This window comes from Caballeronia sp. LZ024, from assembly GCF_031451455.1.
In the GTDB taxonomy this organism is placed as follows: domain Bacteria; phylum Pseudomonadota; class Gammaproteobacteria; order Burkholderiales; family Burkholderiaceae; genus Caballeronia; species Caballeronia telluris.
Map to the genome: position 1 here is coordinate 3,168,382 of NZ_JARUXL010000001.1, position 55,806 is coordinate 3,224,187.

Here is a 55,806-nt window from a genome sequence, read left to right on the forward strand (position 1 = left end):
TGCCCTCGGGCACGAGCCGCTTGACGATACTGTACGTGTCCTGATTCTCGATATGAAACGGAATATCGAGCTTCTTCAGATAGTCGGGCAGCACGTGCTCCGGAAAACCCGGCTGCTTCTGGTCGAGATTGACGGCGACGATCTCGAAGTCGATCGGTGCGCGCTCGCGCAGGCGCATCAGGAGTTCGAGCATGGCGTAGCTGTCCTTTCCGCCCGACAGGCAGACCATTACCTTGTCGCCCTGCTCGATCATGTTGTAGTCGCCGATGGCCTGGCCCACTTGCCGCGCGAGGCGCTTGAACAGCTTGTTGTTCTCGTAGGCTTCCTTCTGCTCGCGGCGCGTGAGCGCGGCGCGCTCGGGCGTCTCTCCGTGCGCGTGCGAGGCGGCTTGAGCGGGCGTGTTCATGCTCGTTCCTCTTTGATGCGAAAGACTTCGACGCCCACGGCGTCGCAGTCGGGATAAACGTCGGGCTTTTCCGTCGATACGGCGACCGCCAGCACGCGCGGATGCGCCAGCAACGCGGCGGCGACGTCGTCGCAGAGCGTTTCCTGCAGATGGATGTGGCCGCGCTTCACGCGTTCGGCGATGGTCGAGCGCATGAAGTCGTAATCGACGACTTCGCGCAGTTTGTCCTCGACAGGCGTCGACAGTGCGAGCGGCACGAACAATTCGACATTGATCACGACGCGCTGTTCGCCCTGCTTTTCGAAGTCATGCACGCCGATGTTGATGCGCACTTCATAATTGCGCAGAAAGAGCCGCCGGCAGTCGGCGAGCCGGGGATGCGAAAGTGCGGCAAGCATGGTGTTTTCCGTTAGGTGTTGCGTGCGTCTTCAGCGCGGGTTGCCGATGATGAACATCACGTCGCGCGGGCTCGGCACGAGATGCTGCCCGCCATCGACGACGAGCGTCGTGCCCGTCACGCCGTGCGCCGTCGCGAGATAACAGGCGGCCTCGGCGACGTCTTCCACCCGCGACGCCCGGCCGAGCGGCGTCACGCGGTGCGCCGCTTCGAACGTGGCGGGCGTCTGGCCGGCGGAGATCATCGTGAGGCCGGGCGCGAGTCCGACGACGCGCAGTTTCGGCGCGAGCGCCTGCGCCAGCGCGACGGTCGCGTTGTCGAGCGCGGCCTTGGTGAGCGTGTACGACAGGTAATCCGGATTCATGTTGTACAGCTTCTGATCGAGCACGTTGATCACGACGCCGCGCTGGTTTTCGTCCTCGACAGCCGCTTCCGGCACCGTTTCGTACAGCGCGCGCGCCAGCGTCAGCGGCGCGGCCAGGTTGACGGCGGTCATTTCCAGCAGTCTGGCGTAGCCGAAATCCTGCGCGTTATCTTCGACGAAACTCGACGCGCAGTTCACCACGCAAGCAAGGCCGCCGAGCGCCTCGACGCAGGCAGGCACGAGCGCGGCGACCTCCGCCTCGATTGCGAGATCCGCCCGCAGCGCGACCGCCCGGCGGCCGAGCGCGGCGATGTCGGCGACCGTTTCGTGCGCATCGTGCTCGGATTCGCCAAAATGCACGGCGACGTCCCAGCCGCGCGACGCAAAACCGAGCGCGATGCCCCGCCCGATGCGCTTCGCCGCGCCGGTGACGAGCACGACGCGCGGCTTCTCAGCCGACTTGGGCCCGGCGGGCGCGGAAACTGAAGAAGAAACGCTCATTTACAATACTGGGATGAATCCGAATGCCCGACAATCCGACAGTTTACCTGCTCCCGGCGCCGACGCGCTGGCGCAATCCGCAGCGCTCACGGCCCTGATTCGCGAGCGTATGGCCGACGCGGGCGGCTGGCTGCCCTTCGACCGCTATATGGAACTCGCGCTGTACGCGCCGGGCCTCGGCTACTACAGCGGCGGCGCGATGAAATTTGGCCGCCGCGCGGAAGACGGCAGCGACTTCGTGACAGCGCCGGAACTCTCGCCGCTTTTCGCCGCCACGCTCGCGCGGCCTGTTGCAGAAGCGCTACGGAAAAGCGGCACGCGCGACCTGATGGAATTCGGCGCGGGCACGGGCAAGCTGGCGGCGGGGCTCCTGAACGCGCTCGCCGACCTCGACGTCCCGTTCGACAGCTATTCGATCGTCGATTTGTCCGGCGAATTGCGCGAGCGCCAGAGCGCGACGCTAGAAGCCGAGGCGCCCGTCCTCGCGTCGAAGGTGAAATGGCTCGATGCGCTGCCGGAAGAATTCGCGGGCGTTGTGATCGGCAACGAAGTGCTCGATGCGATGCCGGTACGTCTCGTCGTGCGCAAGCTCGGCGCGTGGCACGAACGCGGCGTGGTGGAACTGGACGACCGTTTCGCCTTCGACGACAAGCCGCTCGCCGCCGATCCGCTTGTCGCGACGATCGACACCGCCATCGACGCCGTCAACGACGAGCCTTTCGCCGAATACCTCACCGAGACGCACGAAGCGGCGCTCGCGTTCACGAAGACGGTCTGCTCGATGCTCACGCGCGGCGCGGCGTTGTTCATCGACTACGGGTTTCCGCGTCACGAGTTCTATCACGCGCAACGCGCGGGCGGCACGCTGATGTGCCATTACCGGCATCGCGCGCACGCCGATCCGTTCCTGTACCCCGGCTTGCAGGACATCACCGCGCACGTCGAATTCACCGGCATCGCGGAAGCGGGCGTGGAGACGGGCGCGGACCTGCTCGGCTTCACGTCGCAGGCGCGCTTCCTGATGAATGCCGGCATCACCGATGTCCTCACCGACATCGATCCCGCCGACGCCCGCCGCTATCTGCCGGCGGCCAACGCGGTGCAGAAGCTGTTGTCGGAAGCGGAGATGGGCGAGCTGTTCAAGGTGATCGCGTTCTCGCGCGGCATCGACGAGACGCTCGACGCCTTCGCGGCCGGCGACCGCTCGCACACGCTGTAGGAACGCGCCGTGATCCGCTGGCTGCTCACCACCTTCGTCGCGCTGTCGATCCTCTCGGCCTGCTGGCCGTGGCTCAGAAAGCTCGGCATCGGCAGGCTGCCCGGCGATTTCACGCTGCGTCTGTTCGGGCGCGAGTATCCGTTCCCGTTCATGTCGACGCTGATTCTTTCGATGCTGCTTTCGTTCATCGCACGAATCCTTTGATCTTTCAGGCGCTTGAACCCGCCGCGTTCTCCAGCGCCGCCTTGACCGCCTCGACGCGCGCGTGATGCACCGCGTCCTTGATCTTCGCGGGCGCGCTCGCGTACTGCTGCGCGACGGCGCCCGCATCGACCGCACGCGCCGCCACCAGCGCTTCGCGCAGCCGCTCCGCCTGCGGATACGGCTGCTGCGACAGGCCGAGCCGCCCGCGCGCGTCCGCGACGCACGCCTGCAACGCTTCCGCGAAACGCGCGGGCTTGCGCAGCGCGTCGCAGCGCTCGAAGAGGCGCACGAGCGCCGCCGGTCCCATCTCCATCACGCGATGAATGTTGCCGTGCTCGCGCGCGACGAGCAGCGCCAGATCGCGACATTCGTTCGGCACGCGCAGCCGCTCGCACAAGGGCCTGAGCAGATCGACGCTGCGCCCTTCGTGACCGATATGGCGCGGCAGGATATCGTCGGGCGTGGTTGCCTTGCCGAGGTCGTGCGTGAGCGCCGCGAACCGCACCGGCAGCGCGAAACCCTGCGACGCCGCGTAGTCGAGCACCATCATCACGTGCACGCCGGTATCGACTTCGGGGTGATAGTCGGCGCGCTGCGGCACGCCCCACAGCGCCTCGACTTCCGGCAGGATGCGCACGAGCGCGCCGCTTTCGCGCAGCACCTCGAACATCCGCGAGGGCGTGCGCTCCATCAGTCCGCGCGACACTTCCTGCCACACGCGCTCGGGCACGAGCGCGTCGACCTCGCCCGCCGCGACCATCTTCTTCATCAGCGCGCGCGTTTCGTCGGCGACGGTGAAATCCGCAAAACGCGCCGCGAAGCGCGCGATGCGCAGAACGCGCACCGGATCTTCGACGAACGCTTCCCCGACGTGGCGAAACAGCTTCTGCGCGAGATCGGCGCGCCCATTGAACGGATCGATGACCGGACCGGTGAGTTCGCCGTCCGGGCTCACTTCGCGCGCCATCGCGTTGATCGTCAGGTCGCGGCGCGCGAGATCCTCTTCGAGCGTCACGTCGGGCGAATAGTAGAACTGGAAGCCGTGATAGCCCGCCGCCGTCTTGCGTTCGGTGCGCGCGAGCGCGTATTCCTCGTGCGTCACCGGGTGCAGGAACACCGGAAAATCCTTCCCGACCGGCCGATATCCCTGCGCGACCATCTGCTCGGGCGTCGCCCCGACCACGACGTAATCGCGATCCACCACCGGCACGCCGAGCAGTTCGTCGCGGACCGCGCCGCCCACGGCGTAGATGTTCATCGCTCGCTGCCCGCGGCGTCGATCCACGCGGCGACCGCCGGCAGCGCCGTCACGCGCTCGGCGTAGGCGCGCGCCACGTCGGAGAGCGGCGGTGCGTAGGAATTGAAGCGCATCACGACCGGCGCGAACATCGCATCGGCGATACCGAATTCGCCGAACAGGAACGGCCCGCCGTGCGCGCTCAGGCACGCCTGCCAGATCGCCTCGATGCGCGCCACGTTCGCGAGCGCGTCCGGCGTGTGGCCGGTGCCGGGTGCGCGTTTGTGGACATCCATCGGCATGTCGCGACGCAGGTCCGCGAAACCCGCGTGCATTTCCGCGCTGATGCTGCGCGCCCGTGCGCGGGCCGACGCGTCGCGCGGCCACATGGCGTGCTGCGGATACTGTTCGGCAAGCGTTTCGATGATCGCGAGCGATTCCCAGACCGGCTCGCTCGCATCGGTGATCAGGCACGGCACCTTGCCCGACGGCGAATAGCGCAGGATTTGCTCCGTCGTGTCGGGACGGCCGAGGCGCACCGGGATTTCGTCGAAGGGAATTGCGAAGTGCGTCAGCAGGAGCCACGGCCGCATCGACCAGGACGACACAGACTTGTCACCGATAAGAAGTTTCATGGGCACGCTTGAAGAAGGAAGCCAGTGAGAGTTCAACGATGCGCCGACGCGCGAAACGTGCTGAAGCGCGAGCGCGACGAATTGCCGGTCAGATACATGGGCGCGATGGCCTCGATGCTCGCCGGCTCATCGATGCCGAGTTCCGGCGCGAGCGGTCCGCTCGCGATGCTCGGCGTTTTCATCGAATCGAGATTGTCGCGCGACATCATCGGCTCGCCGGGCGCCAGTTCGAGCGCCATCGCCTGCAACCGGCCGAGGCTGTCCGGCAGCTTGATGATCTTCGCGTGCTTGCCGATGGTCGCGCCGCTGAAGCGCACGAGCTCCGCGAGCGTGTAGACGGCCGGCCCCGCGAGTTCGTAGGTGCGGCCGCTCGCGGCATCGAGATCGAGCACGTTGACGATCGCCTTCGCCACGTCGCCGACGAATACCGGCTGGAACTGGGCGTCGGCGCAGGCGAGCGGAATCACCGGGAACAGGCGTTCGAGAAACGCGAACTGGTTCAGCAGATTGTCTTCAGGGCCGAACACGACCGAACTCTGAAAGATGGTCGTGGCGAGCGACGATTCGCGGATCACCTTCTCGCCGTCGCCGCGCGAGCGCAGATACATGCTCGGACCGTTCGGATCGGCGCCGATCGCGCTCATGTGCAGCAGACGCCGCACGCCCTTCGACTCGCAAGCCGCGACGATGCGCTTCGGCAATTCGACATGCGCCTTTGCGAACTCGGGACCGTAGGGATCGCCGCGCCGCCCTTGCAGGATGCCGACGAGATTGACCACCGCATCGGCCTCCGCGACGAACGCGGCAAGCTGCGCCGGATCGTACACGTCGGTTTCGATCACATCGACGGGAAGCAGCGTCAGGTGCGCGGCATTGTTTCGCTGCCGCGTCGCGATGCGCACATTCTTGCCCAGCTCGACGAGCGCGTTGACGAGATGACTGCCGATGAAACCCGAACCGCCGATCAGCGCTACTTTCTGATGTCGCATATTCGCCTCTGATGGATGGCGGCGGCTTCACGCGAGGGCTTCGCGCGAGAACCGCGCCGCGCGTCTTCCGATGAACGGAGTGGTGAAACGCGCGGCCTTCGCAGGCAAGGCTTACGGCGCGATGTAGCCGAGCCGTGCCTTCAGCGATTGCGGACGGCCTTCGAACAGCGCCGCATAGTAGACGGTGTTCGACAGCACGTTCTTCACGTAGTCGCGCGTCTCGGAGAACGGAATGGTTTCAGCAAAAATCGCGCCTTCGACCGGCGCCGTGAGGTCGCCGCGCCACTTGTTCGGACGTCCCGGACCGGCGTTGTAGCCCGCCGTGGCGAGGACCGGCGAATTGTCAAATTGATTGTAGATCATCGACAAATAGTTGGTTCCGAGCAGAATGTTCGTATTGATGTCGTTCATCTGCGCGCGGGACACGGTGCCGAGGCCGATCTTTTTGGCAACGAGCTGCGCCGTGCCCGGCATCAGCTGCATCAGCCCGCCCGCGCCGACTTCCGAGCGCGCGTTGATGATGAAGCGCGATTCCTGCCGGATCAGCCCATACGCCCATTCGACGTCGAGCCCGGTGTTCTGCGCATCGCGCTCGACGATCTCGCGAAACGGCGAGAGATAGCGCAGCGAGAAGTCGTGCTCGGCGCGAGTCTTGTCGGCGGTATTGACCGTGCGGTCGAACAGTTCGATGCGGCGCGCGTACTGCGCGGAGGCGAGCAGTTGCCGATCGCTCATCTGGCGCAGCGGCCAGTTCCATTCGCGATTGCCTTCGAGACGCAGGTTCATCGCGTAGAAACGCTGCGACAACGCGAAGCCCGGCACCGATTGCATCTGCGCGATCTCGGCGTCGGAGACGGAGGTGCGCGGCGGAATCGTGATCTTCTGGCCGAGTTCTTCCGAAGCCAGCTGACCGTAGAAGTCGAAGCGATCGGCAATCGACTGGAATTCGCGCGCGGCCGTCGCGGTGTCGCCGGATTGCTTGAGCGCACGGGCGTGCCAGTAGATCCACGCGGGCTGGCTGCGCAGCGTGGGCGGCATCTGCTCGACCGACCAGCGCACCATGTTCCAGTCGCCGGCGAGCAGCGCGCTGCGCGTGCGCCATTCATAAGCCGGAACCGACAACGGCGCATTCACCGACAGCCGATACCAGTCCGCCGCGCCCGGCATGCGCTTGAGCGCCGCCTGATAGCCAATGGTGCCCCAGCCGATCGCGCGCTCCGGCGCGGTCAGGCTCGGCGCGACCGAACTGAACGTCGCGGCGGCCATTGCGGGATCGTTGCGCGCCATGCGCGTGATCGCGACGAGCGTCAGCTGATGCGCCGGCGTGTTCGGCATCACGCCGCGCGCTAGATAGAGCGGCGGCGTGCTGGTGGCGTTGTCGAAGAGCGTCGCATCGGGACGTTCCTGTCCGAGCGCATCGACGATCTTCGCGCCCGTGTTCGTATAGTTCTGCTCGTAGGCGAGACGAATCTGCTGCCAGACGTCGTCGCTTGAGAATTGCTGGTTGCGAGCCAGCGCGCCGATCAGATCGACGCAGCCGTCGCCATACCATTTCGGATCGACGAGCAGGGCGCGCGCCGCGTCGGCGACATTTTCTCCGCGTGCCGCGCGCGCTTCGAGCGCGTAGCATTTCACCTGCGTGTCGTCGTTGAGCACGAAGCGGGAATACTGCTGCTCGAAGTTGCGCCAGTCGTGACGGCCGCCGAGCACGACGAGGTAGTCGTTGCGCATGCGGTCCGCGATGGCCTGGCCGTCGTAGCGCTGCAGGAACGAGAGCACCGGTTCGTCGGGCGCATCGACGCGCGCGTGGCCCTGCGAGTCGAACAGTTGCGGCTTGATCGTGAAGTATTCGATATATCCCGGCGCCGGGTACTCCGGAATCTGCGCGGCGAGTGCGGCGGCCTTGCCCGCGTCGTTGTTGCGCGCGGCTTCGCGCAACTGCATGAAGACGCGGTCGTCGGACGAAGGGATGAAGTCGGCGTCGGGGCGGACGGCGGAAGCGGTGCTGCAAGCGACGAAACTGAGTGTCGCGAGCACCGAACCGACCGCGAGATATACTCGATTGAGGCGTTTTGACATCGTTATTTCAGGAGCGCGAATTGGTCGAAAGCATAGCACGCAACCCTTCTCCAGAACCGAAAAGCGCGCTGCGCGCAACCCTGCTCGCAAGCCGCGAAGCGCAACGCGAAGAGGCCGATCACGCGGCGCGAAACGAGGCGCTCGCACGCCGTCTGATGGCCGCGATCGCGCGGCATCCGCAGGCGTCGTGCATCGGCTTTTACTGGCCGGTTGCGAGCGAGTTCGATGCGCGCAATGCGCTCGCCGTGTGGCTCGCGCTCGATGCGTCGCGCAGTGCGGCGCTGCCGGTCGTCGTCGAGAAGCATGCGCCGATGCGCTTTCACGCGTGGCACGAGGATGCGCCGATGAAAGCGGGCCGCTATCGCATTCCGGTGCCGCTCGAGGAGCGCGCGGTCGTGCCGGATCTGTTATTGATACCGTGCGTGGGGTTCGATGCAGATCGCTATCGGCTGGGATATGGCGGCGGCTATTACGATCGCACGCTGGCCGCGTGGCCGGCGGCAAGAAAGCCGGTGACGATCGGCGTCGCGTTCGAGGCGGGCCGGTGCGATTCGCTGCCGCACGAGGCGCACGACATGCCGCTCGATGCGGTCGTCACCGAAGCCGCCATTTATTGAGCGCTTGCATCAAAGATCACAGCGAAGCAGCGGCGCGCGCGGCGGTGTCGTAAAGACCCGACGCATTGCGCATCAGTTGCGCCGCTTCGCCGATCTGTTCGTTCGTCAGACCGCTTTCGCGCAGCGTCGTGATCAGACAACTCTCGCGCACTTCGCGATACTTGCCGCATAGCTCCCGGCCGGCGGGCGTCGCGGAAAAGAACACTTCCTTGCCGGTCTTTTCGCTCTTGACGTAGCCGCGCGCCACGAGTTTTTTCAGCGCATACGTAGCGACATGCGTGTCCTCGATGTTCAGCACGAAGCAGATGTCGGCGAGCTTCTTCTTGCGGTCGCGATGGCTCACGTGGTGCAGCAGCGACACCTCGACCGCCGTCATGTCCTTCGCGCCCGCCGCCGACATGCAGCGCACCATCCAGCGGTTGAACGCGTTGCTCGCCATGATGAGCCCGTATTCGAGTTCGGACAGTTCCGCGCTCGATTCGGAAACGAGATGCTCGGAGGAAACGATCTTGGTGGGATGGCGCGGCATGGTTCTCGCCCGGTTTTGAGTGCGTTGGAGTGTAGCGTATCGACTGATTTTCAAGCGCATCGGAAGAAACGCTGATAGATAATTTGTCGATAATTTATTGATAATGTACATTCTGCGGCGGCGCCTTGCGTCATCAGGTACGTCCCGCTCACCCGAAAAACACGCATGACACGACCACGCATTCATCCGCTCGGCGACACCGCCCTCGTCTGCACGGCGCCGCCGCCCGCGACGCTCGACTGCCAGCGCCGCATGTGGGCGCTCGCGGACAGCGCGCGGCTGTGGCCGCACGTCGTCGAAGTCGTGCCTGGCATGAACAATCTGACGATCGTGTTCGATCCGCTCGAAGCCGAATACGAAAGCCTCGCGCAGCAACTGGACGACGGCTGGGACACCGTGACCGTCGTCGAATCCGGCGCGGCGCAAGTCGAAATCCCCGTGCGCTACGGCGGCACCGACGGACCGGATCTCGCTGCGCTCGCGAAACACGTGGGCTTGTCGGTCGATGAAGTCGTGAAGCGGCACACGGAGGCCGAGTACGTCGTCTTCTTCCTCGGATTCCAGCCGGGCTTCGCGTACATGGGCGGCCTCGACCGGTCGCTCTGCATGCCGCGCCGCGCGGAACCGCGGCTCGAAGTGCCGGCCGGATCGGTCGGCATCGGTGGGGAGCAGACGGGCATTTATCCGGCGGCGTCGCCGGGCGGCTGGCAGTTGCTCGGACGCACCGACCTCAAGCTCTTCGACCCCGCCCGCAATCCGCCGACGCTCATGCAGCCCGGCGACCGCGTGCGCTTCACGGCGCTGGAGGTGCGGGCATGATCGACGTGATTCGCGCGGGCGTGCTCACCTCCGTGCAGGACCTCGGGCGGCACGGCTACCGGCATCTGGGCGTGAGTTCCGGCGGGGCGCTCGACGCGCTGTCGCTCGAAATCGGCAACCGGATCGTCGGCAATGCGCCGGACGCGGCGGGCATCGAAGTGACCTTCGGGCCGACCGTGCTGCGCTTCAAGCACGCGACGCGCGTCGCGATCACCGGGACGGATTTCGGCGCGACGCTCGACGGCGAACCGGTCTTCTCGTGGTGGAGCCTGCCGGTGCGAGCGGGTCAGGAACTGACCTTGCGCGCGGCCAAGCGCGGCATGCGCGGCTACGTGTGCGTGGCGGGCGGCATCGACGTGCTGCCGATGCTCGGCTCGCGCAGCACCGATCTCGGCGCGTGTTTCGGCGGACTCGGCGGCCGCACGCTCACCGACGGCGACCGGCTGCCGGTCGGCGTGCCGCTGCCGCATCCGGGCATCGCCTTTTCCCCGGACGAGCCCGCGTTCGGCGTGAAGGCGCCCGCGTGGTGCAAGTTCGTCCTCGTCGACGAACCGCTGCGGCGCGGACGGCACGCGGCGGGCGTCGCGTGGTCGATTCCGATCCGCGTGCTGCGCGGCCCGGAATACGAGAGCTTCACCGACGCGGCCCAGGCGGACTTCTGGAACGAGGAATGGACGATCACGCCGAACAGCAACCGCATGGGCTTTCGCCTCGCGGGCACGGCGCTCGAGCGCAAGAGCGGGACGGACCTGCTGTCGCACGCGGTGCTGCCCGGCACGATCCAGGTGCCGCCGAACGGCCAGCCGATCGTCCTGATGGGCGATGCCCAGACGACGGGCGGCTATCCGAAGATCGGCGCCGTGATCCAGGCCGACTTGTGGAAGCTCGCGCAGGCGCGGTTGAACAGCGGCGTGCGGTTCATCGAGACGTCGGTGGAGGAGGCGCGCCACGCGCTCGCCGAGGAACGGATGTACGTGAAACAGGTGCAGACCGCGATCGCGATGCACGAAGAACGCTGCGCGCGGAGTTTCCGATGAACGCAAAGGATCAGGTGAACGACATGGAAATCGATCTCAATGCCGATCTCGGCGAAGGGTGCGGCTCCGACGAGGCGTTACTCGACCTGGTGAGTTCCGCGAACATCGCGTGCGGCTGGCACGCAGGCGGCGCCACCGCGATGCGCGATTGCGTGCGCTGGGCGGTCGAAAAGGGCGTGTCGATCGGCGCGCATCCGAGCTTCAACGATCCCGAAAATTTCGGCCGTAAGGAAATGGACCTGCCGGCCTCCGAGATCTACGCGGGCGTGCTGTACCAGCTCGGCGCGCTCTCGGCGATCGCGCAGGCCGAAGGCGGGCGCATCGCGCACGTGAAGCCGCACGGCGCGCTCTACAACCAGGCCGCGCGCAACCCCGCCATCGCCGATGCCATCGTTTCCGCCGTGCACGACTTCGATCCGTCGCTGATGGTGTTCGGGCTCGCGAACAGCGGGCTTGTCGAGGCCGCGCGCAAGTCGGGGATCGTCGCGATCGAAGAGGTGTTCGCGGATCGCGGCTATCGCGCGGACGGCTCGCTCGTGCCGCGCAAGGAGCCGGGCGCGCTGCTCGACGACGAAGACATCGTGCTCGACCGCACGCTCGCGATGGTGCGCGAGCAGCGCGTGAAGGCCGTGAGCGGCGAATGGGTGCCGCTCCATGCGCAGACCATCTGCCTGCACGGCGACGGCGAGCACGCGCTGGCATTCGCGCGGCGCATCCGCACGGCGCTTGCGGATGCGGGCATCGACGTGCGCGCCGCGCACGGCAACTGACTGCGCGATACCGAAGTAATGAGGCAATGAAGCATTGAACGCCCCGCCGGTTTCGCGGGGCGTTTTAGCACAAGGCGGCCGTCAGAGCCGCTTGGCACACCGATGCGGCGCGTCGCTCGTGCGTTCGCATCGGGAACGCGTCCCGGCCTTCCGGGACATGACGTCGAACCGTTTGGAGATCTCATGGCAACCGCAGTCAATCTATGGCCGCTGATAGGTGTGGCCGTCATCATCGTGGGCTTTATCCTGCGCTTCAATCCGATGCTGATCGTGGCCGCCGCCGCGATCGTCACCGGCTTTGCGGCGCATTTTCCGCTCGATCGCATTCTTGCTGCGATCGGCACGGGTTTTCTCAAGACCCGCAACATCCCGCTGATCATTCTGCTGCCGCTCGCGGTGATCGGCCTGCTGGAACGGCACGGTCTGCGCGAACGCGCGCAAATCTGGATTTCGGGTATCAAGGCGGCGACGGCCGGGCGTCTTTTGATCGTGTATCTGCTGATTCGCGAACTGACGGCGGCCGTCGGCCTGACCGGCCTCGGCGGCCATCCGCAGATGGTGCGGCCGCTCCTCGCGCCGATGGCCGAGGGCGCGACCGAAGCGCGCTACGGCAAGTTCTCCGACAAGATCCGCTTCAAGCTGCGCGCGTATTCCGCCGCGACCGACAACGTCGGCCTGTTCTTCGGCGAGGACATCTTCGTCGCGTTCGGCGCGATCGTGCTGATGGTCACGTTCCTGAAGGAAGCGGGGATCGTCGTCGAGCCGCTGCATGTGGCCGTGTGGGGCATCCCGACCGCGATCTGCGCGTTTCTCATCCACGGCTTCAGGCTGTGGCTGCTGGACCGGCAACTCGCGCGCGAACTCGGCGCGCTGACGCGCAACGTCGCGGGAGAAAAGGCATGACGCTCACGATCAACTATCTGTTCTATCTGGTCGGCCTCGTGCTGGTGGTCGTCGGCGGGATGATCCTCACGGACAAGTCGCATCCGCGCCGGCTCACCGCCGGCACATTCTGGCTGGTCTATGCGCTCATCTTCCTGATCGGCGATCTGCTGCCGCCTGCGGTGGTCGGCATATTGGTGATCGCGATGGCGCTGATCGCCGGATTGGGCGGCGTGACGGGCGCGAAGCCGAAGATGCTGTCGGAGGAGACGCGCCGCCAGAGCGCGGTGCGGCTCGGCAACAAGCTCTTCATCCCCGCGCTGACGATTCCAGTCGTGACCGTGATCGTGACGCTCGGCGCGAAGTATCTGGTGTTCGGCGGCACGCCGCTGATCGAACTGAAGAACGTCACGCTGATCGGCTTCGGGATCGGCTGCGTGATCGCGCTCGCGATCGCCTGCGTCATGACGCGCGACACCGTCGGGCAGTCGATGCAGGAGACGCGGCGGCTGATCGACGCGCTCTCGTGGGCGGCCGTGCTGCCGCAGATGCTCGGCATGCTCGGGCTGGTATTCTCGGATGCGGGCGTCGGGAAGGCGGTCGCGCACGTGACGACGGCCTATGTCAATCTCGATTACCGTCTGGTGGCGGTGGCTGTGTATTGCGTCGGCATGGCGCTCTTCACGATGGTGATGGGCAATGGCTTCGCGGCGTTTCCGGTGATGACAGGCGGCGTGGGCGTGCCGATTCTGGTGGGCGTCTTCCATGGCAATCCGGCGACGATGGTCGCGATCGGCATGTTCTCGGGATATTGCGGCACGCTCATGACGCCGATGGCCGCGAATTTCAACATCGTGCCGGCGGCGCTGCTGGAGTTGCCCGATAAAAATGCGGTGATCAAGGTGCAGGTGCCGACGGCGCTTTCCTTGTTGATCGTGAATATCTTTTTGTTGAACTGGCTGATGTTTTTGTGAGCCGGCCCGCGACGCCGCCTTCCGTCGGCCGTCGCGTGCCCGGCCGCGTCACAGTCCATCCGCGAGCATCAGCGCGCATGCCGTCGCCCAGACCGCGAGCGTCCGCAGACGCCGCGGGCCGAGCCGGAACAGGTTGGTCGTCACGAAGTCGATTAGCACCGGAATCGACATCGCGACGGCCGCCGTCGGCGCGAAGCGCAGCGCCAACCCGGCCAACGGAATCGCGAATGCGAGCACGCCCGCGGCCTTCCGCAATTCGCTATCGAAGCGGGCGAAGCGCATCAGGTACGGATAGGCGAGCGAATAGAGCGAACGCATCAGCCGCTCGAACACGGCGAGCGGCGGCGACGCCGCGGCGATGTGCGAGACGATCGTCGCCTGCATGAAGAAGAGTCCCGCACTTGCCCACGGCAAGACCAGAAAAGCGTCGATCGGCGATCCGCCGTTGTGCCCGCCGCCGGCACGGACATGAGTCGCGCGTTGAGTGCGTCCGGGCTTCGGCTGCCGCGCCCAGTCGTCGAAGTGCAGCGCATATAGCACCGCCGCATACGCGATCCCCGGCGTGAAATACACCACGAACGCCATCGCGGGCGAAAGCGCGATCCACACGCAGGCGGCACACGCGAGCGCGCGCGCGCCAATCAGGAACACCACCGCCTGTTTCTTCGCGCCGTACACGACGGGGAAATGCGCGGGCGTCAGCAACGAAGGCGCGACGCCGATCACCCATTTCCACTCGATGTATCGTCCCAGCGCGGCGATCGCGAGCAGCGTCAGCAGCGCCAACCGGGCAGCGGCGAGCATCCGCATCCGGTGCACCGACGCAAAGCCGATGCGAAAGGCGATCGTCGCGCACGTCGTGCCGAAGAATGCAGACGCCGTCTCGACGAAGGCGATGTCCGCGAGTGCGCCGTGCGCGGAAAAAGCGCCGAAGATCGCGAACAACAACTGCGCGGACGCCCAGTTGCCAATCTGGAACGCAAGCAGGTCGCCGTGGACCATCAGCGCCCGCAGAGGCGCTGCGGCCCTTGCGAGGCGCATCATTGCCGCGTGCCGGCGCGGCGCGCGACATACAGCATCGCGGCGCAGATCAGCGTGAGAATCACGATCCGGTCGATCAGGTAGGTGAAGCTCGTGCGCGGCAAGAACACGATCTTGCTAACGATGTCGAAGAGCGCGATCGAGTAGAGCACCGGCAGCCGATATATCGCTCCCGCGAGCGCGAGAAAGAGGCCAATCACGATAGACCCCACCACCAGCGCGCCGACGCCGCCGACCACGAGCAGATCGGCGACATACACGGAGCCCGGGCCCGTCAGCGAGTAAAAGCCGATGCCTTCGAGCGAAGCGAACGCGCGGTCGAGCGTGAGCGGCGCGCCCTGCTCTCCCCAGATGTCGATGCGCTCTTCCGCCGACAAAAGCCCGGGCGCGAACGGTCCGACGAGTCCCGTCATCAGAAAATTGGTGTTGGGAAAGGTCTGATCGATATCCTCGACCTGCCCGACAAGATGCACCGGTCCGCCAGCGGCGATAAAACGCAGCACGCTTTCGGTTCCATCACCGCCGATGTCGTCGCCGCGCAAGAGCGGCAGCACGAAGTAGATGCAGCCCGCGCCGGCCGCGATCATCAGGAGGTGTCGCGCCCGCACGGTCACCTTGCCGCCGACGAGAAGCGCGAACACGAACGGCAGAATCGCCTGACCGACGAAGAAGCGTCCCCAGTGCGTCGCGATCAGGAGGCGCGGCAGCAGAACCGCCAGCGTGACGAGCAGAAAGCGGCGACGCCGAATCTCCTGTTCGTCGACGAAGCGCAGATAGAAGAAATACGTATAGAGATGCGTGTAGAAGAAGATCTGGAACGCATACGGCATGCTGTCGCCCTCGCCGTACGCAACGCCCCAGCGCATCGCGATAAACGCGGCGGAAAGCACCATGCAGACTGGCGAGAGATAGCCGATCACCCGCGCCGACAAGCCAAGTGCGACGTCGCGCTGAACCTCCAGGCGTGGCTTTGCCGCCCTGCTGCGCAGCCACGCCGAGAAGAGCAGGTAAGCCACCACAACCGCCGCCGCCGACAGGCTCAGGTACTCGTACACCTCATCGGTCTGATAGGTGTTGAAGAACCCGATCCGGATCGCCTCGGGCAAGACCCAGAAAATCACCGCTCCGGTGATGAACACCAGCAACGGATTGATGATCCATGAACCCTTCATCATTGTGACGCCGCCACTCTGCCGCGTGCGCGGACGAGGGCATAGAGGCGCCGGCGCACGCCAGCCGGCACGGTTCTGAAAAGCAGGTACAGGAGCGTTACCAAATAGAAGCGCGGACCGCCCTTGAACATCCCGCATCGCGCGGCGGCCATGCGAAACCTGAACTCACGGCTCGCGTATTTCAGACCGCCTCGTCTGCCGTATAACGCCGCCGACACACCCACGCGCACCAGCGGCACCGGCAGGCAGCGATAACGCACGCCTCGTGAAACCCATCGAAGATGGAGTTCGTAGTCTTCGAGCAGAAGCACCGATGTGCTGTAGGCGCCGTGCTGACGAACCACGTCGGTGCGAATCATCATGCTCGGATGACACACGGGATTGCGCAGCTGCAACAGCGCCGCGATCTCGTCTGAATGCTCGGGGCAGACTTTCGTCGCGACGATCTCGCAGCGGTCGACGTCGTAGTCATGCTGCCACGCCGTCACCACGCCGACCTCCGGCGACTCGGCCAGCGCCTTTTTTTGCAGGCGAAAGCGTTCGGGATACGACAGGTCGTCCGCGTCCGCACGCGCAATGAGGTCACAGCGGCACCGCGCGATACCCGCATTGAGCGCGCTCGGCAATCCGAGATTGCGCGACAGACGCACGACCGTCATGAAATCGGCGCCGAGGCGCGCGGAGAATGCCGCCCGCGCCCGAGTGAGGACGAGCTCGAGCGCCTCGCCGATGGGACCGTCCACCGCGACCACGAGCTGATCCGGCAACTCGGTTTGATCGAGCACGTTCGACCAGAGCGATTCGCGAAACAACTGCGGATCGTCCTTGGCATAGACGGCGACCAACACGCATACCGTGCTCATGACCGCCCGCCTTCCCGGGTCTCGGCAACCGTGAGATATTGCCGCGCGATCGCTTCGGGCAAGAACGGCGCCGCAGCCAGATGCAGACCCGGCGCGGCGAGCGCTGCGTCGAGCGCCGCGCGACATTCGTCGTCGGAGAAACTCGGCGACAGCAGGAACGCCGTCTTGTTGACCGCACCGAGAATGACTTCGACAAAACCACCCGAGCCCGTCGTCACGAGGTTGCAGCCCGACACCGCCGCCTCTAGCAGCGAGATGCCGAACGCCTCCGTGTCGCAGCCGGAGAAGAAAACCTTTGTCCGCGCCAACACGTCGATCACTTCGCGCGCGTTCATCGAAGCGACGAAATGCACGCGCGGATGTCGGTTCGCCTGCTGCTTCAGCTCGGCTTCACATTCGCCGGAACCGATCACCATCGCCTCGAGGTTCGGGTCGGCGTCGAGCGCGCTTATCACCGCCGGCAGAAACTCGGACACGCGTTTCACCGGATGCAGACGCCCGACGTACGTGATCAGATTGCGCGGCGCCTGCACGGACGAGGTCGCGCCCCAGCATGCGGGCAGCGGGTTATGCACGGTTGCGGCGCACTGAATGTCGAAGAGCGCAGCGAGATGACGTTGCACATAGGCAGACACCGCGACGAGGCGCGCAGACCGCTGCGCAATCTTGAAGCTGGACAGGATGGCGAGAAACTTGAGGATGCCCTGCGCATCGATTCGCGGAAATCCATGCGCGACACCGATCGCATTGCGAGCCAGCGGACATAAAAAGATCGCCCAGGTGCTGAAAATTTTCAGCACGGATGGGTCGCGCAGGTCCTTCCAGCGACGGAGCATGTCGCTCGGACGTCCGATGATTTCGCTCGGAATGCCGAGGGCGTCAAAGCCGGCGCCGACGTTCGATGCGAACGACTGCAAGCCGCCGACTTCCCGCCCGCCGCTCAGAATCACCCGCCGCACAGATGCGCTGCGGTTCATCGGCGGCCATCCTTTGCGCCGCGTGCGACGGCCCACGCGAGCACGCTCAGGCCGATCCCGATGGCGAATCCCGTGCCGAGCACAATGAGCGCGTGCGGCTTGCTTTTCTTCTGCGGCACCGTCGCGAAATCGACGATTTGCAGCGAGTTGCCATCGCGCGCTTCGTCGATACGCGCCGACGCGAGTTGGGTCGCGAGGAGTTCGAGCAACGCGCTGTTGTATTTGTAGTCGCGGTAGAGGCCGGCGTATTCGTCGCCCGCGGCGGTTTTCGCACCTGCCTGCATTTCCGCGAGCCTGCGCTTCAGGGCGGCGAGTTCGCTCGTCGCGGCAAGCGTCGCGGGATTGGCCTCGCCCGTGACCGAACGCAGCGTTGCCAGCCTGACTTCCTGCGCGGCAATGCTCGCGTTCATCTGCGCGACCATGCCGACGGCGGCTCCGGGGTCCAGTTGCGCCGCCGACGGTGAGACGCCCGACCCGCGCAAGCGCTTCTCGGCACTGGCGAGCTTGGCGCGCGTCTCGTCGACCTGCCGTTCGAAGAACACGCGCCGCTGCCGCGCATCCGTCACGGCAACGCGGCCGAGAAGGCTCGTCAGCGCGTCGATGTAATAGGCCGCCATCTTCGCCGCGCGCTGCGGATCGCGGTCATCGACGCTTACTTCGATCAGTTCACTGCGCGACGACATGGAAACGTTGGTCCGCTTCGCGAGGACTTCGCGCACGTCCTCGGGCAACTTCTTGCCATAGATGCGGCCGAGGTCGAATTTTTCGACGACGGCGTCCGCGATCGAGCGGCTCTTGAGCATTGCCACGTACTGTTCGGCCTCGGTCTTGCTTCCGCTCGACCCGCTCAGTGCACTGAGCGCGTTCAGTTGATTGAAGATGCCGGCTGCCGCCGAGCTGCGCGATTGCACGGGCGGAAAAAACGATGTCTTCGCCGTGTATGTCGGCGACACGACGAGCAGGATCGCCACGGCGGCCGCGATGCCGGCGAGCGGCGGCAACGCCGCGGACCAGCCATCGGCGATCCACGCGCACGCCGACACGACCGGCTTCGGTATGAAAGTCGTATTCACGGAGTCACGCTCAATTGATGAGGAACTTGAGCGCCGCGGCACCCAGACCAAACTGGTAAAGGATGGCGGTGAACTCTTTCGTGGCTTGCCACCAGGTGACGCGTTCGAGATCCTCGGGGACGAACACCGTGTCGCCGGGCAGTGCGTCGAGCGACGAAATCGAGCTGAACCAGCCCTGCTGGTTGGACCGCGTCGTCCCGTTGGCACGCAGGACGAATTCGCCGTTCTTGTGTGCGGTGCGCTGCTCGCCGCCCGCGAGGCCGATGTAGTCGCCGAGACGCGCCGTCGGACGGTACAGATACGAACCCTGGTTGAAGACGCTGCCGTACACACCGACCGTGGTCGGACGCGGCGGAATCATCAGGCGATCGCCGTCTTCCAGCGTGAGCATGGGCAGTGTGATGTCGTCGGGCGCGGTTTCCAGCACGATGCGGCCCGTCGGACGTAACTCGCGCAGCTTCGCCAAGAAGCGCTGGCCTGCTTCGAGCTGCTGCTTCTGGCTTTCCGCGTCGTCCTTGCCATTGGCCTGCAGCGTCGCCCGCGCGGACACGGCACGCTCCATGTCCTGAAGCGCGCGATCGTAGTTGGCTTGCTGCGTGCGGCGCACCGACTCACGGTCCAGTTCGCTGCCGTACAGGAACGCCTGCGGTGTCAGGCCGCCCGCTAGGTCGATCAGCGTGGGCAGGGTCGCCGTACCGGCCACGAGATAGTCGCCGGGACGCGCGACTTCGCCTTCGATGCGTACCCGCCGCATCTGCCTCGCGATTGGCACCATGTAGTCCGCGGTGGAATAGACACGGTAAATGTCGCCCGCCGTGAGGGACTCCGCGCTCTTGGCTTCGAGCGGCGCTTCCTCGACGCCGGTCGTCGCGCGCTCATGCAGCGTCGCAACCGTGATGCGCTCGTGGTCGGCCACCGTGTTGAGTCCGCCCGCGAAGCGAACGAGATCGCGCACATGTTCACCGCGCTTCATTTCGAAGATGCCCGGCGCATTGACGCTGCCGTAGATCGCGACCTGCTGGCCGAGCGGCCCGATGTTCACGATGTCGCCCGGCTGCAGCGAGACATCCCCGGCGCGGTCGCCTGAAAGAAGCAGTTGGTAACCGTCGAAGACCGATACGAGGCGGCCGCTGCGGCGCAGTTCGATATTGCGCATGCTGCCGCCCGAATCCGGCCCGCCGGCCTCGACGAGCACGTTCAGCAGCGTCGCGAGGCTGTTGACCACATAGGCGCCCGGCCGCGTCGCGAAACCGGTTACGTAAACGGTCACGCCGCGCAGGTGTCCGAGCGATACCGAGAGATCGAAGCTCGCGTAGTAGCGGCTGATTTCCGCGCGAAAGCGGCCCGGCAAGTCACCGTAGCGCGCCCCCGACACAGCGATGCGTCCCACGCGCGGCACGTTCACATAGCCTTCGCGATCCACGACGAGACGCAGGTCGGAATCGACGCTGCCCCAAGTACGCAGCAAGATCTCGTCGCCAACGTTGATCTGGTAATCCGGCGGCACCGCGTTCACCGACGCGCCCGCCAGGCTCGCGCTCGACGCGAAGAAGCCCGCGCCGAAACGCTGGAGCTTCCTGCCCGTCGCCTGCGCGACGAATTTTTCGTACTCGTTCGCCTCGGGCAGCACCATCTTTGCATCGAGCGCCGCGCGTTCCGCCTTGTCGGGAAATAGCGTTTGCGGCGCGGGTGCCGGAGCGCCGGCGGCAGCCACCGCGGGAAGCGGCGGGGCGAGCGCGGCGGGTGAACTCACACGGCTGCTGTCGGACTGGAGGCCAGGCAGCGTGGGAACCGGAGGAACGCTGTCAGCAGCGAGCCACGACGAATCCGCCGCATAGGCGCCTGACGAAGCGGCAAGCGCGAGCCCCAGCACTACGGCAGCGCAAGAGGCGTTGATCCGCGCGCGGCGAGGGCGTGCAGAGAGAAATGGGGTATTGCTTTGGAGCACGAAATTACTCGAGAAGATGACGTGAGTCAGCGCCAAGGCGCCGACGAGAACAATGCGTGGGATGAAGGAAAGCCGGTCAGTAAGCGCCGTCCCGCTTGAGAACGACGCGGACGGTCTTGAACAGAATGGCGATGTCGTACCAGAGCGACCAGTTACGCACGTACCAGGCGTCCAGATAGACGCGTCGGACGTAGTCGGCATCGTTGCGGCCGCTCACTTGCCATAGGCCGGTCAGGCCGGGACGCGCCATCAGGTAGTAGCAGACGTCGTCGCCATAGCGCGAAAGTTCGTCCTGTACGATGGGGCGCGGCCCGACCAGACTCATGTCGCCGCGAAGCACATTCCACAACTGCGGCAATTCGTCCAGGCTCGTGCGGCGCAAGAACGCTCCGATACGGGTGACGCGCGGGTCGTTCTTCAACTTGAAGTCGCGCTCCCATTCGCGCCGCGCCTGCGGATCGCGTTCAAGCAGCTCGGCGAGCACGGCGCCTGCGTCGACGACCATCGAACGGAACTTGTAGCACTTGAATGGCCGCCCATCCTTGCCGATACGCGGATGCCCGTATATCGCGCTGCCGCCGTCGCGCCGCACTTGCCACGCGAGATAGCAAAGCAGCGGCGAAAACATGAGCGAAGCCAGGAGCGCGCCGGTGATATCCAGGCAACGCTTGAAGAACCGGACATGCCAGCGGCTCAGGTTGTCACGGACCTGGAGCAGCAGGACGTCGTGGGACTTGACATAGGTCGCCGCCATTCCGTGCAGCGGCATGCCCGCGACGCCCTTGACCAACACGACGTTCGCCGCATGCGACGACCCGAGCGCGCGCAGCCAGTCGCTGCGCAACGCCGCCTGATCGGGTTCCAGCGCGACCATGACGACCGAACCGGCAAGCAGCGCCACGTCCTGCGGATGCAATGCCGCCGTGTGCGCGCCGAGCGGCAGTCGATTCTCGCCTTCCGGGACGAAGGCGCGAATGCGCAATCCGGTAAGCGGCTCGCTTTGAATCGCCGTTGCGACGTCAAGAGCAAGCCTGCCGCTTCCGATCACGAACAAGTCGCGTTGCCACAGACGCAACTTCAGGAGCACGAGCTTGATGATCAGCCGCCCGACCGGTACGAGGAGCGCCGCGTACAGCCACGCGATCGCGGCGACACTCAGGTACCCGACGTCGCCGTGCAGCGTCAGAAGCGCGAGTTCGCAGCCACCCGCCAGCGCGAGCGCGCCGAATACTTCGCGCAGTTCACGCAACATCGGCTTGCGCCACGTGTAGTGGTGGAGTGAAGCAAAACGCAACATCGCGAGCAGATTGGCGGCCAGGATGGCAACCATCCGGAAGTCGAAGCGCTCCAGGATTTCCGCGTCGGGCCACACACGAAGTTGACCGAGGCCACAGGCGGCGAACGCCAGCGCGAGCGCATCCGATGCCACGAGAGCAACCATGCAGACCGCCGCGCTCACGGTCCCGGGATGAGAATTCGCACGCGGATAGCTGATCCGCGAGATGAGAGTTTTTCCGTGTTCCATGAAGAATTCATTGATCTGTTGTACGAACTGAATTCATCCGGGTGCGTGCATTGAAATGTGAGTCGACGCCAATGAGCCGCGACTAATGCAAGCCTCGGCATTCGGGATGCCCACGTGGATGCCATCTGACAACTCGTTAATTGGTATGACTAAAAATCTGCGTTTTTAGGCATCCAAAGCAACCTCGAGTAGAAGATACAAACAGAACGAATGCCAAGTAATACGTAAAGTCCGAAAAGACGGCAATCGGATTATCTGGTCGCTTTCGACTCTTTAAAGCTTGACATTGGCGGATTCTTATCGATTAATCCGATAACGCCAGAGAAGCCGCGCACGCCTCACCCCGGCTCGACCACAAACCCATGCCGCCGGAGCAATTCGAGCACGCCGCGCTGCCCGCCGAGATGCAGTGCGCCAATCGCCACGAAGAGCGGCTTGTTCGGCGCGGCGAGCGCGAGCATGCGCGTAACGAAGCGCCGATTGCGTTCGTAGACGACGCGGTTATCCACCGAGGCCGCCAACGCCTTCGACCGCGCGAGCTTCTGCCCTTTCGCATCGTCCCAGGCCTTGAGCGCATCGGCGTCGCCGATCCGCCATAGCCGATGCAGTTCCTTCACGTCGGCGACATTCTCCGCCGGCGTCTGCACGAGATCCTGCGAGAGCATTTCACGCTGCTGCGCCGACGTGAGCCGAGTGAATGTCGAGATCTGCTCGTTGAGCGTCTCCAGTCCGACGATCCTTCCCTTCGCCCGCAAATAGACGTTCTGCAATTGCGCCTCGGTGCCGTACTCGCTCAGGAAACCGGCCTTGAGCGTGTCGTAGGTTTCGACCAGCATCGACGCGAGCCAGGGCCGCGTGTGCCGCAACTGCGCGAGCGCGGCCGGGTTGCTCCGCATGCGCGCCTCGACCTGTTTCCACATCGAATCGGGCAGATAGTCGAGCAGACACTCGCTGCGGCACATGCCATAGCGCTGCACGTCTTCCTGCGAGAAGAGCAGATCGTCGGGGGAAATTTCGAGTGCGAGAACCGGCGATGCATCGAGCGCCGCGAGAATCGGCTTGCGAAACGGCTGGTCCGGCGGATAGTCGTTCGCATAGCCGACGTGCAGCGTGCCAAGCACATAGAGCGTCGTTTGACCCTTGGTCGCGACGTAGAACGGCATGCGCGGCGGCTGGGCGCGCACCGGGCCGCTCGCCGTCGTGCCATCGGAGCGGTCGGCACGCGCGGCCGGCGGCAGCGCGCCGCGCGGCGGCGGCACGGCGGCAGGCGGCGTATTGCCCACGGCCCACGCGGCCGTCGAAAGAAACGCCGGCCACGCGCAGCAGAAAGCCAGCACCGCCGCCACTGCGCCAAACGCGAAGCGGCGCGTGATCGTGCGCGCCGCCCGCAATTCAGGCATCGGCTTCCCCCACCTCCTCCGCACGGTGACACGACACATGTCGTCCGTCGACGTAGCGCAGTGCCGGCTCTTCGATGCGGCATCGCTCGATCGCATACGGGCAGCGCTGATGGAACGTGCAGCCCGACGGCGGATTGAGCGGCGACGGCATTTCGCCTTGCAGCTTGATCTTGATCGTGCGGTCTTCCTCGAAGATCGCCGGTGTCGCCGACATCAGCGCGCGTGTGTACGGATGGCGCGGGTGCGCATAAATCGTCTTCTTGTCGCCGAGTTCGGCGACGCCGCCGAAGTACATGACCATCACGTCGTCGGCGATATGTTCGACGACCGACAAGTTGTGCGAGATGAACACGTAGCTCGTGCCGAACTGCGCTTGCAGATCCATGAAGAGATTCAGGATCTGCGCCTGGATCGAGACGTCGAGCGCCGACACCGGTTCATCCGCGACGACGATCTGCGGCTCCAGGATCATCGCCCGCGCGATCGCGACGCGCTGACGCTGTCCGCCCGAGAACATGTGCGGATAACGCGACACATGCTCGGGCCTGAGACCGACAGTGCGCATCATGTGCGCGATGCGCTCGGCGCGTTCGGTGGCATTGAGCTTCGTGTTGATCGCGAGCGGCTCGCCGAGCGTCTGCGCGACCGTCTTGCGCGGATTGAGCGACGCAAACGGGTTCTGGAACACCATCTGCACGCGCTGGCGCAACGCGGCGATCTTCGCGGAATCGGCGCCGGCGACGTCTTCTCCGTCGATCAGGAGCCGCCCGGAAGTCGGCGGCTCGATCATCGTGAGCTGGCGCGCGAGCGTCGACTTGCCGCAGCCCGATTCGCCGACGACCGCGAGCGTCTTGCCGCGCTCCAGCGCAAACGACACGCCGTTGAGCGCCTTCACCGTGCCCTGCGTGAACATGCTGCGCTTGACGCTGTAGTGCTTCGCGAGCTGGTCGGCGGCGAGGACGATGTCCTTGTCTTGAGTGAAATCTTGAGGGACCGCGTTCATCGCGCGCCTCCTGGTGCTGCCACGGACTGCATGTTGAGCGGCTTGATGCAGCGCGCCCGCACGGCCGGGTCGTTCGGGTCGAGCTGGAAGAGCGCCGGACGGCCTTTCCAGCACTCATCGACAGCATACTTGCAGCGCGGCGCAAACAGACAGCCGCTCGGACGATCGTCGCGGCCCGGCACCATGCCCGGCAATGCGGCGAGCCGTTCGGCGCCGCGGCTGTGCTCGGGAATCGCGGCGAGCAGCGCTTCCGTGTACGGATGATGCGGCTCGCTGAAGATCGTCGGCACGTGATTCGTTTCGATGATCTCGCCCGCGTACATCACGGCCACGCGCTGTGCCACTTCAGACACGACCGCGAGATCGTGCGAAATCAGCACGAGCGCCATGCCGCGCTCCTTCTGCAACTGCACGAGCAGTTCCATGATCTGCGCCTGGATCGTGACGTCGAGCGCGGTGGTCGGTTCGTCGGCGATCAAGAGCTTCGGGTTGCACGCGACCGCCATCGCGATCATCACGCGCTGGTTCATGCCGCCCGACATCTGATGCGGAAACGCATCGACGCGGCTCTTCGCATCGGGGATGCCGACCTGATCGAGCAGTTCGAGCGTGCGGCGGTTCAGCGCGTCGCCGCGCAAGCCTTCGTGCAGCTTCAGCACTTCCTTGATCTGATAGCCGACGGTGTAGCTCGGGTTCAGGCTGGAGAGCGCGTCCTGGAACACCATCGCGATGTCCTTGCCGATGATCCGGCGACGTTCGCGCGCCGACGCTTTCAGCAAGTTCTTGCCATCGAAGGTGATTTCGTCGGCGGTGACGACGCCCGGCGCGTCGATCAGGCCCATCAGCGCCATCATCGTGACGCTTTTGCCCGAGCCGGATTCGCCGACCACGCCGACCACTTCGCCGGGCTTCACGCTCAGGTCGATGCGGTCGACCGCCTGCGTGCCGCCGAAGCGCACTTCGAGATTGCGGATAGTCAGTAGATCGCTCATGTCATGCCATCCGTTTCAGTTTCGGATCGAGCGCGTCGCGCAGCCCGTCGCCGAGGAGGTTGATGACGAGCACCGAGATCAGGATCGACAGACCCGGCATCGTGACGATCCACCATGCGCTTTCGATGTAGTCGCGCGCCGAGGCGAGCATCGCGCCCCACTCCGCCGCCGGCGGCTGCACGCCGAGGCCGAGAAAGCCGAGCGCGGCGGCATCGAGGATCGCGGAGGAAAAGCCGAGCGTCGCCTGCACGATCAGCGGCGCGGCGCAGTTGGGCAGCACTTGCGAGAACATCAGCCGCACGGTGCCCGCGCCCGCGACGCGCGATGCCGTCACGTATTCCTTCTGCAGTTCGCCGAGCGCCGACGCGCGCGTGAGCCGCACGTAACCCGGCAGCGCGACGATCGCGATCGCGAGCATCGTGTTGACGAGCCCCGGCCCGATGATCGCGACGACGGCCACCGCGAGCAACAGCGACGGCAGCGCGAGCAGCACGTCCATTACGCGCATGATCGGCGTGTCGAGCCAGTGGAAGAACGCGGCGGCGAGGCCGAGCACGACGCCCGGAATCAGCGCGAGCACGACCGACACGAAGCCGATCCAGAACGACAGCCGCGCGCCGTACATCAGTCGCGAGAGGATGTCGCGGCCGGCTTCGTCGGTGCCGAGCAGGAACTGGCGGTTGCCGCCTTCGAGCCACGCGGGCGGGATTTTCACGAAGTCGCGATATTGCTCGATCGGGCTGTGCGGCGCGATCAGCGGCGCGAAGATCGCGATGAAGATCAGCATGAGCACGATCGCGCCAGACACGACGGCGCCGCGATTGCGCGAGAAGTTCGCCCAGAACTCGCGGCCCGCGACGAGGCGTCCGCTCGGCGGCGGCGTGACCGCTTGTGGGGGGAGATTGTTTTGGATGTCGGCCATCATGCCTCCTGCCGAGCCGCCTCAAAGGAGGCATGCGCCCCCTTGGGGGGTAGCGAACGAATGTGAGCTTGGGGGTACATGTTTTATCTCGTGTGGCGAATGCGCGGATTCAGCACGCCATACAACAAATCGACGACGAGATTCACCAGAATCACGAGCGTCGCGATCATCAGAATGCCGCCTTGCACGACCGGATAATCGCGCCGGGAGATCGCGTCGATCAGCCATTTGCCGACGCCCGGCCACGAGAACAGCGTCTCGGTCAGCACCGCGCCCGCGAGCAGCGTGCCGACCTGCAGTCCGATCACGGTGACAACGGGAATCAGCGCATTACGCAGCGCATGCACGACCACGATCCGCGCGGGCGCGAGACCCTTGGCGCGCGCGGTGCGGATGTAGTCCTCGCGCAGCACTTCGAGCATCGACGAGCGCGTCATGCGCGCCACCACGGCAAGCGGAATCGTACCGAGCACGATGGTCGGCAGGATCAGGTGGCTCACGGCCGACTTGAACGCGCCTTCGTCGCTGGAAAAGAGCGCGTCCCACAGCATGAAGCCCGTGACGTGCGGAATGTCGTATTCGACCGCGATGCGGCCCGACACCGGCGTCCAGCCGAGCTTCGCGGAAAAGAACATGATGAGGATCAAGCCCCACCAGAAGATCGGCATCGAATAGCCGGTGAGCGCGGTGCCCATCACGCCGTGATCGACGACCGTGCCGCGTCTCAACGCCGCGATCACGCCCGCCGGCAGGCCAACCACGAGCGCGAAGATCATCGCGCAGATCGACAGCTCGACGGTCGCGGGAAAGCGCGCCATGAATTCGCCCATCACGCTCGTGTTCGTGATGATCGACATGCCGAGGTCGCCCTTCAGCGCATGTCCGACGTAGTGGAAATATTGAAGCGGCAGCGGCTGGTCGAGCCCGAGCCGCTTCATGGCTTCGGCGTGCGCGGCCGGGTCCACGCCGCGCTCGCCCATCATCACTTCGATGGGATCGCCCGGGATCAGGTGGATGAGTGCGAACGCGAGGATCGTGATGCCGATGAACGTCGGAATCACCATCCCTATGCGCCGCAAAACGAATCGGAACATGGTCGTCTCTTTGGGGAGGAAAAATGCGAACGGCGACGCGGGCTCGTGACCCTTGTCGCCGGACCTTTTCGACTAGTTATGAGTTAGTGCAAAAAGCGTACCGCTTGCCAGCTTACTGCACGCCGACGCCGTCGAAACGGACGTAGCCGAGCGGCTCGATCTTCATGCCCGTCACCTTCTTGCTGACCGGCTGGTAGACGGTCGAGTGCGCGATTGGCGAGAACGGCAGTTGCTGGCCGAAGATCTGCTGCGCGTCGGTGTACGCCTTCGTGCGCTGCGCGATGTCGTTGGTCACGCGGCCCTTCGCGACGAGGTCGTCGAACGGCTTGTAGCACCACTTCGAGAAGTTGCTGCCCTTCACCGCGTCGCAGCCGAGCAGCGTGCCGAGCCAGTTGTCGGGGTCGCCATTGTCGCCCGTCCAGCCGATGAGCATCGCGTCGTGCTCGCCCGCGTGCGCGCGCTTCAGGTACTCGCCCCATTCATACGAGACGATGTTCGCCTTCACGCCGATCTTTGCCCAGTCCGCCTGGATCATCTCCGCCATCAGACGCGCGTTCGGGTTGTACGCGCGCTGAACCGGCATCGCCCACAGCGTGATCTCGAAGCCGTTCGGGAAGCCTGCCTTCGTCAGCAGTTCCTTCGCCTTCGCGGTGTCGTAGGGTTGCGCCTTCAGGTTCTTGTCGAACGACCATTGCGTCGGCGGCATCGGCGCGGTGGCCGCCTGGCCCGCGCCCTGATACACCGATTCGATGATCGCCTTCTTGTTGATCGCCATGTCGAGCGCGCGGCGCACGTCGGTGTTGCCGAGGTTCTTCTTCGTCACGTTGTAGGCGACGTAGCCCTCGTTGAAGCCCGGCTGCGACGGCGTATCGAGGTTCGATGCGGCCTTCAGCGTCGCGATGTCGCCCGGACGCGGATAGCTCATCACCTGGCATTCGTTGTTCTTCATCTTCTGCACGCGCACGGCGGCGTCCGGCGTGATCGAGAAGATCAGCTTCGACACCTTCACTTCGTTCGGCTTCCAGTAGTCGGGATTGCCGTCGAAGCGGATCGTCGCGTCCTTCGTGTAGCTGCGGAAGATGAACGGGCCCGTGCCGACCGGATACTGGTTGATGTCGGCGGCCTTGCCGTCTTTCAACAGCTTGTCGGTGTATTCGGCCGAGAGGATGGACGCGTATTCCATCGCCAGATTCTGGATGAACGGCGCGTTGACTTCCTTCAGCGTGAACTTGACCGTGTACGAATCGACCTTTTCGACCTTCGTGATGAGCTTGTCGAGGCCCATGTCGGTGAAGTACGGGAACTGCGTCGGGTACGCCTTGCGGAACGGCTGGTTCGGATCGAGCATGCGGTTGAACGTGAAGAGCACGTCATCCGCGTTGAATTCGCGCGTCGGCTTGAAGAAGGACGTCGTCTGGAACTTCACGCCGTGGCGCAGATGGAACGTGTAGGTCAGTCCGTCGGACGAGACGTCCCATTTCTCCGCCAGACCGGGCTCGACTTTCGTGCCGCCGCGCTCGAATTCGACCAGGCGGTTGTACACGGTGAACGTGTTCGCGGCGAAATCGACGCTCGTCGTGTATTGAGCGGGATCGAAGCCGGCCGGGCTGCCTTCCGAGCAATAGACGAGCGTCTTGTTCGGGATGGCGGCGTTCGCGGCGGTCGCGGCAAAGAGCGACGCAGTGACGGCGGCGCCTACGAGCATCGACACGCGAGCGGCTCGCAACAGGCCATTATTTTTCATGTTTCCTCCAGGTTCGGTGCTGGTGTTCCAGCGTGACGCGATATTACTGAGCTTTACCGGCCCGAACAAGGCAGCGGATTTCGCGTGAAATCCGTGGTGGCTGGTTCTGGCGCGGCGAAGTACGGCTTTATGTGCGATGTGAGAAACATACGCGATGAATGCAGTCCGGCTCCGGGTCTTCCGCGCGCGGCGATTTTCCGCGGGAATCTGTAAGGAACGCTTTCTTATCGAAGAAAATCAAGCGCTGCGGGGGCGGATCGACGGGCGAAAAGCGGGCTCGACGGCGAATTCGGGCGCTACCGTAGCACGAACAAATTCAGCGCGCGCAGTTGATTTTTCGAGGATTTTTTCATGTGCGCGCGATTCGATGCGGTTAGGTTATCGACGATGCGTGGAGGTGATAGGTCGGCGCGCGAAATATCCGTTGCCGTGCGCGAGGCGACGCGCTGAATCTGAAACGAGCGGGGCCATTGGAACCGAAACGAGAGGAAACGAGAACCGCGCGGCGAACGCCGCGCGGGCAAAACAGGGGATACGTCAAACACCCATCAGATTCAACCGCTCGCAAATCGTCTTGGTCGCGGCCGCGCCGTTCAGCGTATAGAAATGCAGTCCGGGCGCGCCTTCGTCGATGAGACGGCGACACAGATCCGTGACCACATCCAGCCCGAAATTGCGAATCGCCTCGCGGTCGTCGCCATAGCTTTCCAGCCGGCGCGCGATCCACTTCGGCACTTCCGCGCCGCACATCTCCGAAAAACGCATCAGTTGCGTGAAGTTCGTGATCGGCATGACGCCGGGCACGATCGGCACGTCGACACCCAGCCTGCGCGCTTCGTCGACGAAACGGAAATACGCGTCGCCGTTATAGAAGTACTGCGTGATCGCCGAATTCGCGCCCGCCTGCACCTTGCGCACGAAGTTCTCCAGATCGCTCTTGGGCGTTCGCGCCTGCGGGTGATATTCCGGATACGCGGCCACTTCGATGTTGAACCAGTCGCCATGTTCCGCGCGGATGAAGCTCACCAGCTCCGACGCATAACGCAGCTCGCCGACTTCGCCCATGCCCGAAGGCAAATCGCCGCGTAGCGCGACGATATGGCGAATACCGTTTTCGCGGTACTGTCCGAGAATCGCCCGCAGGCTCTCCTTCGACGACCCGATGCACGACAGATGCGGCGCCGCTTCCAGTCCTTCCTGCTTCATTTCGAGCACGGTGTCGAGCGTGCCTTGCTGCGTCGAGCCGCCCGCGCCGAACGTCACGGAGACGAACTTCGGCTTGAGCCGCGCGAGTTGCGCGCGCGAGGCGCGCAGTTTGTCGACGCCTTCCTGCGTTTTCGGCGGGAAGAATTCGAATGAAAGTTCGATCGGTTTCATGATGGTCAATGTACGGGCGACATAACGTCACGTCACCCGAAGTTGCGCTGCCCGAAGATCAGCGCCGACAGCAGCCACGAGACGATGCTGTAGAGAATCGAACCGAAGAACGCCGACCAGAATCCCGACACCTCGAAGCCCTTCAGCAGCGACGCGCACAGCCAGAAACACAGCGCGTTCACGACGAGAATGAAGAGCCCGAGCGTGAGCACGGTCACGGGCAGCGTCAGCAGGATCAGCACCGGGCGCAATACCGTGTTGATGAGACCCAGCACGATCGCGACGATCAGCGCCGTGCCGAAGTTGCGAATGTGGATCGACGGCACGAGATAGGTGATGATCAAAAGCGCGAGCGCATTGATCAGCCAGGTCAACAGCACGGTCATCGATGATTCTCCGGTGAAATTGTCTACGGCATTCGTGAATACGGGCGAAGGCTTGGCCGCCCTCGCCCGTCGTTCGACTACGTCGGCGCTACCGTGAACCGCTTAATAACGATAGTGGTTCGGCTTGAACGGACCGTTCTTGTCGACGCCGATATAGCCGGCCTGCTCGTCCGACAGCACGGTCAGGTCCGCACCGATGCGCCCCAGATGCAGACGCGCGACCTTTTCGTCGAGATGCTTCGGCAGCACGTAGACCTTGTTCTCATACGTGTTACCGCGCGTGAACAGTTCGATCTGCGCAAGCGTCTGGTTCGTGAACGAATTCGACATCACGAACGACGGGTGGCCGGTCGCGCAGCCGAGGTTCACGAGACGCCCTTCCGCCAGCAGGATGATGCGCTTGCCGTCCGGGAAGATGATGTGGTCGACTTGCGGCTTGATGTTGTCCCACGTGTACTGGCGCGTCGACGCGACGTCGATTTCCGAATCGAAGTGGCCGATGTTGCAGACGATCGCGTTGTTGCGCATCGCCTTCATGTGGTCGTGGCCGATCACGTGGTAATTGCCGGTCGCGGTCACGAAGATGTCGGCCTTGTCGGCGGCGTATTCCATCGTCACGACGCGATAGCCTTCCATCGCCGCCTGCAACGCGCAGATCGGATCGATTTCCGTGACCCACACGGTCGCGCCGAGGCCGCGCAGCGATTGCGCGCAGCCCTTGCCCACGTCGCCGTAACCCGCGACGACCGCGATCTTGCCCGCAATCATCACGTCGGTCGCGCGCTTGATGCCGTCGACGAGCGACTCGCGGCAGCCGTAGAGATTATCGAACTTCGACTTCGTGACCGAATCGTTCACGTTGATCGCCGGGAACGGCAGGCGGCCTTCCTTTTCCATCTGGTAAAGGCGATGCACGCCCGTCGTGGTTTCTTCCGTCACGCCCTGAATGTGCTTCAGGCGCGTGGAATACCACGTCGGATCGGCGTCGAGGTGCGATGCGATCGACTTGTACAGCGCGACTTCTTCCTCGTTCGTCGGCTTGCCGATGACCGAGCGGTCCTTCTCCGCCTTCGAGCCGAGAATGAGCAGCAACGTGGCGTCGCCGCCGTCGTCGAGGATCATGTTCGCGAATTCGCCGTTCGGCCATTCGAAGATGCGGTGCGAGAACTCCCAGTATTCGTCGAGCGATTCGCCCTTGAACGCGAACACCGGCGTGCCGCCCGCGGCGATGGCGGCCGCGGCGTGATCCTGCGTCGAGAAAATGTTGCACGACGCCCAGCGCACGTCGGCGCCGAGCGCCGTCAGCGTTTCGATCAGCACGCCCGTCTGGATCGTCATGTGCAGCGATCCGGCGACGCGCGCGCCCTTCAGCGGCTGCTGCGTCTTGTACTCTTCGCGCGTCTGGATGAGACCGGGCATTTCCGTCTCGGCGATGTCGAGTTCCTTGCGGCCCCAGGCGGCAAGCGACATGTCGGCGACGACGTAATCGGTGGAATTCTTGGAATCGATAACTGCGGCGTTCATCACGCCCTCCTTTCTAAATAAGCTAGAAATGTTGACGTGAGCGCCGTTCGATGCGGCGGGTCAATGAGCGCTTGTCACGCCTTCGAACCGTCCGGATTGAATGCTCCGAGCCTGGCGGCTTCGTTGATGCTGAAACCGTCGCAACGCTCCTCGGAAGCGAATGGCGATTGTAGCAAAAATGTGAGACGTGTTTGAGCGCGCGAGGCGCGCGGATCAGAACGGCAAGATAGAAAGCAGCGGCGCGATCAGCACCATCACGACGCCGGCGATCATCATCGTCAGGCTCGCGACGACGCCTTCTTCGCTGCCGAGCTCGCGCGCCTTCGCGGTGCCGACGCCGTGCGCCGCCGCGCCGAACAGCGCGCCGCGCGCGAGCCGCGTGCGCAGCGGCACGAGCGCGAGCACGATCTCGCCAAACAGCATGCCGCAGACGCCCGTCGCGATCACGAACAGCGCGGTGAGGTCCCTGGGCGCGTGAATCTTGTCGGAGACGGCAAGCGCGAACGGCGTGGACACCGAGCGCGTCGCGAGACTGCGCTGCAGTTCCGGCGACAAATGCAGCAGCTTCGCCAGCACGAGCGACCCGCCAACGGCGACCAGAATCCCGACCGTCACGCCGACCGACAGCGAAATCCAGTGCCGCTTCAGCAGATGCCGGTATTCGTAGATCGGCACGGCGAACGCGACCGTCGCCGGACCGAGCAGCCACATCAGCCAGCGCGTGTCGGCAAAGTAGACCGGATACGGAATCCGTGCGAACACCACGATCAGCGCGAGAACGACGGGAACGGCCAGCATCGGCGTGAGCCACGGACTCCGGAAACGCGCGTAGAGGCGCTTCGACCCGAAATAGAGCGCGATCGTCAGCACGAAACAGCCCGCCGCGATCAGACGCGCGGCGTCGTCGGCGAAGAGGGAGTCGTAGAAGTGGGTCATCGGCTGGCCGTTTCGGTGCGTGCTATGCCCGCGCCGCGTGGCGCGCGATCATCGCGCGTCGCAAGGCGAGCCGCCGTTCGAGGCGCGCCGCGCGATCGACGGCGAATGCCACCGCGATCATCACCATCAGCGTCCCGCCGACGACCACAAGCGCGAGGCGCCAGCCGTCTTCCATGAAGAGGCCGCCGTACTGCACGGCCGCCACCGCCGCCGGGATGAAGAACAGCAACATGTCGGCGAGCAGCCAGTCGGCGCCGGCTTTCACCCAGCGCGGCGCGACGCCGCCGCAAAAGAGCAGCGCGAGCAGCGCCAGCAAGCCGACGACGCCGCCCGGCACCGGCAGCGCCAGCTTGCGCGCGACCATATCGGCGACGAACCAGATGGCCGCGAGCGCCGCGCTTTGCAGCGCGATCCGCATGAAACGGCCGATCGCGCCCTGCGAGCCGATGGCGTTCGATAAGACAGCGATGACAAAGGACATGGTGGACCTCGATACGTCGGACTAGGGTTAACCTGTAGGCCGAGTATAGAGCGCCCTTAAACATAATAAAAATGACTTAAACTTATCCGAAACATTCCATTTCGGAATCTTGGAGAGTCGAATGGAGTTGCGCGCGCTGAGGTACTTCGTCGAAGTCGTGAAGCAGAAGAGCTTCACCGTCGCGGCGGAACAGATGTTCGTGACGCAGCCGACCATCAGCAAGATGGTGAAGGCGCTCGAAGACGAAATCGGCTCGCCGCTTCTCTTGCGCGAAGGGCGCCAGATGGTGCTGACCGACGCCGGCCAGATCGTCTATCAGCGCGGACTCGATGTGTTGGCCGCGCACGCGCTGCTCGAAGCCGAGCTCAACGATCTCGGCACGTTCGGGCGCGGCACGCTGACGATCGGCATCCCGCCGATGGGCGGCTCGCTCTTCACACCCGCGATTGCAGCATTCAAGCAGCGCTATCCGAAGGTGGAATTGAAGCTCTTCGAGCGCGGATCGAAGGCGATCGAGGCCGCGCTGCTGGACGGCGAACTGGAACTCGGCGGCGTGCTGCAACCCGTCGACCTCGCGATGTTCGACGTCCTGCCGGTCAGCCGTCAGCTTCTCTGGCTCGTCGCGCAGAAAGGCTCGCGCTGGGATCAGGAAGCGGAAGTCGCGCTCGCGGACCTCGCGAGCGAGCCGTTCGTGTTCTATGGCGAGAGCCTCGCGCTCTCCGACGTCGTGCTGAACGCGTGCCGCGAAGCAAGCTTTTCGCCGACGATCGTCGGACGCAGCGGCCATTGGGATTTCATGGCGGCGCTGGTGCAGGCCGGCGTCGGTATCGCGCTGCTGCCGGCGCCGTACTGCCGCCGCCTCGACACGGATACGTTCACCTGCCGCCCGGTCGTCGAGCCGGAGATCCACTGGGACATGGCCGTCGGCTGGCGGCGCAACGGCTATCTGTCGCATGCGGCGCGCGCGTGGCTCGACGTTGCGCGGCAGACGTTGCCCTCGAACCTGGGCCAGGATTTTCTGTCGGCGGAACGCTTTTCGTCGCGCGATCCGAACGCCGGGCCGCGCTGAACGAAAAAACGCCGCCCGCTTCGATGAAGCGGACGGCGTTTTCAGTCACGAGCGATGCGACGCATCGCCCGCCAGGGTCAATTATTCCTGACCCTTGAACTCGATGCGGCGGTTCGCAAAGCGGCCGCTTGCCGTCGAGTTGTCGGCGACCGGGTTGGCATCGCCGTAACCTTGCGGCGTCAGCGAGTCGGCCGGAACGCCGTGCTTCACGAGGAACGCGCGCACTGCTTCCGCACGCTTCTTCGAGAGCGCCAGATTCGTCTCCGCGCCGCCGACGTTGTCCGAATAGCCGCCGATTTCCATCTTCACGGTCTTGCCGGCTGTCGCGCAGGTCTTCAGCATTTCTGCCGACTTCGCGAGCGCCAGTTGCGCGTCTTGCGGCGGAACGTCCGAGCCGGTCGCGAAATTGATCACTTGCAGGTTCAGCACCTTCGCGACGTCCGCCGCCGCGCAGTCATCCGACTTGAACGCGCTGAACGCATTCATGAACGAATCCTTCGCGCTCGCCACGGCTTGCTTCACGTCGAACGTGCCGATCGTGAAACCCGCGCCGAACAGGTTCTTCAGCTTCTCGAGCCAGCCGAGCTTCGCGTCCGCTGCCGTGCCGCTCAGTTCGATCTTCTCGCCCGTGAGCTTCACTTCCGCGCCCGGCAATGCCATCAGCGGCAGCAGGCCGTCGAGCTTGTCGAGCCAGGAAGCCGGCTTCGTCTCCGGATCGACCGTCACGTTCGCCGTGAACTTGCCTTCGCCGAACTTCGCCGTCAGCGCGTCGAGCAGGGTCTTCTTCTCGGCTTCGCTGCCGACCGTTGCGTTGAGCGTGGGCACGCCGGCCTTGTCGACGGAGAACGTCAGCAACGCGTCCTTGGTCGGCACGACGGCCGGTTGCGAAGCGGCTTCCGAAGCGGGCGCCGCGGCCATTGCTGCGGGAGCCGCCGATGCCGCCGATGCCTCAGGAGCCGCCGAGGCCGCTACGGCCGAAGCTGCGTCCGACGCTGCGGCAGGTTCCGCTGCCGGCTGCTGCTTTTCGCCGACACAACCGCGGCCGAGCAACAGCGCGAGGAGCGCGAGCGCGGCCAGCACTGCGAGCCACCACCACTTCTTCTTGCTGGCCTTCTCCTGCACGACGATCTTGTCGACCGAGCTGTTCACGGCCGATACGCGTGCGTTCTGCGCCGACGGATGCTCCAGATGCGACGACACCGCCTTCATCTGCGCGCCGACGCCAGCCAGGAAACTGCCTGCGCTGCCGAGACCGAGTGCGCTCGTGATCGAGTCGTTCAGGGCCGGCTTCACGAACGTCAGCTGATGGCCGAGCAGCGTGGGCAACGCGCCCGCGGCGCCGTTGTGCTGCGTGAAGTAGTGCTTGAGGACGCCGAGCAGGATCGTGCCGACCACGCCTGTCATCGCGTGCGTCGCGCTGGCGGGCACGCCGGTCTGCGTCGCGACCGAGCCGGCCAGTGCTTCGAGACGCTCGGCCGGCGCGACTGCGCCCACGAGACGCGTGCCCATGCCGAGCAGCTTCTGCAGGCCGTCGCCTTGCACGAGCGACGGCAATTGCTCGACGATGTTCGCGTTCGTGTCCGGCGACATGACCGCGGCGAACAGCCCGCGCGCGCCTTCCGGCGACGCTGCCTTGTTCATCAGCGAACCGACCAGCGCCGGCGCCACCAGGCCGACCACACGCTTTGCAGATTCGGGCGCCACGCCGATACGCGTAGCGAGCTGCTGCAACACGCTTTCGGTCAAAGCGCCTTGTACCAATTGAATAACGTTAATGCTCATGAAATGCTTCCCTCGAAATGCGTGATTGCATAGCAGCCCCATTTGGGCGCGCTGATTATAGGATCGGCATTCGTTAGTTCAGGTTATCTAAATAAAAAATCGGATTTACCTCAACGTTGCATTCGCGCGGGCCGCGCCTTGTGGCGACAGGGCTTCGCGCACGCGCGTCGTATGGATTTCGACAGGCTTTTCGGCGAGTCTTTCCTCTAGGCATCGAGCGAATGCGCCGCCTATGATTCTTAAATTCGAGATGAATGGTCGCGCGCATTAAAGACGATTCGAGCACGGCGAGGCGTGAAGCTTTTCTGGCGCCGTGACATTGCCGCATGGCCGCGCGGGGCGACGCGCTCAGGCCGCAACCATGCGCGCATGGGCCGATAGCGCTGAGCCGGATCGACCGCGAACGTCTTGCATGGGGCGCTAACTCCGGCCGACCGCCAACATGTTGCATGGGGCCGGAGTGTGCGCTAAATCGCTAACTCCGGCCGACACAGGAGACCGACGACGATGAGCACGCCTTCACGACCGCCGCGCTTCGGCGAGACGCATGACGTCTTCAATCAGAGTCCGCCGCTCGTCGGCTACGACATGTTCTCGTCCGATCCAGCGCTCGTCGCCGCGCTCACCCGCGAAGGCGCCGGCTGGCATGCGGAGACGCTCGCGCGCCACGGCCGCGCGCTGACACAGCCCGAGGTGCTCGCGCTCGCCGATCTCGCCAACCGCCATTCGCCCGAACTGCACACGCACGACGCGCGCGGCGAGCGCATCGACGCCATCGAGTTTCATCCCGCATGGCACGAACTGCTCACGCTGCTGCGGCGCGAAGGGCTCCACGCGCTGCCGTTCGAGGCCGCGTATCGGGAAAAAGCGGGCGCGATGGCCGCGCGCTGTGCCGGCTATTTTCTGCACGGCCAGCTGGAATCGGGCTCGCTGTGTCCGCCGACGATGACCTTCGCCAGCATCCCCGTGCTGCAAAAGGAACCGGCGCTCTATGCGACCCTGCGCGACGCGCTGCTGTCGCGCGAGCACGATCCGCGCGACATTCCGCTGTCCGAAGGCAAGCGCTCGATGCTGGTCGGCATGGGCATGACCGAAAAACAGGGCGGCTCGGACGTGCGCAGCAACCGAACCCGCGCCCACGCGGCGGGCGCGCCCGGGCGCGGCGGCGAGTACCGGCTGATCGGGCACAAGTGGTTCTTTTCCGCGCCGCAATCCGACGCCCATCTGGTGCTCGCGCGCGCAGAAGAAAGCGACGCGCTCTCGTGCTTCTTCGTGCCGCGCTTCGCGCCCGACGGCAGCCGCAACGCGGTCGAAGTCCAGCGCCTGAAGGACAAGCCCGGCAACCGGTCGAACGCGAGCAGCGAGGTGGAGTTTCTCGACGCTTACGGCGTGATGATCGGCGAAGAAGGGCGCGGCGTGCCGACGATCATCGAGATGGCGAACTACACGCGGCTCGATTGCGTGATCGGGAGCGCGGCACTGATGCGCGCCGCGCTCGTTCAGGCGATCCACCACGCGCGGCATCGCAGCGCGTTCGGCGCGAAACTCGTCGACCAGCCGCTGATGCGCAACGTCCTCGCCGACCTGGCGCTCGAATCCGAAGCCGCCACGCTGCTCTTCATGCGGCTCGCGGGCGCGTTCGAGACGAGCCCCACGGCCGGCGGCGCGCCCGAGGCGCGCGCGTGGCGCCGGCTCGTTACGCCCGCCGCGAAGTTCTGGGTCTGCAAGCGCGCGCTCGAATTCACCGGCGAGGCGATGGAAGTGTGGGGCGGCAACGGCTACGTCGAAACCGGGCCGATGGCGCGTTTCTATCGCGAGGCACCGGTCAATTCGATCTGGGAAGGCTCGGGCAACGTGATGTGCCTCGACGTGCTGCGGGCGTTCGAGCGCGAGGCCGAGGCGGCGCACGCGCTGTTCGCGTCGTGGCAGGAGACCGCGCGCGCGCACCCGGCGCTGGCGCCGGCGCTCGATGCGCTCGTGCGCGCGCTCACCGACGATCCGGCGACGCGCGAGGCATCGGCGCGGCGGATCGCGCAGCAACTGGTATTGACGGCGCAGGCGGTGCTGCTCGCGACGCATGCGCCGGAAGCAATCGCCGATGCGTTCATCGAGACGCGGCTCGGCGAGGCCCGCGGGCAGACGGGTCGTGTCTACGGCACGCTGCCCGGGCGATTCGATCACGCGTCGCTGGTCGCGCGGGCGTTCGCAGCGTAAGCGCGCCGAGCGCCTCGTCAGCGCGGCAAGCGGGGAGTTTTCGTCGTGGACAAATGGCTAGGGGAAGGCGCGGATTCGCCCGACGCGTCACCGTTTTCCAGCCGGTACAGCCACGCCAGCAATTCCGCCACGGCCTGATACAGCGCGGGCGGAATGCGCGCGTCGAGATCGACCTGCATCAGCAGCGACACCATCTCCGGCGCTTCGTGCACATACAGCCCCGCGTCCTTCGCGCGCTGCACGATCATCTCCGCGACGATCCCGTAGCCTTTCGCGACGACGCGCGGGGCCGCATCGCGGTTGGCATTGTCGTAGGCGAGCGCGGTCGCCTGCTTGCGCACGTCGGACGGGTAGTTCGGCGCGCTCACGATCCCGTCCCCCTTGAAGCGCCCGGCGCCCGGAACAGATGCTCGAACGGCGACGGCACCGGCTTGTGCGCACCCGCAGTACCTGCCAGCGGCCCGCCGTCGAGGTTCTCGCCCGCGCCGCCCACCGCGCGGATCGACAGCCCCGCCAATCCGATGCCCGCCGCCGCGAGCTGCTCGCGAAACGCGTCGCCGTCGGCGGCAAGGCGCGCCGCGCCGTGGGCGCCCGCGTTGATCCGCGCGACGAGCTTGTCGCCCGTCAGCACGAGATCGGCGTCGACGGTGCCAAGCGTCGGCAGCGACAAAGTGACGCGCGTGCGCCACGGGCGCTCCGCCGACGCGCGGGTGTCGGGCGCGCGTGCGTCGCGTTCCTGCGGCGCGATTTCCCATTCGAAACGCGCGCCCGGCCACGCCTCGCCGGACCAGCGGAACTGGTCGGTCGCGAGCAGGTCGAGCTGCTGGCGCACGAGCGGAATCGTCGACGGATGGATTCCCGCCATCAGCGCCGCCTGAACGGCCGACTCCTTCGGCGCCGGCGCGCTCGCCGCGCTGCCCGCCGCCGAAAACACCGAAGCGGGCGCATCGCGCAATGAATGGGCGAGCGCGGCCGCCTGCTCCGCGTTGCGCGGCGGCACGAACGCGTGCGCCGTCCCCTCAAGGTCCGGCAGGTCGGCCGCGCCGGCGAAACGCTGCGGCGCGCTCGGGTCGTCGAGCCAGACATCGGCGTCGGCGGGCTGATCGGGCGTGTCGAGAGGAAGGGCCATCGCGCGCGGATCGACGCGCGCTTGCGGCTCGCTCGCCAGCAAAGCCGCCGGACGCTGGCCCGCGAGCCACTCGACGAGATGCGATTCGTAGAAAAGACCGCTTTCGCCGACCGTCTTCGAGAGCGCCGCCACGAGCGCGCTGGCGGGCAGCGGCGGCGCCGGCTGGCTCGCGGCGCGGGCAGCGGCGGCGTTCGCGACTGCGCCGAGCGTGGAAGGCGAGGAGAACGCGTGATCGAAGAGGCCGCCGGAAAGCGCCGCGAAAGCGCTCGCGGCGCGCGGCGCGGTCGGCCAGAGGGGCGTGTTGCCGGTGAGCGCGGGCGTGGCGCCGCCGCCGAAGCGGGAAATGGCGTCGAGCGTGCGCGCGACGGTGCTGAGCGCCGTCTGCGCCGACGCTCCGCCCGCGCCCGACGCGCCGTTCTGCTCGCCGCCCGTGCCGGGCTGCGCCTCGACGAGCAGTTCGGACGTGCCGGTCTGGGTCGTCGTCTGGCCGGCGGTGGCGGAGGGCGACGGACGGATCGCGGACAAGAGCAGCTCGGCCCGGCTGGCGAGGAGCGTCGAAATCGCGTTGTCCAGTCCCGTCATGCCGGTTTCCTTGTCGACCGGCGCTGGCGCGATGCGCTCACTCCGGTCCCATGCAACAGGGCTGCGCCCGACTGCGGGGGCCGCGTGGCGGCGCCGCAGTCGCGTTGTCTAGCGCAGTCCGATGATCTTCTTGAGCACGCGCGCCGGGCTGTTCGTCGTGAACAGCGCCGACAGGCGCGCGAGCGACGGCGAGGTCAGATCGCGGATGGCGGCGTCGTCGGCGAGAATCCGCTTCACCAGATCAAGCTTGCGCGCCTTCGCGCTTTCGTTGAGTTCGGTGCCGCTATCCACTTCCTTCAGGCGATCGACGAGCTGGCGGTACGCCACCTGCATCGACTTCAGTTCGCCCCATTCGCCGCTGCGCGCGGCGACGAGCATCTGGCCGGAAAGTGCCGCAATGGCCTCGTAATGCTCGAAATATTCTTCAGTTGTCTTCATTCTTATATGGCATGTGCCACCGCATTCGCCGCGGCCGCCTGAGCCACTTCCGGTCCGATTCCTATCCACGCTTCTTCGAGCGTCGCGAGAAGGCCGTCGACCTCCACCAGCAACCGCTCGTCCTGGCGCAAGTTCGCCTCCAGAAGCCGGTGCGTCATATATGTATACAGCGCGTCCAGCCGCTCGGCGATCTCGCCGCCCGCTTCCTTGTTCAACGCCTGCTGCAAACCGGTCTCGACGATGCTGATCGCCTTGCCGACCGCGATGCCCCGCGCCTCGACATTGCCCTGCTGCAGATGCATCCGCGCCTGCGCGATCGCCTGACGTGCGCCCTGATAGAGCATCACGACCAGCCGGTGCGGGCTCGCGCCGGTCACTCCTGTCTGAAGGCCGACGCGCGCGTAGGCGCTGGCTCCAGCGTGTCCTGGGGAATACATCTGTGGTTCTCCTTATGCGTCCGATACGCCTCACCGCGACCCGCGCGCGCAGCACGAACGAACGTGCTTTGCGAAACGCCGGCCGGGGCGTTCCCGGTGTGAATCGATGCCGACGACGCCCGGCTGCGCGCGTCGTCTGCGCGGCCCGTGCATCGTGCTGTTATCGGGGTTATCGGAAAAACGCGCAAAAGCTTTAGGCCGCAAGGCGAACCGACTCCCGGCGCGAGGCGCCGCGAGCCCGGGGCAAACGGTCAGACTGAGATCTGCATGATGTCGTTGTAGGCGGAAACGAGCTTGTTGCGGACCTGCAGCCCGAATTGCAGGCCGACGTTCGCCTTCTGCATGTCCACCATCACGTCGTTGAGCGACACGTTCGGCGCGCCGACTTCGAACGCGTGCGCTTCGCCGAGCGCCTTGGTCTGGTTGTCGCTGATTTTCTCGATCGACGACTTGAGCGCGTCGGCGAAACCGCCCGCGCTGACCGCGCCCGACGAGGAAGTGCCCGTCACGCTGCCCGTGGCGACAGTCGCGCCGGTCCCGCCGGTCGCCTGTGCGGCCATGGAATGCAGTGCGGCGAGCGCGGAACCCAACGGGTTGATGGATGAATTCATGTTTGCTCCGAATGACAGGGGAACCGGGCGCGGCATATCGAGAGTTGAAGCAGGACTTCGAACCGGGGCTGTCCCAGGCCGCAGACCGGAATGCGCAACCTCACGGCTTCCTGTCTGGGCGGTTCGTCGATACGGTACGACCGATTGCAAAAAAGAATAGCAGTGGTGCGTTTTCCAAAGCGGTGAAAGAAGGGGTAAAACCCGGCTCTGTTTGCCGAATCGACTTGCGTGCGCGTGCGGATAATCCTGTCGTGAAAGTCTCCAATGGGCGCGTGATTCAAGGCGCGACCGGGACGACGCCAAGATTCGGAGAGCATCGACGCAATGGAAACGCCCAACAATTCCCTGATTACGCCCGACGCCAGAATGGGCCTGGCCGGTGCCCAGCCCGGCGCGCTCGGGAGCGCCTCGCCCGCCGCAAGCCTTAACGGCGCGGATTTCGGCGGCCTCGCGCAGCGCATGCCGATGCTGTCGCAATTCCGTTCGAATCCGCGCACGCCGCTGATCATCGCGGTCGCCTTCCTGGCGGCCGTGGTGGCCGGGCTCGTGCTGTGGTCGCGCCAGCCGGACTACCGCGTGCTGTTCTCCAATCTGTCGGACCGCGACGGCGGTGCAATCGTCGCCGCGCTTCAGCAGGGCAACATTCCGTATCGTCTGTCCGACGGCGGCGGCGCGATCCTCGTGCCGTCCGAGCAGGTTCACGAGACGCGCCTGCGGCTCGCGAGCCAGGGCCTGCCGAAAAACGGCTCGGTCGGCTTCGAACTGATGGACAACCAGAAGTTCGGTATCAGCCAGTTCGCCGAGCAGGTGAACTACCAGCGCGCGCTGGAAGGCGAACTCGAAAAGACGATCGGCTCGATTTCGTCGGTGAAGACGGCGCGCGTGCATCTCGCGATTCCGAAGCCGACCGTCTTCGTGCGCGAGAAGGAACTGCCGACCGCTTCCGTCATGGTGAACCTGTATCCGGGACGCGTGCTCGACGAAGGCCAGGTGCTGGCGATCGCGCACATGGTTTCTTCCGGCGTGCCGGACATGCCGGTAAAAAACGTCAACATCGTCGATCAGGACGGCAACCTGCTCACGCAGCAAAGCGCTGTCAACGGTCTCGACGCCTCGCAGCTCAAGTACGTCCAGCAGATCGAGCACAACACGCAAAAGCGCATCGACGCGATCCTCGCGCCGCTCTTCGGATCGGGCAACGCGCGGTCGCAGGTGAGCGCCGACGTCGATTTCTCGAAGCTCGAACAGACCGCCGAGAGCTACGGCCCGAACGCCAACCCGCAGGCGACGGCGATCCGCAGCCAGCAATCGAGCGAATCGAGCGAGAATTCGGGCGCGGGCGCCTCGGGCGTGCCGGGCGCGCTGTCGAACCAGCCGCCGCAGCCAGCGTCCGCGCCGATCGTGGCGCCGGCGTCCGACGCGACGGGCGCGGCCGTGAAAACCACGCCGACCAACCTGCGCAAGGACACGACCACCAACTACGAAGTCGACCGCACGGTGCGCCACTTCGAGCAGGCGACGGGCGGCATCAAGCGGCTGTCGGTGGCGGTGGTCGTGAACTATCAGAAGCAGGTCGACGCGAAGGGCAACGTCACCATGACGCCGCTCGCCGCCGAGAAACTCGCGCAGGTCCAGCAACTCGTGAAGGACGCGATGGGCTACGACGAGAAGCGCGGCGACTCGGTGAACGTCGTGAACAGCACGTTCTCGGGCGACACCGACCTCACGCCGGACCTGCCGTGGTGGCGCACGCCGGACATGATCGCGCGCGGCATCCAGCTCGCGAAGTATCTCGGCATCGGCCTCGTGGCGACGTTCCTCTACTTCAGCATGGTGAAGCCGGCGATGCGCCGCGCGTTCCCGCCGCCCGAGCCGCCCGCCGCGCTCGCGCCGCCCGACGAACTGTCGCTCCTCGACGGCCCGTCGATGCCGGACGCCAAGACGGCGGAAGAAGACAAGGATGCCGAGGTCAGTCTCCTCGGTCATGAAAGCAGCAAGGCCAAGTTCGAACGCAATCTCGACTACGCACGCATGGTGGCGCGCCAGGATCCGAGAATCGTTGCGACGGTCGTAAAGAATTGGGTGTCCGATGAACGCTGAAGGCCTGAACAAATCCGCCCTCCTCCTGATGTCGATCGGTGAGGAAGAAGCCGCCGAAGTCTTCAAGTACCTCGCTCCGCGCGAAGTGCAGAAGATCGGCGCGACGATGGCGGCGCTCAAGAACGTCACGCGCGAGCAGCTCGACAACGTGATGACCGAATTCGTCAGCGAAGCCGAGAAGCACACGGCGCTCTCGCTCGATTCGAACGAGTACATCCGCTCCGTGCTGACGAAGGCGCTCGGCGAAACCAAGGCCGGCGCGCTGATCGACCGCATTTTGCAGGGCAGCGACACGAGCGGCATCGAAGGTCTGAAGTGGATGGACTCGGCGGCCGTCGCGGAACTCATCAAGAACGAGCACCCGCAGATCATCGCGACGATCCTCGTGCACCTCGACCGCGACCAGGCGTCGGAAATCGTCTCGCTGCTGACGGAACGCCTGCGCAACGACGTGCTGCTGCGCATCGCGACGCTCGACGGCATCCAGCCGGCGGCGCTGCGCGAACTCGACGACGTGCTGACCACGCTCCTCTCCGGGTCCGACAACCTGAAGCGCGCGCCGATGGGCGGGATCCGCACGGCGGCGGAAATCCTCAACTTCATGTCGAGCAATCACGAGGAAGGCGTGCTGGAAAACGTCAAGGAATACGACGCGGAACTGGCGCAGAAGATCATCGACCAGATGTTCGTGTTCGAAAACCTGCTCGATCTCGAAGACCGCGCGATCCAGCTGCTGCTGAAGGAAGTGGAATCCGAGACGCTGATCGTTTCCCTGAAGGGCGCGCAGCCCGGGCTGCGCCAGAAGTTCCTGTCGAACATGTCGCAGCGCGCGGCCGAACTGCTCGCGGAAGACCTCGATTCGCGCGGTCCGGTGCGCGTGTCGGAAGTCGAGCAGCAACAACGCAAGATCCTGCAGATCGTGCGCAATCTCGCCGAAAACGGCCAGATCCAGTTAGGCGGCAAGGCCGAGGATGCATATGTCTGATACTGCTCGCGCGCAGAAGGCGCACAAGCCGCAGCTTTCGGCGTACCAGCGCTGGGAGATGGCGTCGTTCGACCCGGTGACGGTCGACAACAGCGCCGCCGAGCAGGCCGCGCTCGAAGCCCATCTGCGCCGCGTGCACGAAGACGCGCACGCTCAGGGCCTGGCGCAAGGGCACGTCGCCGGGCAGGCGATGGGCTACCAGACCGGCTACGAGCAGGGTCTCGCGAAAGGTTTCGAGGACGGCCGCAAGGAGGCGCTCGCCGAAGCCGCGCGTCTCGCCGATCTCGCCGACGCGTTCAAGACCGCGCTCCAGGCCGCCGACGCGGTGGTCGCGGAATCGCTGACCGCCCTCGCGCTCGACATCGCGCAACAGGTCGTGCAGCAGCACATCGCGCTCGATCCGACGGCGCTGCTCGCGGTCGCCCGCGAAGTGATCGCCGCCGAACCGGCGCTCGCCGGCGCCCCGCATCTGACGGTGAATCCGGCGGATCTGCCGGTCGTCGAGGCGTATTTGCAGGAAGAACTTCAGGCCGCCGGCTGGAGCGTGCGCACCGATCCCGCGATCGAACGCGGCGGCTGCCGCGCGCAGGCCGCGACCGGCGAAATCGACGCGACCAACGTCACGCGCTGGGAGCGCGTCGCGGCGGCGCTCGGGAGGACCCAGCCGTGGTGAACTCGCATCAGCACGCCCATCCGCATCCGATCGCACCCGCGCGCCGCGTCACGCAGGACGGCTTGAGCGAACTCGAACAGGAAATCGCGCGCGCGTCGTTCGGGCCGCTGCCGAACGACGGCGAAGCCGCCGCGCCGAGCGCCGAGGAACGCGCGGCGCAAACCATCGTACAACTGGCCGATCTGGCCGGCAATCCGCATCTCGACGGCTGGCGCGCGCAGCTCGACGCGCTCAAGGCGCGAAGCGGCATCGCCCGCCCGCTGCGTCCGTGCGGACGCCTGACGCGCGCGGCCGGCCTCGTGCTGGAAGCGGTCGGGCTGAAGCTCGGCGTCGGTTCCGAATGCATGATCGAGTTGCCCGCCGGCAGTTCGATTCCGATGGCCGAAGCCGAAGTGGTCGGCTTTTCCGGCGACAAGCTCTTCCTGATGCCGACGACCGAAGTCGCGGGGCTGTTGCCCGGCGCGCGCGTCTATCCGCTGGAAAGCGCGCCGATCAACGATCCGATGGCGGGCGCGAAGCGTCTGCCGGTCGGCTGGGAAATGCTTGGGCGCGTGGTCGATGCGTCGGGCCGTCCGCTCGACGGGCTCGGGCCGCTCGGCGCGCGCGTCGACGCGCCGCTCTCCGCGCCGACCATCAACCCGCTGAACCGCGAGCCGATCCACAAGGTGCTCGACGTAGGCGTGCGCGCGATCAATACGCTGCTGACGGTCGGACGCGGACAGCGCATGGGCCTGTTCGCGGGCTCGGGCGTCGGTAAATCGGTGCTGCTCGGCACGATGGCGCGCTACACCAGCGCCGAAGTGATCGTGATCGGCCTGATCGGCGAACGCGGCCGCGAAGTGAAGGAATTCATCGAGCAGATTCTGGGCGAGGACGGCCTCGCGCGTTCGGTCGTCGTCGCAGCGCCAGCGGACGTCTCGCCGATCCTGCGGATGCAGGGCGCGACCTACGCGACCTCGCTCGCCGAATATTTCCGCGACCAGGGCAAGCATGTCCTGCTGCTGATGGACTCGCTCACGCGTTACGCGATGGCGCAGCGCGAGATCGCGCTCGCGATTGGCGAACCGCCCGCGACCAAGGGTTATCCGCCGTCGGTTTTCGCCAAATTGCCGGCACTCGTCGAACGGACGGGGAACGGACCGGAAGGCGGCGGGTCCATCACTGCGTTCTACACCGTCCTGACGGAAGGCGACGATCAGCAGGACCCCATCGCCGATTCGGCGCGCGCCATTCTCGACGGCCACATCGTCCTGAACCGCACGCTTGCCGAAGCGGGGCACTATCCGGCCATCGACATCGAGCAGTCGATCAGCCGGGCGATGACCGCGCTGATCGACGACAAGCATCTCGACCGCGTGCGCCTGTTCAAGCAGATGCTCTCGCGCTATCAGCGCAACCGCGATCTGATCAACGTCGGTGCTTATTCGAGCGGCCGCGACGCGCTGCTCGACCGCGCGATCGCGCTCTATCCGCGCATGGAAGCGTTCCTGCAGCAGGGATTCCGCGAACAGGCACCGTTCGAGCCGAGCCTCGCCCAGCTCGACCAGTTATTCGACCAAGGAAGCTGAGGAAACTGAAGCTCATGTCCAAACATTTGCCGATCAAGACGCTGATCAACCTCGCGGAAGAAGAACTCGATGCCGCCACCAAGAAACTCGGCAAGCTCCAGCAGGAGCGCAACGAGATCGAGGCGCAACTGAACTCGATCATCGCCTATCGCGACGAGTATCACGCGCGCTTCACGGCGTCGGCACAGCAAGGGACCACGGCGCAAACGCTGCGCAACTTCCAGGCTTTCGTCGATACGCTCGACGCCGCCATCGGCCAGCAGCGCGCGCTCCTCGTCGCGGGCGAGCAGCGGCTGGAGGCGGCCAAGCCCGAGTGGCGCATGAAGAAGCAGAAGCTCGGCTCATACGAAGTGCTTGCCGCACGCGGCGAAGCGGTGCTGCAGAAAAAGGCGGCGCGCATCGAACAGCGCGACGCCGACGAACACGCCGCGAAGATCCTGCGCATGCGGGCCGAAAAGGCCTGACGCGCGGAACGCGGCTGAACCATCAAACAGAAATCGAGAGGAATAACATGTCGTCCGTATCGTTTGGCAGCGCGCCGGTTGGCGCGGCGTCGCCGGTGTCGAAGAGCCGCGCGGCGTCCTCGCGCGACAACAGCGCGTCGGCGTCCTTCGGCCTGACGCTGCAAAGCATGACCGACAAGGCGAACGCGCAGGCCCAGGCGGCGCGTGACGCGGTGTCGTCGGCGATGTCGTCGGCGCCTCGCAGCAGCGTGCACGACGCGCCCAAGCCCGACGACGAACCCGCCGCGTCCGATTCGACGAGCGACGCAGACGAGGCGCAGGCCGCCGGCGAGAGCGATCAGGCCGGCAAGAGCGCGGGCGCGCAAAAGAGCGACAAGCCGTCGTCCGCCGACGCGAACGCGAAGGACGACGTCGCACCCGCCGCGGGCGACGCGCAGGCAAAGGCCGCCGCGCAGGCCGCGACCGCGGCCGCGGCGGCGAAAAACCGCGCGGACGCCGCAGCCGATGCGAACGCGGCGCTGTCCGAGCTGGCGAACGCGGCGGACGAAACAACGGCCGCCACGGCCGCGCCGGCCGATGCAACCGCCGCCGGCGACACGAAAACGACATCCGCGACCCGCAAATCCGCCGCCGACGCGAAATCTCCGCAGGACGCGTTGCAGGCGGCGCTTGCGGCGCTGAACAACGCGCCGGCTGCGGCGCCGGCGAATGCCGCGGCTTCGTCGGCTTCCGCGAATTCCGCCGAAGGCACCGGCACGGGCCTCGGCCGTGCGAATCGCGCGACCGGCGCGGGCAATGCGCTGCTTGGCGAGGGCAAGGGCGCGGCCACGGCGGGACCGGCCGACGCGGCCGCCCTCACGAACACGCAGGCGGCGGCGCTCGCCGTCCAGCCCGACGACGCCACGGCGGCCTACAAGCAGACGGCGGACGCAGCGGCGCACGCGAGCGCGCTGGCGGCGGCATCGGCGACGGCGAATACGGGCGCGTCGGGCGTGCAGGGAACGCTGGCAGCGGCGACGAGCGCGGCGATCGCGCCGCACGTCGGCGGTTCCGGCTGGGACGACGCCTTCAGCCAGAAGGTGGTGTTCCTGTCGAACGCGCACCAGCAGAGTGCGGAACTGACGCTCAATCCGAAGGATCTGGGACCGTTGCAGGTCACGCTGCAAGTCGCCGACAACCATGCGCACGCGCTCTTCGTGTCGCAACACGCGCAGGTGCGCGAGGCGGTCGAAGCGGCGTTGCCGAAGCTGCGCGAAGCGATGGAAGCGAACGGCATCAGCCTCGGTAGCGCGAGCGTCAACGACGGTTTCGCGCGGCAGTCGGGCCAGTCGGACCAGCAGGCGAACCAGGGCTCGGGGCGCGGCGGCCGGGATGGCGGCGGCATCGGGGCGCCCGGAAGCGCGGGCGAAGGCGGATCGACGGTGACGGCGAGCATGCCGCTGCGGCGCGCCGTCGGACTCGTGGACACGTTCGCCTGACCCGCGCGGCGCCGGCCGGCCGCGCCCCTTTTGCGAATGACGACGGGCGCCGAGGCGCCCTTTGTCGTTTGGGCCGCCAGCGCCGCCCGCGCGCCCACCGGCCTTAAACGCGCGAGTTAGCCCCAAATCCCCCTTCTGTTCGACCCATCGCCATACGCCTCTTTCGCGAACAATGCAGGCTACAGAAAGAGGTACGCACTCATGGCAACCACCACCGCAAACCAGCAACCCATCGTTCCCGCGAAGAGCGGCAAGCTCAAGCGCATTCTCGTCATCGCGGCCGGCGCGGCCGTGCTGCTCGGCGCAGGCGCCGGCGGCGCGTATTTCGCGATCAACAAGTTCGGCTCGCACGGACCCGCGAAACCCGCGCCGGTGCCGCCGCCCGTGTTTTTCCCGCTCGAATCGCTGACCGTCAACCTGGAGTCCGATGACGGCGCGATGCACTACTTGCGCACGGGCCTCACGCTCAAGCTGCGCGACGAGAAAACCCAGGCCGCGCTCACCGAGCGCATGCCCGAAATCCGCAGTCGCGTGCTCCTGCTGCTCTCGGGCAAGCGTCCCGACGACCTCGCGACCATCGAAGGCAAGCGCACGCTCGCGGGCGAACTGCGCACCGCGATCGAAATGACGGCTGGCACGGCGGAGCAGCCGGTGCGCGTCGACGACGTGCTGTTCACCGAATTCGTCGTTCAGTAAGCCGACGGCACCCCGAACAGCACAGCACAGCGCAAAGGAACATCGATGGGCCACGAAGAGTTCATGTCGCAGGAGGAGGTCGATGCCCTCCTCAAGGGCGTCACCGGCGAAGTCGACCAGGTTTCCGACGAAACCAAGCCGGCCGGCGTGCGCCCGTACAACATCGCGACGCAGGAACGCATCGTCCGCGGCCGGATGCCCGGCCTCGAAATCATCAACGACCGCTTCGCGCGACTCATGCGCGTCGGCATTTTCAACTTCATGCGGCGTTCGGCGGAAATCTCCGTCGGTCCGGTGAAGGTGCAGAAGTACAGCGAATTCACGCGCAACCTGCCGATCCCGACCAACCTGAACCTGGTCCATGTGAAGCCGTTGCGTGGCACGTCGCTCTTCGTCTTCGACCCGAACCTCGTGTTCTTCGTCGTCGACAACCTGTTCGGCGGCGACGGCCGGTTTCACACGCGCGTCGAAGGCCGCGAGTTCACGCAGACCGAGCAGCGCATCATCAGCAAGCTGCTGAGTCTCGTGTTCGAGCACTACTCCGCGTCGTGGAAGAGCGTGCGGCCGCTGCAGTTCGAGCACGTGCGCTCGGAGATGCACACGCAGTTCGCGAACGTCGCGACGCCCAACGAGATCGTGATCGTCACGCAGTTCTCGATCGAGTTCGGCTCGACGGGCGGCACGCTGCACATCTGCATGCCGTACTCGATGATCGAGCCGATCCGCGACGTGCTCTCCTCGCCGATCCAGGGCGAAGCGCTCGAAGTGGACCGCCGCTGGGTGCGCGTGCTGTCGCAGCAGGTGCAGACGGCCGAAGTCGAAGTGACCGTCGATCTCGCGGAGATCCGCTCCTCGTTCGAGCAGATCCTGAACATGCGGGTCGGCGACGTGCTGCCGATCAACGTGCCCGAGAGCGTGGTCGCGAAGGTGGACGGCGTGCCGGTGATGGAATGCGGTTATGGAATTTTCAATGGTCAATATGCGTTGCGCGTGCAGAAGATGATCAGCGCAACGGACACGCTGAAGGAAGGTGGATATGAGTGACTTGATGGAAGAAGGCACGTTGCCCGGCGCGGCCGGCATCGGCAACACGCTGAACACGCTGAAAACCGAGGACGAAATGGCGATGGACGACTGGGCAAGCGCGCTTGCCGAGCAGAATGGCAACGAGACACCGGCGGTATCGACGGCCGGCGTGTTCCAGCCCCTCTCGAAGGCCGCGAAGCCCTCGACGCCCAACGACATCGACATGATCCTCGACATCCCCGTGCAGATGACGGTGGAACTCGGGCGCACGAAGATCGCGATCCGCAACCTGCTGCAACTCGCGCAGGGTTCGGTCGTGGAACTCGATGGCCTGGCCGGCGAGCCGATGGACGTGCTCGTGAACGGTTGCCTCATCGCGCAGGGCGAAGTGGTCGTCGTGAACGACAAGTTCGGCATTCGCCTGACCGACATCATCACGCCGTCCGAACGCATCCGGAAGCTGAACCGATGAAACGCCTCGCCGTCGCGCTCGCCGCTGCCGTGCCGCTTCTCGCACGTGCCGCCGACATGAACGCCGTGAACCACGCCGCGCAGATCGCATCGAGCGTCGGCGCGGGGACGGCCGTGCCGTCGCTCGGTTTCGGCGCGGTGCTGCAGACCCTCTTTGGTCTCGTCATCGTCATCGGCTTCGTGTTCGGTTGCGCGTGGCTCGCCCGCAAGTTCGGCTACCAGGGCGGCAAGCGCAGCGGGCTCGTGAAGGTCGTGGGCGGCGCGTCGCTCGGTAACAAGGAGCGTGTCGCGGTCGTCGAGATCGGCGATACGTGGCTCGTCGTCGGCGCGGGTCCGGGCAACGTGCGGCTCCTGCACACGATGCCTGCCGGATCGCCCGAGGCAAGCGCGACCGGCGGCGAAACGCCAGCGCCCACGCAAACGTTGCAAGGCACATTCGGTCAACGGTTTCGCGACGCCCTCGCGGGCGAAGCCACAAAACGTCTGCAAAAATTCGCGGGCGGGAGCAAGTAAATGCAGGTCAGTCGTTTTATCGCGCGTGGTGTGAAGCTGGCGTTGCCGGTCGTGATCGCCGCCCTTCCCTACGCGGCGTTCGCACAAAGCACGGCGGGCCTGCCCGCCTTCAACACGAGCCCGGGTCCGAACGGCGGCACGACGTATTCGCTCAGCGTCCAGACGATGCTGCTGCTCACGATGCTGTCGTTCCTGCCCGCGATGGTGCTGATGATGACGAGCTTCACGCGCATCATCATCGTGCTCTCGCTGTTGCGGCAGGCGCTCGGCACGTCGAGCACGCCGCCGAATCAGGTGCTGGTCGGCCTGGCGCTTTTCCTCTCGATCTTCGTCATGTCGCCGGTGCTCGACCGCGCCTATAACGACGCGTACAAGCCGTTCTCCGACGGCACGATCACGATGGATCAGGCGATGCAGCGCGGCGTCGGACCGTTCAAGCAGTTCATGCTGCGCCAGACGCGCGAAACCGATCTCGCGCTCTTCGCGAAGATTTCCAAGGCGCCGCCGATGAACGGTCCCGAAGACGTGCCGCTGTCGCTGCTCGTGCCTTCGTTCGTCACGAGCGAGCTGAAGACGGGCTTCCAGATCGGCTTCACGATCTTCATTCCGTTTCTCATCATCGACATGGTGGTGGCGAGCGTGCTGATGTCGATGGGCATGATGATGGTGTCGCCCGCGACGATCGCGCTGCCGTTCAAGCTGATGCTGTTCGTGCTCGTCGATGGCTGGCAGTTGCTGCTCGGCTCGCTGGCGCAGAGTTTCGTTTAAGTCTTAATCAAGGAAGAAGGACGATGACACCCGAATCCGTCATGTCGATGGCGCATCAGGCGATGTACGTGGCGCTCTTGCTCGCCTCGCCGCTTCTGCTGGTCGCGCTGGTCGTCGGTCTGGTGGTGAGTCTCTTTCAGGCTGCCACGCAGATCAACGAGTCGACGCTCTCGTTCATTCCGAAGCTGATCGCGGTGGCGGTGACGCTCGTGATCGCCGGACCCTGGATGCTCACGACGCTGCTCGACTACATGCGCCACGTCTTCACGATCACGCCTGCGATCACCGGCTGATCCTGCTCCGATGTTCTCCGTCACCTACGCGCAGCTCAACGTCTGGCTCACGTCTTTCCTGTGGCCGTTCGTGCGCATCCTCGCACTGATCGCGACGGCGCCCGTTCTGAGCCATCTCGCGACGCCGATGCGCGTGAAGATCGGCCTCGCCGGCTTCATTGCGCTGATCGTCGCGCCGACGCTCGAAGCAATGCCGCAAGTCACTGTCTTCTCGGCGGATGGCGTGTGGATCATCATCAACCAGTTCCTGATCGGCGCGGCGCTCGGCATGACGATGCAGATTGCGTTCGCCGCGATCGATGCGGCGGGCGAATTCATCGGCCAGCAGATGGGGCTCGGCTTCGCGTCGCTCTATGACCCGCGCGCGGGCGGCAATGCGGTGGTTATTTCGCGCTACCTGAACACGATCGCGACGCTTGCGTTTCTCGTGTTCGACGGCCATCTGCAGATGATGAGCGCGCTCGTCAATTCGTTCCAGAGCGTGCCGATCGGTGCAAATGTGCTTGGCGCGGTCGTGCATGCGCAGGGCTGGCGGACGTTGGCGTCGTATGGATCGAGCGTGTTTTCGACGGGGCTGCTGCTTTCGTTGCCCGTCGTCGCCGCGCTGCTGATCTCCAATCTCGCGCTCGGCATTCTCAATCGCGCGGCGCCGCAGATTGGTATCTTCCAGGTCGGGTTTCCGGTGACGATGCTCGTCGGGTTGCTGCTTATCCAGCTCATGATTCCCAATCTGATTCCGTTTTTTCAGCGGGTTTTTGAAAGCGGGATTTCGCAGATGGGGCGCGTTGCGGGGGCGATGTAAGGGGTTGGGGCGCCTTCAACGACGCTCCGAGTGTCGCTTTGCGGTTGGGATTCTTTTACCGTCACACCGCTTGATGTTTCTACGCCTTCGCTGAACTTGCTTTGCCTCGGTCTGTTAGCACGCCTCTGTGCGGGGCGGCAGTCTTAGAACGGCAACACACTTGAAAACTGAGTGGACATACCGCCTAAGTGTCGCCCTTGAACGACTTGGTAAGGCAGTCATCCATTTGTCCGCGGCTCGCGGATGACAGGCATAACCGAAAAACGTCGGTTCACAACTGCGCCGCAAAATCATAACCAACAATCAGCGGCACGTTGCGGTCGCTTGCCTGCCACCGAAATCGTAGAAGCCGTAAACTCAAATTGCGCGACAAGTGCGCCTTACGGCTGAACGGAGCGAAGCCGGATGCATGACTGCTGTACCGTTGTGTTTGCTGCCCGACTAGGCAGTGGTTAATCGCACCAAGCCGCGAGAGACCTTTGAGGGCGACACTTAGGCGGTATGTCCACTCAGTAAACGAAATGCGTTGCTGTGCTAAGACTGCTGCCTGAAAAAGCTGCTTTCTTTGCTTACTTTCTTTGCGCTAGCCAAAGAAAGTAAGTCCCGTCCCGGACAGGGGCAGAGCTAATAGACCACGAAGAAACCAAGTTCCACGAAAACGCCGGCGCATCAAACGGTGCTCACGACCCACACCCCGAGCGCCAGCGATGAAGCCTCACCCGCTGATGTAATCGAACAACGACATCTTCTGAATCTGCGAGAACGCCATCTGCGCGCCTTGCAGCGCGTTCTGCGTCAACTCGTACTGACTGATCGCCGACACCAGATTGATGCTCGTCAGATCCGCGAGATTGCTTGCCGTCTGCGTCGCCGTGGTCTGCATCGACGTCTGCGTCGCCGTCACTTCCTGTTCGCGACCGCCCACCGTCGCCTGCACGGAGAGCACATTGTTGAACGAGTTGTCGATCTTGGTGCTCGCCGTCGTCAGCGCGTTGGAAAGCGAGGCCTTCTGCGCTTCCGTGCCGGTCGGCTGCTTCAGCGCGTTCACGAGATTGTCGAGCGTCGCGAAGATGTCCGTACCCGACGACGCGGCCGGCCCCACGCTGAACGTGTCGCCATCGGACGGCGTGCCGTCGAGCGTCACCTTCTCGCCGCCGAGCGTGATGTCGGTCTTGCCCGTGTAGGCCACCGGCGTGACCGGCGACCCGTCCGGCGACGGCGACACCGTATAAGTCGTGCTGCCGTCCGACGACGAAACCGCGAACGAAATCGTGTAGCTCTTCGCATTGGCCGCGTTCGACGTATCCGTCACGCTGACGCTGCTGATCGTGCCCGAGCCCTTGTTCGCGCTTCCCGCAGCCGAGACAGGCGTGCTTTCCGTCGGCGACACGCTCTGGAAAACCGAAGCGCCCGTATCCCCGACGTTGATCGTGCGGCCGTCGTTCACCTGCACCTGACGCTGTCCGAGATCGCCCGCATAGGTCGCGCCGACCCCCGACGCGTTGTCCGTGAACGCCGCCGAGCCGCTCTTGAAGCCGGCAAAGATGTAGTTGCCGCTGCTGTCGGTGGTGTTCGCGAGGTTCATCAGCT

The 55,806-nt window shown here is 65.2% G+C and carries 56 protein-coding genes and 1 riboswitch (2 of these 57 cut by a window edge); of the genes, 23 read left to right on the forward strand and 33 right to left on the reverse strand.

The genetic code is table 11. The features are described from left to right. The 3 genes in view from ttcA to QCE48_RS14325 are tightly spaced (at most 30 nt apart) and all read right to left on the reverse strand, a layout consistent with a single transcriptional unit that may run on beyond the window. Positions 1-406: the start of a tRNA 2-thiocytidine(32) synthetase TtcA gene (gene ttcA / locus QCE48_RS14315; RefSeq protein WP_309787072.1), read on the reverse strand. It extends 557 nt beyond the left edge of the window; only the first 406 of its 963 coding nucleotides appear in the window; its start codon is at positions 404-406; the stop codon falls past the left edge of the window. Then, entirely contained in the window at positions 403-804 is a 402-nt protein-coding gene (locus QCE48_RS14320) for a dihydroneopterin aldolase (RefSeq protein ID WP_062631897.1), read from the reverse strand. The genes ttcA and QCE48_RS14320 overlap by 4 nt, the downstream gene beginning before the upstream one ends. A 30-nt stretch (positions 805-834) precedes the next feature. After that, a complete protein-coding gene (locus QCE48_RS14325) occupies positions 835-1,668 on the reverse strand; it encodes an SDR family oxidoreductase (protein ID WP_309787070.1) in 834 nt (277 codons plus the stop codon). A 13-nt stretch (positions 1,669-1,681) separates the two neighbouring features. On the opposite strand from QCE48_RS14325, the gene QCE48_RS14330 reads away from it, so the two are divergent. Together QCE48_RS14330 and QCE48_RS14335 are read left to right on the forward strand one after the other, a co-directional pair. Next, positions 1,682-2,887 (forward strand): SAM-dependent methyltransferase, encoded by a 1,206-nt coding sequence (locus QCE48_RS14330; RefSeq protein WP_309787068.1) that lies wholly within the window; start codon positions 1,682-1,684, stop codon positions 2,885-2,887. A gap of 9 nt (positions 2,888-2,896) precedes the next feature. Beyond that, positions 2,897-3,091, forward strand: a complete 195-nt coding sequence (locus QCE48_RS14335; protein ID WP_309787067.1) for a DUF2905 domain-containing protein — start codon at positions 2,897-2,899, stop codon at positions 3,089-3,091. A 4-nt stretch (positions 3,092-3,095) separates the two neighbouring features. On the opposite strand, the gene QCE48_RS14340 is transcribed toward QCE48_RS14335, so the two are convergent. From QCE48_RS14340 to QCE48_RS14355, 4 genes are all read right to left on the reverse strand, one after another. Next, positions 3,096-4,349: a multifunctional CCA addition/repair protein gene (locus tag QCE48_RS14340; RefSeq protein WP_309787065.1), complete on the reverse strand. Its 1,254-nt coding sequence runs from the start codon at positions 4,347-4,349 to the stop codon at positions 3,096-3,098. Next, positions 4,346-4,963, reverse strand: a complete 618-nt coding sequence (locus QCE48_RS14345; protein WP_309787064.1) for a glutathione S-transferase family protein — start codon at positions 4,961-4,963, stop codon at positions 4,346-4,348. The genes QCE48_RS14340 and QCE48_RS14345 overlap by 4 nt, the downstream gene beginning before the upstream one ends. Positions 4,964-4,995: 32 nt before the next feature. After that, positions 4,996-5,952: a complex I NDUFA9 subunit family protein gene (locus QCE48_RS14350; RefSeq protein ID WP_309787062.1), complete on the reverse strand. Its 957-nt coding sequence runs from the start codon at positions 5,950-5,952 to the stop codon at positions 4,996-4,998. Positions 5,953-6,063: 111 nt separating this feature from the next. Further along, a complete protein-coding gene (locus QCE48_RS14355) occupies positions 6,064-8,031 on the reverse strand; it encodes a transglycosylase SLT domain-containing protein (protein WP_309787060.1) in 1,968 nt (655 codons plus the stop codon). A 20-nt stretch (positions 8,032-8,051) separates the two neighbouring features. Here QCE48_RS14355 and QCE48_RS14360 point away from each other — a divergent pair, with 20 nt between their 5' ends. After that, positions 8,052-8,648 carry a 5-formyltetrahydrofolate cyclo-ligase gene (locus QCE48_RS14360; RefSeq protein ID WP_309787058.1) on the forward strand — a complete coding sequence of 199 codons (597 nt, stop codon included), beginning with the start codon at positions 8,052-8,054 and terminating at the stop codon, positions 8,646-8,648. 16 nt (positions 8,649-8,664) lie between these two features. Here the strand turns inward: QCE48_RS14360 and QCE48_RS14365 are convergent, their stop codons facing one another. Continuing rightward, positions 8,665-9,177: a winged helix DNA-binding protein gene (locus tag QCE48_RS14365; RefSeq protein ID WP_062631906.1), complete on the reverse strand. Its 513-nt coding sequence runs from the start codon at positions 9,175-9,177 to the stop codon at positions 8,665-8,667. Positions 9,178-9,342: 165 nt separating this feature from the next. Between QCE48_RS14365 and pxpB the strand changes: the two genes are divergently transcribed. The 5 genes from pxpB to QCE48_RS14390 all read left to right on the forward strand — a co-directional run bounded on the left by pxpB (position 9,343) and on the right by QCE48_RS14390 (position 13,659). Continuing rightward, positions 9,343-9,996: a 5-oxoprolinase subunit PxpB gene (pxpB, locus tag QCE48_RS14370; protein ID WP_309787057.1), complete on the forward strand. Its 654-nt coding sequence runs from the start codon at positions 9,343-9,345 to the stop codon at positions 9,994-9,996. Continuing rightward, positions 9,993-11,033, forward strand: a complete 1,041-nt coding sequence (locus QCE48_RS14375; protein ID WP_309787056.1) for a biotin-dependent carboxyltransferase family protein — start codon at positions 9,993-9,995, stop codon at positions 11,031-11,033. Before pxpB ends, QCE48_RS14375 begins: the two co-directional genes overlap by 4 nt. A gap of 23 nt (positions 11,034-11,056) precedes the next feature. Continuing rightward, the gene (gene pxpA, locus QCE48_RS14380) at positions 11,057-11,803 is read left to right on the forward strand and encodes a 5-oxoprolinase subunit PxpA (RefSeq protein ID WP_087631828.1); all 747 of its coding nucleotides are present in this window, start codon (positions 11,057-11,059) and stop codon (positions 11,801-11,803) included. A 183-nt stretch (positions 11,804-11,986) separates the two neighbouring features. Then, a complete protein-coding gene (locus tag QCE48_RS14385; RefSeq protein WP_309787055.1) occupies positions 11,987-12,706 on the forward strand; it encodes a DUF969 domain-containing protein in 720 nt (239 codons plus the stop codon). After that, on the forward strand, positions 12,703-13,659 hold the full coding sequence (locus tag QCE48_RS14390; protein ID WP_309787054.1) for a DUF979 domain-containing protein: 957 nt from the start codon (positions 12,703-12,705) through the stop codon (positions 13,657-13,659). Before QCE48_RS14385 ends, QCE48_RS14390 begins: the two co-directional genes overlap by 4 nt. 48 nt (positions 13,660-13,707) lie before the next feature. Here the strand turns inward: QCE48_RS14390 and QCE48_RS14395 are convergent, their stop codons facing one another. The 18 genes from QCE48_RS14395 to QCE48_RS14480 form a co-directional block, all read right to left on the reverse strand. Next, positions 13,708-14,703 (reverse strand): hypothetical protein, encoded by a 996-nt coding sequence (locus QCE48_RS14395; protein WP_309787053.1) that lies wholly within the window; start codon positions 14,701-14,703, stop codon positions 13,708-13,710. Continuing rightward, positions 14,700-15,875 (reverse strand): hypothetical protein, encoded by a 1,176-nt coding sequence (locus QCE48_RS14400; protein WP_309787052.1) that lies wholly within the window; start codon positions 15,873-15,875, stop codon positions 14,700-14,702. The genes QCE48_RS14395 and QCE48_RS14400 overlap by 4 nt, the downstream gene beginning before the upstream one ends. Further along, on the reverse strand, positions 15,872-16,735 hold the full coding sequence (locus QCE48_RS14405; protein ID WP_309787051.1) for a glycosyltransferase: 864 nt from the start codon (positions 16,733-16,735) through the stop codon (positions 15,872-15,874). The genes QCE48_RS14400 and QCE48_RS14405 overlap by 4 nt, the downstream gene beginning before the upstream one ends. Continuing rightward, positions 16,732-17,712, reverse strand: a complete 981-nt coding sequence (locus QCE48_RS14410) for a glycosyltransferase family 4 protein (protein ID WP_309787049.1) — start codon at positions 17,710-17,712, stop codon at positions 16,732-16,734. The genes QCE48_RS14405 and QCE48_RS14410 overlap by 4 nt, the downstream gene beginning before the upstream one ends. Next, positions 17,709-18,785 (reverse strand): GNVR domain-containing protein, encoded by a 1,077-nt coding sequence (locus tag QCE48_RS14415; RefSeq protein WP_309787047.1) that lies wholly within the window; start codon positions 18,783-18,785, stop codon positions 17,709-17,711. Before QCE48_RS14415 ends, QCE48_RS14410 begins: the two co-directional genes overlap by 4 nt. A 10-nt stretch (positions 18,786-18,795) precedes the next feature. Continuing rightward, on the reverse strand, positions 18,796-20,538 hold the full coding sequence (locus QCE48_RS14420; protein WP_309787046.1) for an SLBB domain-containing protein: 1,743 nt from the start codon (positions 20,536-20,538) through the stop codon (positions 18,796-18,798). Between the two features lie 271 nt (positions 20,539-20,809). Next, entirely contained in the window at positions 20,810-22,258 is a 1,449-nt protein-coding gene (wbaP, locus tag QCE48_RS14425; RefSeq protein ID WP_309794178.1) for an undecaprenyl-phosphate galactose phosphotransferase WbaP, read from the reverse strand. Positions 22,259-22,596: 338 nt separating this feature from the next. Further along, the gene (locus QCE48_RS14430; protein ID WP_309787045.1) at positions 22,597-23,658 is read right to left on the reverse strand and encodes a TraB/GumN family protein; all 1,062 of its coding nucleotides are present in this window, start codon (positions 23,656-23,658) and stop codon (positions 22,597-22,599) included. After that, positions 23,651-24,661, reverse strand: coding sequence for a peptide ABC transporter ATP-binding protein (locus QCE48_RS14435; RefSeq protein ID WP_309787044.1), 1,011 nt, complete (start codon positions 24,659-24,661; stop codon positions 23,651-23,653). The genes QCE48_RS14430 and QCE48_RS14435 overlap by 8 nt, the downstream gene beginning before the upstream one ends. Further along, positions 24,658-25,653, reverse strand: a complete 996-nt coding sequence (locus tag QCE48_RS14440) for an ABC transporter ATP-binding protein (protein WP_309787043.1) — start codon at positions 25,651-25,653, stop codon at positions 24,658-24,660. Before QCE48_RS14440 ends, QCE48_RS14435 begins: the two co-directional genes overlap by 4 nt. Before the next feature lies 1 nt (position 25,654). After that, complete coding sequence (locus QCE48_RS14445; protein WP_309787041.1) at positions 25,655-26,575, reverse strand: ABC transporter permease subunit; 921 nt, start codon at positions 26,573-26,575, stop codon at positions 25,655-25,657. Positions 26,576-26,658: 83 nt separating this feature from the next. After that, positions 26,659-27,669, reverse strand: a complete 1,011-nt coding sequence (locus QCE48_RS14450) for an ABC transporter permease subunit (RefSeq protein WP_309787039.1) — start codon at positions 27,667-27,669, stop codon at positions 26,659-26,661. A 112-nt stretch (positions 27,670-27,781) separates the two neighbouring features. Continuing rightward, complete coding sequence (locus QCE48_RS14455; protein ID WP_309787037.1) at positions 27,782-29,413, reverse strand: ABC transporter substrate-binding protein; 1,632 nt, start codon at positions 29,411-29,413, stop codon at positions 27,782-27,784. Positions 29,414-29,950: 537 nt separating this feature from the next. Beyond that, entirely contained in the window at positions 29,951-30,790 is an 840-nt protein-coding gene (gene metF, locus QCE48_RS14460) for a methylenetetrahydrofolate reductase [NAD(P)H] (RefSeq protein WP_309787036.1), read from the reverse strand. 32 nt (positions 30,791-30,822) lie between these two features. Further along, entirely contained in the window at positions 30,823-31,176 is a 354-nt protein-coding gene (locus tag QCE48_RS14465; protein WP_309787034.1) for a phage holin family protein, read from the reverse strand. 102 nt (positions 31,177-31,278) lie between these two features. Continuing rightward, positions 31,279-32,700 carry an adenosylhomocysteinase gene (gene ahcY / locus QCE48_RS14470; RefSeq protein WP_309787032.1) on the reverse strand — a complete coding sequence of 474 codons (1,422 nt, stop codon included), beginning with the start codon at positions 32,698-32,700 and terminating at the stop codon, positions 31,279-31,281. A gap of 31 nt (positions 32,701-32,731) precedes the next feature. Beyond that, positions 32,732-32,859: riboswitch (S-adenosyl-L-homocysteine riboswitch) on the reverse strand. 54 nt (positions 32,860-32,913) lie between these two features. Continuing rightward, positions 32,914-33,636 (reverse strand): LrgB family protein, encoded by a 723-nt coding sequence (locus tag QCE48_RS14475; protein ID WP_309787031.1) that lies wholly within the window; start codon positions 33,634-33,636, stop codon positions 32,914-32,916. Positions 33,637-33,658: 22 nt separating this feature from the next. Then, the gene (locus tag QCE48_RS14480; RefSeq protein WP_309787030.1) at positions 33,659-34,117 is read right to left on the reverse strand and encodes a CidA/LrgA family protein; all 459 of its coding nucleotides are present in this window, start codon (positions 34,115-34,117) and stop codon (positions 33,659-33,661) included. A gap of 121 nt (positions 34,118-34,238) precedes the next feature. Between QCE48_RS14480 and QCE48_RS14485 the strand changes: the two genes are divergently transcribed. After that, complete coding sequence (locus QCE48_RS14485; RefSeq protein ID WP_309787029.1) at positions 34,239-35,186, forward strand: LysR substrate-binding domain-containing protein; 948 nt, start codon at positions 34,239-34,241, stop codon at positions 35,184-35,186. 81 nt (positions 35,187-35,267) lie between these two features. On the opposite strand, the gene QCE48_RS14490 is transcribed toward QCE48_RS14485, so the two are convergent. Next, on the reverse strand, positions 35,268-36,968 hold the full coding sequence (locus QCE48_RS14490) for an OmpA family protein (RefSeq protein ID WP_309787028.1): 1,701 nt from the start codon (positions 36,966-36,968) through the stop codon (positions 35,268-35,270). 507 nt (positions 36,969-37,475) lie between these two features. On the opposite strand from QCE48_RS14490, the gene QCE48_RS14495 reads away from it, so the two are divergent. Next, a complete protein-coding gene (locus QCE48_RS14495; RefSeq protein WP_309787027.1) occupies positions 37,476-39,182 on the forward strand; it encodes an isovaleryl-CoA dehydrogenase in 1,707 nt (568 codons plus the stop codon). A 17-nt stretch (positions 39,183-39,199) separates the two neighbouring features. Here QCE48_RS14495 and QCE48_RS14500 read toward each other — a convergent pair whose 3' ends face one another. From QCE48_RS14500 to fliE, 5 genes are all read right to left on the reverse strand, one after another. Next, the gene (locus QCE48_RS14500; protein ID WP_404983076.1) at positions 39,200-39,550 is read right to left on the reverse strand and encodes an EscU/YscU/HrcU family type III secretion system export apparatus switch protein; all 351 of its coding nucleotides are present in this window, start codon (positions 39,548-39,550) and stop codon (positions 39,200-39,202) included. After that, complete coding sequence (locus QCE48_RS14505) at positions 39,547-40,893, reverse strand: flagellar hook-length control protein FliK (protein WP_309787026.1); 1,347 nt, start codon at positions 40,891-40,893, stop codon at positions 39,547-39,549. Before QCE48_RS14505 ends, QCE48_RS14500 begins: the two co-directional genes overlap by 4 nt. A 108-nt stretch (positions 40,894-41,001) precedes the next feature. Further along, entirely contained in the window at positions 41,002-41,331 is a 330-nt protein-coding gene (locus QCE48_RS14510) for a flagellar protein FliT (RefSeq protein ID WP_309787025.1), read from the reverse strand. A gap of 2 nt (positions 41,332-41,333) precedes the next feature. Then, entirely contained in the window at positions 41,334-41,768 is a 435-nt protein-coding gene (fliS, locus tag QCE48_RS14515; protein ID WP_309787023.1) for a flagellar export chaperone FliS, read from the reverse strand. Between the two features lie 251 nt (positions 41,769-42,019). Then, positions 42,020-42,379, reverse strand: coding sequence for a flagellar hook-basal body complex protein FliE (fliE, locus tag QCE48_RS14520; protein WP_062631930.1), 360 nt, complete (start codon positions 42,377-42,379; stop codon positions 42,020-42,022). A gap of 324 nt (positions 42,380-42,703) precedes the next feature. Between fliE and fliF the strand changes: the two genes are divergently transcribed. From fliF to fliR, 13 genes are all read left to right on the forward strand, one after another. Further along, positions 42,704-44,479 carry a flagellar basal-body MS-ring/collar protein FliF gene (gene fliF, locus QCE48_RS14525; protein WP_309787022.1) on the forward strand — a complete coding sequence of 592 codons (1,776 nt, stop codon included), beginning with the start codon at positions 42,704-42,706 and terminating at the stop codon, positions 44,477-44,479. Beyond that, positions 44,469-45,464, forward strand: a complete 996-nt coding sequence (gene fliG, locus QCE48_RS14530; protein ID WP_309787021.1) for a flagellar motor switch protein FliG — start codon at positions 44,469-44,471, stop codon at positions 45,462-45,464. Before fliF ends, fliG begins: the two co-directional genes overlap by 11 nt. Next, entirely contained in the window at positions 45,451-46,137 is a 687-nt protein-coding gene (fliH, locus tag QCE48_RS14535; RefSeq protein WP_309787018.1) for a flagellar assembly protein FliH, read from the forward strand. The genes fliG and fliH overlap by 14 nt, the downstream gene beginning before the upstream one ends. After that, positions 46,131-47,705, forward strand: a complete 1,575-nt coding sequence (fliI, locus tag QCE48_RS14540) for a flagellar protein export ATPase FliI (protein ID WP_404983073.1) — start codon at positions 46,131-46,133, stop codon at positions 47,703-47,705. Before fliH ends, fliI begins: the two co-directional genes overlap by 7 nt. A gap of 14 nt (positions 47,706-47,719) precedes the next feature. Beyond that, positions 47,720-48,169, forward strand: coding sequence for a flagellar export protein FliJ (gene fliJ, locus QCE48_RS14545; RefSeq protein WP_309787017.1), 450 nt, complete (start codon positions 47,720-47,722; stop codon positions 48,167-48,169). 47 nt (positions 48,170-48,216) lie between these two features. Beyond that, positions 48,217-49,647 (forward strand): flagellar hook-length control protein FliK, encoded by a 1,431-nt coding sequence (locus tag QCE48_RS14550; RefSeq protein WP_309787016.1) that lies wholly within the window; start codon positions 48,217-48,219, stop codon positions 49,645-49,647. 201 nt (positions 49,648-49,848) lie between these two features. Beyond that, positions 49,849-50,343 (forward strand): flagellar basal body-associated protein FliL, encoded by a 495-nt coding sequence (gene fliL / locus QCE48_RS14555; protein ID WP_309787015.1) that lies wholly within the window; start codon positions 49,849-49,851, stop codon positions 50,341-50,343. Between the two features lie 45 nt (positions 50,344-50,388). Then, positions 50,389-51,387 (forward strand): flagellar motor switch protein FliM, encoded by a 999-nt coding sequence (gene fliM, locus QCE48_RS14560; protein ID WP_309787014.1) that lies wholly within the window; start codon positions 50,389-50,391, stop codon positions 51,385-51,387. Positions 51,388-51,391: 4 nt separating this feature from the next. Further along, positions 51,392-51,841, forward strand: coding sequence for a flagellar motor switch protein FliN (fliN, locus tag QCE48_RS14565; RefSeq protein WP_404983334.1), 450 nt, complete (start codon positions 51,392-51,394; stop codon positions 51,839-51,841). Beyond that, entirely contained in the window at positions 51,838-52,353 is a 516-nt protein-coding gene (gene fliO / locus QCE48_RS14570) for a flagellar biosynthetic protein FliO (protein ID WP_309787013.1), read from the forward strand. Before fliN ends, fliO begins: the two co-directional genes overlap by 4 nt. Then, positions 52,354-53,121: a flagellar type III secretion system pore protein FliP gene (gene fliP / locus QCE48_RS14575; protein WP_309787012.1), complete on the forward strand. Its 768-nt coding sequence runs from the start codon at positions 52,354-52,356 to the stop codon at positions 53,119-53,121. 23 nt (positions 53,122-53,144) lie between these two features. Further along, positions 53,145-53,414, forward strand: coding sequence for a flagellar biosynthesis protein FliQ (gene fliQ, locus QCE48_RS14580; protein ID WP_087631738.1), 270 nt, complete (start codon positions 53,145-53,147; stop codon positions 53,412-53,414). Between the two features lie 10 nt (positions 53,415-53,424). Further along, a complete protein-coding gene (gene fliR / locus QCE48_RS14585) occupies positions 53,425-54,216 on the forward strand; it encodes a flagellar biosynthetic protein FliR (protein ID WP_309787011.1) in 792 nt (263 codons plus the stop codon). Positions 54,217-54,931: 715 nt separating this feature from the next. On the opposite strand, the gene flgL is transcribed toward fliR, so the two are convergent. After that, positions 54,932-55,806: the 3' portion of a flagellar hook-associated protein FlgL gene (flgL, locus tag QCE48_RS14590; protein ID WP_309787010.1), read on the reverse strand. 358 nt of this gene lie beyond the right edge of the window; the window shows 875 of its 1,233 coding nt (coding positions 359-1,233); its start codon lies beyond the right edge, outside the window — the gene reads right to left on this strand; its stop codon occupies positions 54,932-54,934.

What these genes read in the sequence shown, in the direction of transcription:
- QCE48_RS14440 (WP_309787043.1), bottom strand. Translation starts at nt 25,653, where the DNA reads ATGAGCGATCTACTGACTATCCGCAATCTCGAAGTGCGCTTCGGCGGC.
- QCE48_RS14495 (WP_309787027.1), top strand. Translation starts at nt 37,476, where the DNA reads ATGAGCACGCCTTCACGACCGCCGCGCTTCGGCGAGACGCATGACGTC.
- QCE48_RS14405 (WP_309787051.1), bottom strand. Translation starts at nt 16,735, where the DNA reads ATGAGCACGGTATGCGTGTTGGTCGCCGTCTATGCCAAGGACGATCCG.
- QCE48_RS14385 (WP_309787055.1), top strand. Translation starts at nt 11,987, where the DNA reads ATGGCAACCGCAGTCAATCTATGGCCGCTGATAGGTGTGGCCGTCATC.
- pxpB (WP_309787057.1), top strand. Translation starts at nt 9,343, where the DNA reads ATGACACGACCACGCATTCATCCGCTCGGCGACACCGCCCTCGTCTGC.
- QCE48_RS14325 (WP_309787070.1), bottom strand. Translation starts at nt 1,668, where the DNA reads ATGAGCGTTTCTTCTTCAGTTTCCGCGCCCGCCGGGCCCAAGTCGGCT.
- pxpA (WP_087631828.1), top strand. Translation starts at nt 11,057, where the DNA reads ATGGAAATCGATCTCAATGCCGATCTCGGCGAAGGGTGCGGCTCCGAC.
- fliN (WP_404983334.1), top strand. Translation starts at nt 51,392, where the DNA reads ATGGAAGAAGGCACGTTGCCCGGCGCGGCCGGCATCGGCAACACGCTG.
- QCE48_RS14365 (WP_062631906.1), bottom strand. Translation starts at nt 9,177, where the DNA reads ATGCCGCGCCATCCCACCAAGATCGTTTCCTCCGAGCATCTCGTTTCC.
- QCE48_RS14475 (WP_309787031.1), bottom strand. Translation starts at nt 33,636, where the DNA reads ATGACCCACTTCTACGACTCCCTCTTCGCCGACGACGCCGCGCGTCTG.
- QCE48_RS14465 (WP_309787034.1), bottom strand. Translation starts at nt 31,176, where the DNA reads ATGACCGTGCTGTTGACCTGGCTGATCAATGCGCTCGCGCTTTTGATC.
- QCE48_RS14395 (WP_309787053.1), bottom strand. Translation starts at nt 14,703, where the DNA reads ATGATGCGCCTCGCAAGGGCCGCAGCGCCTCTGCGGGCGCTGATGGTC.
- fliQ (WP_087631738.1), top strand. Translation starts at nt 53,145, where the DNA reads ATGACACCCGAATCCGTCATGTCGATGGCGCATCAGGCGATGTACGTG.
- QCE48_RS14410 (WP_309787049.1), bottom strand. Translation starts at nt 17,712, where the DNA reads ATGAACCGCAGCGCATCTGTGCGGCGGGTGATTCTGAGCGGCGGGCGG.
- QCE48_RS14320 (WP_062631897.1), bottom strand. Translation starts at nt 804, where the DNA reads ATGCTTGCCGCACTTTCGCATCCCCGGCTCGCCGACTGCCGGCGGCTC.
- QCE48_RS14330 (WP_309787068.1), top strand. Translation starts at nt 1,682, where the DNA reads ATGAATCCGAATGCCCGACAATCCGACAGTTTACCTGCTCCCGGCGCC.
- QCE48_RS14490 (WP_309787028.1), bottom strand. Translation starts at nt 36,968, where the DNA reads ATGAGCATTAACGTTATTCAATTGGTACAAGGCGCTTTGACCGAAAGC.
- fliP (WP_309787012.1), top strand. Translation starts at nt 52,354, where the DNA reads ATGCAGGTCAGTCGTTTTATCGCGCGTGGTGTGAAGCTGGCGTTGCCG.
- fliL (WP_309787015.1), top strand. Translation starts at nt 49,849, where the DNA reads ATGGCAACCACCACCGCAAACCAGCAACCCATCGTTCCCGCGAAGAGC.
- QCE48_RS14390 (WP_309787054.1), top strand. Translation starts at nt 12,703, where the DNA reads ATGACGCTCACGATCAACTATCTGTTCTATCTGGTCGGCCTCGTGCTG.
- QCE48_RS14375 (WP_309787056.1), top strand. Translation starts at nt 9,993, where the DNA reads ATGATCGACGTGATTCGCGCGGGCGTGCTCACCTCCGTGCAGGACCTC.
- fliM (WP_309787014.1), top strand. Translation starts at nt 50,389, where the DNA reads ATGGGCCACGAAGAGTTCATGTCGCAGGAGGAGGTCGATGCCCTCCTC.
- ahcY (WP_309787032.1), bottom strand. Translation starts at nt 32,700, where the DNA reads ATGAACGCCGCAGTTATCGATTCCAAGAATTCCACCGATTACGTCGTC.
- QCE48_RS14340 (WP_309787065.1), bottom strand. Translation starts at nt 4,349, where the DNA reads ATGAACATCTACGCCGTGGGCGGCGCGGTCCGCGACGAACTGCTCGGC.
- fliJ (WP_309787017.1), top strand. Translation starts at nt 47,720, where the DNA reads ATGTCCAAACATTTGCCGATCAAGACGCTGATCAACCTCGCGGAAGAA.
- fliE (WP_062631930.1), bottom strand. Translation starts at nt 42,379, where the DNA reads ATGAATTCATCCATCAACCCGTTGGGTTCCGCGCTCGCCGCACTGCAT.
- fliO (WP_309787013.1), top strand. Translation starts at nt 51,838, where the DNA reads ATGAAACGCCTCGCCGTCGCGCTCGCCGCTGCCGTGCCGCTTCTCGCA.
- QCE48_RS14510 (WP_309787025.1), bottom strand. Translation starts at nt 41,331, where the DNA reads ATGAAGACAACTGAAGAATATTTCGAGCATTACGAGGCCATTGCGGCA.
- fliH (WP_309787018.1), top strand. Translation starts at nt 45,451, where the DNA reads ATGCATATGTCTGATACTGCTCGCGCGCAGAAGGCGCACAAGCCGCAG.
- fliF (WP_309787022.1), top strand. Translation starts at nt 42,704, where the DNA reads ATGGAAACGCCCAACAATTCCCTGATTACGCCCGACGCCAGAATGGGC.
- QCE48_RS14345 (WP_309787064.1), bottom strand. Translation starts at nt 4,963, where the DNA reads ATGAAACTTCTTATCGGTGACAAGTCTGTGTCGTCCTGGTCGATGCGG.
- QCE48_RS14435 (WP_309787044.1), bottom strand. Translation starts at nt 24,661, where the DNA reads ATGAACGCGGTCCCTCAAGATTTCACTCAAGACAAGGACATCGTCCTC.
- QCE48_RS14455 (WP_309787037.1), bottom strand. Translation starts at nt 29,413, where the DNA reads ATGAAAAATAATGGCCTGTTGCGAGCCGCTCGCGTGTCGATGCTCGTA.
- wbaP (WP_309794178.1), bottom strand. Translation starts at nt 22,258, where the DNA reads ATGGAACACGGAAAAACTCTCATCTCGCGGATCAGCTATCCGCGTGCG.
- fliS (WP_309787023.1), bottom strand. Translation starts at nt 41,768, where the DNA reads ATGTATTCCCCAGGACACGCTGGAGCCAGCGCCTACGCGCGCGTCGGC.
- QCE48_RS14485 (WP_309787029.1), top strand. Translation starts at nt 34,239, where the DNA reads ATGGAGTTGCGCGCGCTGAGGTACTTCGTCGAAGTCGTGAAGCAGAAG.
- QCE48_RS14350 (WP_309787062.1), bottom strand. Translation starts at nt 5,952, where the DNA reads ATGCGACATCAGAAAGTAGCGCTGATCGGCGGTTCGGGTTTCATCGGC.
- fliR (WP_309787011.1), top strand. Translation starts at nt 53,425, where the DNA reads ATGTTCTCCGTCACCTACGCGCAGCTCAACGTCTGGCTCACGTCTTTC.
- QCE48_RS14355 (WP_309787060.1), bottom strand. Translation starts at nt 8,031, where the DNA reads ATGTCAAAACGCCTCAATCGAGTATATCTCGCGGTCGGTTCGGTGCTC.
- QCE48_RS14445 (WP_309787041.1), bottom strand. Translation starts at nt 26,575, where the DNA reads ATGGCCGACATCCAAAACAATCTCCCCCCACAAGCGGTCACGCCGCCG.
- QCE48_RS14450 (WP_309787039.1), bottom strand. Translation starts at nt 27,669, where the DNA reads ATGTTCCGATTCGTTTTGCGGCGCATAGGGATGGTGATTCCGACGTTC.
- fliG (WP_309787021.1), top strand. Translation starts at nt 44,469, where the DNA reads ATGAACGCTGAAGGCCTGAACAAATCCGCCCTCCTCCTGATGTCGATC.
- QCE48_RS14480 (WP_309787030.1), bottom strand. Translation starts at nt 34,117, where the DNA reads ATGTCCTTTGTCATCGCTGTCTTATCGAACGCCATCGGCTCGCAGGGC.
- metF (WP_309787036.1), bottom strand. Translation starts at nt 30,790, where the DNA reads ATGAAACCGATCGAACTTTCATTCGAATTCTTCCCGCCGAAAACGCAG.
- QCE48_RS14430 (WP_309787045.1), bottom strand. Translation starts at nt 23,658, where the DNA reads ATGCCTGAATTGCGGGCGGCGCGCACGATCACGCGCCGCTTCGCGTTT.
- QCE48_RS14505 (WP_309787026.1), bottom strand. Translation starts at nt 40,893, where the DNA reads ATGACGGGACTGGACAACGCGATTTCGACGCTCCTCGCCAGCCGGGCC.
- QCE48_RS14550 (WP_309787016.1), top strand. Translation starts at nt 48,217, where the DNA reads ATGTCGTCCGTATCGTTTGGCAGCGCGCCGGTTGGCGCGGCGTCGCCG.
- QCE48_RS14400 (WP_309787052.1), bottom strand. Translation starts at nt 15,875, where the DNA reads ATGATGAAGGGTTCATGGATCATCAATCCGTTGCTGGTGTTCATCACC.